This window comes from Tistlia consotensis USBA 355 (genome assembly GCF_900177295.1).
In the GTDB taxonomy this organism is placed as follows: domain Bacteria; phylum Pseudomonadota; class Alphaproteobacteria; order Kiloniellales; family DSM-21159; genus Tistlia; species Tistlia consotensis.
Window position 1 is genome coordinate 57,672 of record NZ_FWZX01000022.1, and the last position, 56,975, is coordinate 114,646.

Genomic DNA, 56,975 nt, shown 5'->3' on the forward strand with positions numbered 1-56,975 from the left:
GGCGGTCGAGCGGCTGCTGACCATGACCGGCTTCCTGCTGAAGGCCGCGCGCTTCCACGGCGTGCTGCCGCACTTCCTCGACGGCAAGGCCGGCACGCCGATCCCGCTGAGCCCCCAGGACGACGCCGCCGACCTGGTCGAGCAGGCGCTGCTGCTGCAGGGCCTGCTGACCGCGCGCCAGTACTTCGACGGCGATGCGGCCGGCGAGCGGGAGCTGCGGGAGCGGATCGGCCGGCTGTGGCGCGAGACCGACTGGGCCTGGCACACGAAGGGCGGCGAGCCGGTGCTCTACTGGCACTGGAGCCCGACGTTCGGCTGGGCGATGAACCATCCGATCCGCGGCTGGAACGAGTGCCTGATCGCCTACGTCCTGGCCGCCGCCTCGCCCGACCACGGGATCGACCCCGCCGTCTACCACCAGGGCTGGACCGGCGGGCCCGAGTTCCGCAACGGCAGGCGCTACCACGGCATCGAGCTGCCGCTCGGGCCAGAGGGCGGCGGCCCGCTGTTCTTCGCCCACTACTCCTTCCTCGGCCTCGATCCGCGCGGCCTCAGGGATCGCTATGCCGACTACTGGGCACAGAACGTCGCCCACGTCCGGGTCAACGAGGCGCACTGCCGGGCCAACCCCCACGGCTTCGCCGGCTACGGCGCCGACTGCTGGGGCCTGACCGCGAGCGACGACGACCAGGGCTATGCCGCCCACGACCCGGCCCACGACCGCGGCGTCATCTCGCCGACCGCGGCGCTGGCCAGCCTGCCCTACTGGCCCGAGGCCTCGCTGCGCGCCCTGCGCCATTTCCGCCACGACCTCGGCGGGCGGATCTGGGGCCGCTACGGCTTCGTCGACGCCTTCAACCTCAGCGCCGGCTGGTACGCCACGACCTACCTCGCGATCGACCAGGGACCGATCGTCTGCATGATCGAGAACCATCGCAGCGGCCTGCTCTGGCGGCTCTTCATGAGCTGCCCGGAGATCCAGCGCGGCCTGCGGCGCCTGGGCTTCGAGAGCCCGGCACTGGCCTGAGGCGGACGGCGATGGCGGAGTTCGCCTCCCTCGACGCCTGGATCGAGCGGCAGCGCGTCGCCTCGGCGGAGCGCATGCTGGCCTGCGTCTCGGCGACCGGCCTGGAGCGGCCGGGCCCGCGCCTCGGCCAGGTCATGCGGCCGGCGCCCGGCTCGGTGCTGGCCGCCGCCGAGCCCGATCCCGGGCCGGGCGAGCCCGACTACTTCTTCCACTGGCTGCGCGACGGCGCGATCGTGATCGGCGCGCTGGTCACCCTGGCCCTGCAGGGGCGGCTGCCGGGGAGCGCGAAGGGCCGGCTCGCCGAATCCCTGACCTTCGACCTCTCGCTCGCCCGGCGGGACGGCCGCCGGATCGCCGCCGGGACGGCCTGGCCGCCGCCGCTGCTGCCGACCCTGACGCCCTTCCTGCGGCCGCGCGAGGAGTTCCTGGCGGCGCACGGCACGGCCGTCGCCGGCGAGGTCCGCTTCAACCCCGACGGCTCGCTCGACCTGCTGCGCTGGGGCCGGCCGCAGCACGACGGCCCGGCGCTGCGCGCCCTGACGACCCTGCGGATGCTCGAGGGCGGCCTGCTGGCCGCGGCGGACGAGCGCGCCCGCGCCGAGCGCCTGCTGCGCGCCGACCTCGCCTTCTGCCTCGCCCGCCACGGCCGGCCCGGCTTCGACCCCTGGGAGGAGGAGCTGGGGCAGCACTTCTTCACCCGGCTGGTCCAACGGGCGGCCTTTGCGCGCGGCAGCGCCTGGGCCGAGCGCCGGAACCAGTCCCGGCTGGCGAAGCGCCTCCGGGCGGCGGTCGAGGCGCTGGATGCCGCACTGGCGGGGCACTGGTCAGAGGCCGAGGGCCTCTACCGCAGCCGCCTGCCCGGCCCCGGCATCAGCGAGAGCAAGATCCTCGACAGCGCGGTGCTGGTCGCAGTCGTGCACGCCGGCCCGGCCGAGGGAGCCTTCGGCCTGTTCGACCCCAGGGTCGAGGCGACGGTCGCGCGGCTCGAGGCGTATTTCGCCCGAGACTTCCCGGTCAACGCCGGGCGCAGCGGCACCGACGGCCTGGCGCTCGGCCGCTATCCCGGCGACGTCTACCTCGGCGGCGGCGTCTTCCTGCCCTGCGCCTTCGCCCTCGCCGAGTACCGCTACCGCCGCGGCGAGAGCGCCCTGGGCGACGCGGTGCTCGGCTTCCTGGCCCGGCTGCTGCCGGCCGACGGCCGCCTGCCCGAGCAGCTCGACCGCGCGAGCGGCGCGCCGCGCTCGGCGGGCGACCTCGCCTGGAGCCACGCCGCCCTGCTGACCGCGGTCGCGGCGCGCGACAGGGGCTGATTGGACAAGTTGGAAATACGTTGATGTAGCATGAGGGTGATGGAAGCCGTTTTGGAGAATCTCATTCCCGCATCGCAATCGTTGCGCTACTCTTTCCGTACAGAATAACTCACCGCCGGATCACCCTATTGAAGGTTACGAGTATGGATTGGAAATCGCTTGAACAACGAGTGAGAGACATCTCCGCCCTTCAATTTGGTCGTCGCGGGAAAAAGAGACAATAAACGGAGTGAATTTGGACTGTGTAATAAAAGTTGACGCGGACCAATGGATAATTGTGGAGATCTCAAAGAGGCGGGATCTCGACAAAGTTAGAACGGATGTCAATCGGTTAGTCTTGGTCAGGAGGCATCTTTATGATCATAAAAATATTATGTCAAAATGCTATTTTGTCTGTCTGTATGAACCAACGGATGCAATGAAAGACGCCGGGAAACCTCATAATATTGAAGTTCTCTCAAGGGAAAGTTACGAGTCTAAGTTCTTTGATTATGGTCTTTATGTATCCGCTCGCTCAAAACTTCAATTTGGCAGCTCCGTTCACCCCATAACAGGAAAGCCTGATACAACAGCATACGTACCCGTTCAGTATACATTTAAAGAACCAAACAAAGAAGAAGACATCGATGGCCTTTCAGAGATAATACGCACCTCAAGAAAATGTGTCATAACCGGTGAATATGGGTCGGGGAAAAGCCGTTGCGTGAAAGAAGTTTTCCTCAAGCTCTCCCGTGAAAGCAGTGAAGCATATTATTTCGCAATCGACCTCAAAACGACATGGGGATTGCAGTCTGGACAAGAAATAATTCGTCGCCATTTCGACCAACTGGGACTTAGTGACGAATCTGACTTTGCGATTCGGGCACTCAATGCTGGTCATGTTGGGTTGTTATTAGATGGATTTGACGAAGTTGGCTCTCAATCATGGAGTGACGACCCACAGACATTACAGAGAATTCGATTCGACTCATTGCGAGGAGTTCGGGACCTGATACAAGCGTCTGACAAAGGGGCCTTGATCACCGGAAGAGAGCATTACTTTAACAGTACCGGCGAAATGATGAAATGCCTGGGTTTAGAAAAAGAATCCACATTGGAAGGACGGTGCAAAGATGAGTTTAGCGACGAGGAACTTGAGCGCTTTCTAAATCTAATAAGTGACAGCGTACTCATCGTCCCTGAATGGCTTCCGCGACGTCCGTTGATGTGCCAAGCCATAGCCTCGCTGGACGAAGAAGAGCTTGCAATAATACTCGAAGATGACAACGGAGATATCAGTTTCTGGAATACCTTCTTGACAGTCATGTGCAGAAGAGAAGAGAGAATAAGAGAAATATTAGATGCAGATTCAATTAAGAGCATTTTGGTTAGATTAGCACGAATGACAAGGGCGAAAGACGAAGACGTTGGACCGATAAGCTACTCTGAGATTCAGGACGCCTTTGAGAGCGTACTGGGTACCCATCCCGTACAGGAAGCATCTGTGTTGTTGCAGAGGCTACCGGGACTTGGCCGAACCAGCTTGGACAATGACGATCGGAGGTTTATTGATACGTACATACTAGATGGATTAAGAGCTATCGATCTAGTGAAGAGCATCGAGAGTTTTGATCTAGCGCTTCCGCGAGAAAGCTGGCAGAATCCGCTTTCTGAACTTGGCCAGAGGGTTCTAGCAAAAGAGCTTTCAAATGAAAAGCGGTTAAGCTCCGCTCTGAGTTATGTTCACAAAATCAATGGCGGGGAAAACAAAATTGCGGGATGCGACATTGCATGCTCTTTACTGAGAACTAATGCTAGCGCCCTGGACTTCAAAAACATGACTTTGGTAGAGGGGACAGTGCTTTCTCTTGATTTTTCTCATGTTCTTGCCAAAAATCTAGAGTTTAAGTACTGCATCATTTACAAGATGACACTGCCGGACCATCCCATAGATGGCGTTAAGATAACTAGCTGCGTGATACAAAAGGCGCTTGGCGTATCAGGACCCCGGGGGTTGCCAATTTGGGTTCAAGAAAGCGAGATATCCGAGTTCGAACCAGTTTCCACCGTCTCTGCTATCAAAAATGTTAACCTGACGCACCAACACAAAATACTTGTCACCATTCTAAAGAAGACCTTCTTCCAGCCCGGCTCTGGACGCCAGGAAGCCGCCTTGCTTCGCGGGCTCGGTCAGGTCGACCGCCATGGGTACACGGAAAAAATACTTGGAGTGCTGATATCTGAAGGAATTCTTAGGAAAGTGCGCGGCGATCATGGGAATCTTTTTGTTCCAGATCGAAAATTCAGCGCCAGAGTGGGAAAAATGTTGTCAGAATTAAACTTAAGCTAGGATCAGATCTGGATACAAGTTGATGCGCTCTGAATGCGAACTGTAACTAAACCTGTGGCGCCATCGCGGGTGTGCCGTCCATGAAAGTGATCGTCGTCGGCGCCGGCATCCTCGGCGCCAGCACCGCCTGGCATCTCGCGCGCGAGGGGGCCGAGGTCGTGCTGGTCGACCGCGACGACCGGGGCCGGGCGACGGCGGCCGGCGCCGGCATCGTCTCGCCCTGGGGCTCGAAGCTGGAGAACCCGGCGGGCTACGGCCTGCTGGCCGACGGCGCCCGTTACTATCCCGAGCTGCTGGCGGCGCTGGCGGAGGACGGCGAGACGGACGTGGGCTATGCCCGGGTCGGTGCCCTCTACGTGCCCGACGAGCCCGACACCCTGGACGCCGCCGAGCGCCGGATCCGAGCGCGCGCCGCCGAGGCGCCGGAGGCCGGGCGGATCGAGCGGCTGGCGCCGCAGCAGGCGCAGGCCCTCTTCCCGCCGCTGCGCCCCGACCTGCCGGGCGTCTTCGTCGAGGGCGGCGCGCGGGTCGACGGCCGCCTGGTGGCCGAGGCCCTGGCCCGCGCGGCCTCGCGTCGGGGGGCCCGGCGGATCGAGGGCTCCGCCGGGCTGCTGCTGCGCGGCGACCGGGTCGCGGGCGTCACGGTGGGGAGCGAATCGGGTGGGGGCGAGACGATCGAGGCCGACTGGGTCGTGGTCGCCGCCGGAGCCTGGGCGGCAGAGCTGCTGGCGCCGGCCGGGATCGCCCTGACGGTCGCGCCACAGCGCGGCCAGATCGTCCATCTGCGCCGGCCCGGCGCCGAGACCGCCGGCTGGCCGAGCCTGCAGCCGCTCAACAGCTACTACCTGCTGGCCTTCGCGGACTCGCGGGTGGTGATCGGCGCGACCCGCGAGACCGGCTCGGGCTTCGACCACCGGCTGACCGCGGCCGGCGTCGCCGAGGTGCTGAACGCCGGCCTCGCGACCGCGCCGGGCCTCGCCGACTGGCCCCTGCACGAGATCCGCATCGGCTTCCGGCCGCTCGCCAAGGACAACCGGCCGCGGCTCGGCCCGGCCGAAGGGGTCGAGGGCCTGCTGATCGGCAACGGCCTCGGCGCCGGCGGCCTGACCATGGGCCCCTTCGCCGGAAGGCTGCTGGCCCAGGCCGCGCTCGGCCGCGAGACCACGGTGCCGCTCGCTCCCTTCGATCCGCTGCGCAAGCCGCCCCGCGTCCATCGCTGAGCGGCGCTGGCTGAATCGCGGAACCGAGGGCAGACTGGCCGCCGGGCTTCGGAGCGGCTGCCATGATCACCGGCCTCAACCACGTCACCCTGGCGGTGCGCGACCTCGAGCGGTCGTTCCGCTTCTACACGGAGGTCCTGCAGTGCCGGCCGCTGGCGCGCTGGCGCAGCGGTGCCTACCTGCTGGCCGGCGAGCTCTGGCTCTGCCTCAGCCTGGACGAGACGACCCGTCCCGAGCCGCTGCCCGAGTACACGCACCTCGCCTTCGACGTGCCGGCCCGGGACTTCGGCCGGCTGGCGGCCCGGATCCACTCGGCCGAGGCGCTGCTCTGGAAGGACGACAGGAGCGAGGGCGATTCGCTCTATTTCCTCGATCCCGACGGCCACAAGCTGGAGATCCACGTCGGCGACTGGCGTTCGCGGCTCGCGGCCATGCGCCGGTCGCCCTGGGATTCCGAGACGGTGTTCTTCGACTGAGGCTTCCCCGATGACCCGTCCCGCGAGCGGTCCCGGCCGCATCCTGCTGCTCAACGGCTCCAGCAGCGCCGGCAAGAGCTCGATCGCCAAGGCCCTCCAGGAGATCGCCGCGGAGCCCTGGCTGCACGTCGCGATGGACGACTTCCTGGACATGCTGCCGGCTGCTTGTTGGGGCCACGCCCAGGGCGTCGTCTTCGAGCCGGTCGAGGAGGCGGGAGCAGCGGCGCTCGCCGTGCGCAGCGGACCCGTCGCCGAACGGGCCCTGACCGGCATGCGCGAGGCCGTCGCCGCCCTGGCCCGGGCCGGCAACGACCTGATCGTCGACGAGGTGCTGCTCGGCGGCGCCGCCGCCGACTACCGGGCCCGCCTCGCCGGCCTCGAGGTCCGCTGGATCGGCGTCTTCGCGCCGCTCGCCGTGCTGGAGGCGCGCGAACGCGCCCGCGGCGACCGCCGCCTCGGTCTCGCGCGCTGGCAGCACGAGCGGGTCCACGAGGGCGTCGACTACGATCTGACGGTCGGCAGCGCCGCGGCGACGCCCCTCGACTGCGCCCGCCTGATCAAGGAGCGGTTCGGCCTGTAGGGGCCGGGCCTGGCGCTCGACGCCGAATCCGTCGTCCCGGAAGCCTTCGGGCTCTCGGGCTCGCCTGGCGTCCGGGATGACGGGCCGAGGCCCAACTCACTGTTCACGCCTCATTACTGATGCTTGAAACATCATTAAGCCTGTCGTATACAGCAACCCTCATCTCAAGCGCATGAGGCCTCAGCCCCATGATCACCGCCGCCCAGCTGCGCGCCGCCCGCGCCCTGCTCGGCATCGACCAGCGCCGGCTGGCCGAGCTGTCGAGCCTGTCGGTGCCGACGATCCAGCGCATGGAGGCCAGCGACGGGGTGATCCGCGGCAATGTCGATTCGCTGATGAAGCTGGTCGGCGCGCTCGACTCCGCCGGCATCGAGCTGATCGCCGAGAACGCGGCCAGCCAGGGCGGTGGCCGGGGCATCCGGCTCAAGGCGCCGGCCGAGAGCGAGACCGTCGCGCCGGCCTCCCTCCCCTCCGGCAACGGCGCCTAGGAGGCCGCGCGGCACCATGTCCCTGCTCGTCGTGCTCTGCTGCGTCGCCGCGCTGCTCGGCACGGCCGTGCTCGGGGTCGCCGCGGCCCGCCGGCCGGCGGGCCGGCCGCTGGTCTACGGCGCCAGCCTGCTGCTCTGCCTCCTGGTCCTGGCCGCGGCCCTCGACAGGCTGCTCGGCGGCGGCGCGACGCCGGCCCTGACCCTGCCGCTCGGCCTGCCCTGGATCGGCGCGCGCTTCGCGCTCGACCCGCTCGCCGCCTTCTTCCTGGTCGTGGTCGCCCTGGGCGGGGCGGCGGCCAGCCTCTACGGGCTCGGCTACGGCCGCCACGAGGAAGCGCCGCAGCGGGTGCTGCCCTTCTTCCCGGCCTTCCTGGCGGCCATGACCCTGGTCGTCGCCGCCGCCGACGCCTTCAGCTTCCTCCTGTCCTGGGAGTTCATGTCCCTGGCCTCCTGGGCCCTGGTCATGGCGCACCATCACGAGGCGGAGAACCGGCGTGCCGGCTTCGTCTACCTGGTCATGGCGAGCTTCGGCACCCTGTCGCTGCTGCTCACCTTCGGCCTGCTCGCCGGCCCCGGCGGCGCCTACGGCTTCGCCGAGATGCGCGCGGCGGCCGCCGGCGGCCACGACGTCGTCGCCGCCCTGGTGCTGGCCCTGGCGCTGCTCGGCGCCGGCTCCAAGGCGGGCCTGGTGCCGCTCCACGTCTGGCTGCCGCTCGCCCATCCGGCGGCCCCCAGCCACGTCTCGGGGCTGATGAGCGGCGTCATGACCAAGGTCGCGATCTACGGCTTCCTGCGCATCGTCCTCGACCTCTCGGGGGGTGCCACCTGGTGGTCCGGCATCGTGCTGCTGTGCCTGGGCAGCGCGACGGCGGTGATCGGCATCCTCCACGCCCTGATGGAGAGCGACCTCAAGCGCCTGCTCGCCTACAGCACGATCGAGAACGTCGGCGTGATCTTCGCCGGGCTCGGCCTCGCCTTCGCCTTCAAGGCCGACGGCCTGGGCCTGGCCGCGGCGCTGGCCCTGACCGCGGCCCTGTTCCACGCGCTCAACCACTCGCTGTTCAAGAGCCTGCTGTTCTTCGGCGCCGGCGCGGTGATGACCGCGACCGGCGAGCGCGACCTGGAACGGCTCGGCGGACTGATCCACCGGCTGCCGGTCACCGCCGTCGTCGCGCTGGCCGGCTGCCTCGCGATCTCGGCGCTGCCGCCGCTCAACGGCTTCGCCTCCGAGTGGCTGCTGTTCCAGGCCGTGCTGAAGAGCCCGGACTTGGCGCAGTGGGGCCTGAAGATCCTGGTGCCGGCGGTCGGCGGCCTGCTGGCCCTGGCCGCGGCGCTGGCGGCCGCCTGCTTCGTCAAGCTCTACGGCGTCGGCTTCCTCGGCCGGCCGCGCAGCCCCGCCGCTGCCGGGGCCCGCGAGGTCGAGCGCTGGATGCTCGCCGCGATGCTCGGCCTGGCCGCGCTCTGCCTCGCCGCCGGCCTGCTGCCGGGCCTGGTCATCGACGGCCTGGCGCCGGTGACGCACAGCCTGCTGGGCGCCGCCATGCCGCTGCAGCGCGAGGTGCCCTGGCTGTCGATCGTGCCGATCGCCGAGAGCCGCAGCTCCTACAACGGCCTGCTGGTCTTCCTCTTCATGGCGATCTCGGGCGGCCTCGCGGCGCTGGCGGTCCATCGCCTCGCCAGCCGGGCGCTGCGGCGCGGCCCGGCCTGGGGCTGCGGCTTCCCCGATGCCGTGCCGGCCGGCCAGTACTCCGCCGCCAGCTTCGCCCAGCCGATCCGCCGCGTCTTCGGGCCGCTGCTGTTCGCCGCCGCCGAGCGGGTCGAGATGCCGCCGCCCGGCTCGCTGGCGCCGGCCCGCTTCGAGCTCGCCCTCACCGACCGCGTCTGGGAGACGCTCTACGCGCCGCTCGGCCGCGCCGTCGGCTTCGCCGCCGACCGCCTCAACGGCCTGCAGTTCCTGACCATCCGGCGCTACCTCAGCCTGGTCTTCCTGGCCCTGGTCACGCTGCTGCTGGTGCTGGCCCTATGGTCATGATCTCCGACCTCCTGGTCCAGGGCGCGCAGATGGCCCTGGTGCTGCTGCTGGCGCCGCTGCTGACCGGCTTCGTGCGCAAGGTCAAGGCGCGGCTGCAGCGCCGGCGCGGGCCTTCGCTGCTGCAGCCCTATCGCGACCTGCTGCGGCTCACCCGCAAGGAGGTCGTGCTGGCCGAGAACGCCTCCTGGCTGTTCCGCGCCGTGCCCTACCTGATCTTCGCCGCGACCTGGGTCGCCGCCTCGCTGGTGCCGACCTTCGCGACCGGCCTGGTGTTCAGCTGGTCGGCCGACCTGATCGCGATCATCGCGCTGCTCGGCACGGCGCGCTTCTTCCTGGCGCTGGCCGGCATGGACGTCGGCACGGCCTTCGGCGGCCTGGGCTCCAGCCGCGAGGTGATGATCGCCTCCCTGGCCGAGCCGGCGATGCTGCTGATCGTCTTCAGCCTGGCCCTGCTGGCCGGCTCGACCCAGCTCTCGACCGTCGCGACCTTCATGACCGAGCCGGGCGTCGGCCTGCGCGTCACCCTGGGCATGGCGCTGATCGCGCTGATCATGGTCGCGGTCGCCGAGAACGGCCGGATCCCGATCGACAACCCGGCGACGCACCTGGAGCTGACCATGGTCCACGAGGCCATGGTGCTGGAGTACTCGGGCCGGCATCTCGCGATGCTCGAGCTGGCCGCCTCCCTCAAGCTGCTGCTCTATCTCTCGCTGATCGCCTGCGTCTTCCTGCCCTGGGGCATCGCGACGGCCGGCGCCGGGCCGCTGGACGCGCTGGTCGGCGTCGCGGCCTGGCTCGCCAAGCTGGCCGCCGGCGGCCTGCTGCTGGCCCTGCTCGAGACGGTCACCGCCAAGCTCCGGGTGTTCCGCGTGCCGGAGTTCCTGGGCGCTGCGCTGATGCTCGGCCTGCTCGGCACCCTGCTGCTGTTCGTCTCCCGGAGCCTGTGATGGTGAGCCTGTGATGGTGAGCCTGTGATGGGGAGCCTCTAGATGTCCGGCCTCGAGATGGGCAGCCTCGGCTTCGACACCGCGCACCTGCTGGCCGGCGGCCTGGTGCTGGTCAGCTTCATGATGCTCTACCAGCACCGGCTCTATGCGCTGCTCAACCTCTATGCCCTGCACGCCCTGCTGCTGGCCACCTCGGTCGCCTGGCAGGCCTTCACCCAGGCGGCGCCCCACCTCTACGTCACCGCCCTGATCGCGCTGATCTTCAAGGCCCTGATCATCCCGGTCGCCCTGCACCGCATCGTCGAGCGCCTGGGCATCCACCGCGACATCGAGACCGCGGTCGGCGTCGGCGCGACCATGCTGGTCGGCATGGGCCTGGTCGCGCTGTCCCTGGTGCTGATGCTGCGGGTGACCCCGGGCGCCGACCCGCTGGCCCGCGAGGACCTGGCCTTCGCGCTCTCGGTCGTGCTGCTCGGCCTGCTGGTCATGGTGACCCGGCGCAACGCGGTCAGCCAGGTCGTCGGCTTCATGTCGCTCGAGAACGGCCTGGTGCTGGCGGCGACCGGCGCCAAGGGCATGCCGCTGGTGGTCGAGATCTCGGTCGCCTTCTCGGTGCTGATCGCCTTCATCGTGATCGGCGTCTTCCTGTTCCGCATCCGCGAGCGCTTCGACACGGTCGACGTCGGCGCGCTCGACGACTTCCGGGGCGAGCGGCGATGAGCGGCCTCTTCCTGGAAAGCCTGGCGACCGACGCCGTGACCGCGGTGCTGCTGGTTCCGGCAGCGGCGGCGGCGCTGCTGGCGCTGCTGCCCGGCTACCGCCTGCCGGCCAGGCTCAACGTGCTGGCCAGCCTGCTGACCCTGCTGGCGGCGCTGGCGCTGCTCGGCGGCGAGCGGCCGGCGCCCGGGCCCTACCTGCAGGTCGACGACCTCAACATCGTCTTCATCGTGCTGAACTGCTTCGTCGGCTTCACGACCTCGATCTTCAGCGCCGGCTACATCGGCCACGAGCTGGAGACCGGGCGGCTGACGCCGACCTACCTCAGATTCTACCACGCCATGTTCCAGGTGATGATGTTCGGCATGAACCTGGCGTTCGTGTCGAACAACATCGGCCTGATGTGGGTCGCGGTCGAGCTGGCGACCCTGTCGACCGTGCTGATGGTCGGCATCTACCGCACCCACGAGGCGCTGGAGGCGGCCTGGAAGTACTTCATCCTGGGCAGCGTCGGCATCGCGCTCGCGCTGTTCGGCACGATCCTGGTCTACATGGCCGCCCGGCCGGTGCTCGGCGAGGGCCAGGACGCCATGGTCTGGACGGTGCTGGTCTCGCGTGCCGCCGGCTTCGACCCGGCCCTGCTCGACGTCGCCTTCGTGTTCCTGCTGCTCGGCTACGGCACCAAGGTCGGGCTGGCGCCGCTGCACGCCTGGCTGCCCGACGCCCACGCCGAGGGCCCGACGCCGATCTCCGCGGTGCTCTCGGGCCTGCTGCTCAACGTCGCGCTCTATGCCGTGCTGCGCTTCAAGATCCTGCTGGCGGCCAGCCCCGAGGCGATCGCGCCGGGCCCGCTGATGGTCACCATGGGCCTGACCTCGCTGATCTTCGCCGGCTTCATGCTGTACCGCCGGCGCGACATCAAGCGGCTCTTCGCCTACTCCTCGATCGAGCACATGGGGATCATCGTCTTCGCCTTCGGCATGGGCGGCCCCCTGGCCAACTTCGCCGGCCTGCTGCACATGGTCATGCACAGCCTGACCAAGTCGGCGATCTTCTACGCCGTCGGCCACGTCGCCCAGGTCAAGGGCACCCAGAAGATCGCCGAGATCCGCGGCCTGACCGAGAGCCACCCCGGGCTCGGCTGGGGCCTGGTGATCGGCGTCGCGGCGATCGCCGGGCTGCCGCCGCTCGGCGTCTTCATGAGCGAGTTCCTGGTCGTCAGCTCGACCTTCGCCCGCGAGCCGCTGCTGGCGATCCCGCTGGTCGCCGGCCTGCTGATCGCCTTCGGCGCGCTGACCCTCAGGATCGGCAGCCTCGCCTTCGGCGAGCCGAGCGGCAGCCGCGCGGCGGTTGGCGCCTCGCCGCTGCCGATGTACGCCCACCTGGCGCTGGTGCTGGTCGCCGGCCTCTACCTGCCGCCGCCGCTGGTCGCCTGGTTCCAGCACGTCGCCGGGCTGCTCGGATGAGCCGGAGGGGAGAGCCGCCATGCCCGCGCTGATCGACCTGCTGCTCGAGGGACGCCGGGTCGCCGCGCACGGCGGCTGGCCGCGCGTGCGCGTCGAGCCGGCGATCTGGCGCTTCGCCGCGGAGCAGCTCGGCACGGGCCACTGGACCCTGCTCGGCCTGTGGGGCGAGGCCGGCGAGCGGCTGGCCGTCCACCTCGCCCTGCTGGACGAGACGCAGCCCGGAGCCGCGGTCGTCAGCCTCGACTGCCCGGACGGCCGCTTTCCCTCGGTCGGCCAGTACCACGCCCCGGCGCTGCGCCTGGAGCGCGCGCTCCACGAGCTGACCGGCCTGGAACCCGAGGGCCTGCCCGACCGGCGGCCCTGGCTCGACCACGGTCGCTGGGACCGTCGCTTCCCGCTCGGCGCCCCTGGCCCGGCCCGCGAGGAGGCGCCCTACGCCTTCCTGCAGGCCGAGGGCGAGCAGCTGCACCAGATCGCGGTCGGCCCGGTGCACGCCGGCATCATCGAGCCCGGCCAATTCCGCTTCACCGCGGCCGGCGAGACGGTGGTGCGCCTGGAGGAGCGGCTCGGCTACGTGCACCGCGGCGTCGAGAGCCTGATGGCCGGCACCGACCTGGCCCGCGCCGCGCAGCTGGCCGGCCGGGTCTCGGGCGACAGCACCGTCGCCTGCGCCCTGGCCTTCGCCCAGGCGGCCGAGGCGGCGCTCGGCCTCGAGGTGCCGCCGCGGGCGCGGCGCCTGCGCGTGCTGATGGCCGAGCTGGAGCGCCTCGCCAACCACCTCGGCGACATCGGCGCGGTCTGCAACGACGCCGCCTTCGCGCTGCTGCACAGCCACTGCGGCGTGCTGCGCGAGCGGGTGCTGCGCGCCGCCGACGGCGCCTTCGGCCACCGCCTGCTGCGCGACCGGATCGTGCCCGGCGGCGTCGCCGCCGATCTCGGGGCCGACGGCCGGGCCGCGCTGGCTGCCCTGGTCGCCGAGGTCCGCCGGCGCTTCCCGCGCCTGGTCACGCTGTTCGACGAGACGCCCTCGCTGCGCGACCGAACGGTCGGCACCGGCATCGTCGCGCCCGCCCTGGCCCGGCGGTTCGGGGCCGGCGGCTTCGTCGGCCGCGCCTCCGGGCGCGGCTTCGACGCGCGCCGCCTGCCCGGCCAGACGCTGTACGAGGGCCTCGCCTTCGAGGTGCCGGTCCTGGAGACCGGTGACGTCGACGCCCGGGTCTGGATCCGCATCCGCGAGGTCGAGCAGAGCCTCGCCCTGATCGAGCAGATCCTGGCGGCCCTGCCGGACGGCCCGCTCGCCGCGCGGATCGAGCCGGCAGGCGAGGCGCGGGAAGGGGTGTCGCTGGTCGAGGGCTTCCGCGGCGACCTCCTGGCCTGGCTGCGGCTCGACGCCGAGGGCCGGGTCGTGCGCTGCCACCTGCGCGACCCCTCCTGGTTCCAGTGGCCGCTGCTGGAGGCCGCGATCGAGGGCAACATCGTCGCGGACTTCCCGCTCTGCAACAAGTCGTTCAACTGCTCCTACGCCGGCCACGACCTCTAGGAAGGAATGATCGCTTGCAGGCGCTCCACACATTTCACCCGTCATCCCCGCGGAGGCGGGGATCCAGGGGCCACAGGCCGCAGCGGACCGGCCCTGGATTCCCGCCTTCGCGGGAATGACGGAAAAGCGGACGTCCTCCGAAGAGACGAAAGAAACCACGATGCGCAAGCTGCTGTTCGAGAGCCTGATCCGCCTGCCCCTGACCGAGCCGCCGCCGGCGCCGGAGCAGCGCGAGCTCGACGCGCTGGCCGCCGCGCTCGGCGAGCGGGCGCGCCGCCGCCTCGGCCGCAGCCTGGCGATCCGTGAGGTCGATGCCGGCTCCTGCAACGGCTGCGAGCTGGAGATCCATGCCCTCAACAACGCCTTCTACGACCTGGAGCGCTACGGCCTGCGCTTCGTCGCCTCGCCGCGCCATGCCGACGTCCTGCTGGTCACCGGGCCGGTGACGAAGAACATGCGCGAGGCGCTGGAACGCACCTGGCAGGCGACGCCGGATCCCAAGTGGCTGGTCGCGGCCGGCGACTGCGCCGTCGACGGCGGCTGCTTCGCCGGCAGCTACGCGGTCGAGGGCGGCGTCGCGGCGGTGCTGCCGGTCGACCTGACGATCCCCGGCTGCCCGCCGCGCCCGGTCGAGATCCTGCGCGGCCTGCTCGCCCTGGTCGCGCCGCTGCCGGCCCGGGAAGCCACCCGGGGAGCCACCTCGTGAGCCGCCCGGCGGCGACCCGTCCCCGGCTGGGCCTCGCCATCAGGCGCGGCCTGCTCTGCCGCTGCCCGAACTGCGGCCGCGGCAGGCTGCTCGCCGGCTACCTGAAGCAGGTCGAGGCCTGCAGCGTCTGCGGCGAGCCCTTCGGCCACCTGCGCTCCGACGATGCCGCGCCCTGGCTGACCATCCTGTTCGTCGGCCACGTCACCGTGCCGCTGGCGCTCTTCGTCGAGAGCCACACCGACTGGCCGGACTGGGTCTCCAAGACCGTCTGGCCGGGCTTCGCCCTGCTGCTCGCGCTCTTCGTCCTGCCGCGCGCCCGCTGCCTGTTCCTCAGCGCCATCTGGGCGACCCGCGGCCCGGGCTCCGAGAAGGACTGAGCGCGCCCCGGCGGGGTACCGGATCGCCAGGCGAGCGGTTCCTCAACAGCCCGCTTGCGGAACCATCGGCGGAGTGATTCTCTTGTCCGTTGGTCGCAGGAGAGGCGCCCGATGGAATTCTCGATCGCCCTGATCCAGCTCGCCGGCACCGTGGCGCTGCTGCTCTGGGGCACGCACATGGTGCAGAGCGGCATGCAGCGCGCCTTCGGGCCGCGCCTGCGCTCGCTGCTGGGCAGCGCCCTGCGCAACCGCTTCACGGCGCTGGCCGCCGGCACCGGCGTCACCGCGGCGCTGCAGAGCAGCACGGCGACCGGCCTGATGGCGACCGGCTTCGCCGCCGACGGCCTGGTCGGCCTGGTACCGGGCCTCGCGGTGATGCTCGGCGCCGGCATCGGCAGCACCCTGATCGTCCAGCTGCTGTCCTTCGACGTCGAGCTGCTGGCGCCGGCCCTGGTGCTGATCGGCTTCGTCATGTTCCGGCGCGACGGCAGCCCGCAGGTGCACGACCTCGGCCGCGTCTTCATCGGCCTCGGCCTGATGCTGCTGGCGCTGCACCAGCTGATCATCATCATGCGGCCCTACGAGCACGCGCCGCTGTTCCAGATCCTGCTCGGCGCGGTCTCCAACGTGCCGCTGCTCGACCTGATCCTGGCCGCGCTGCTGACCTGGGCCGTGCATTCCAGCGTCGCCGTGGTGCTGCTGGTCGTGTCGCTGTCGGTCAACGGCGTGGTGCCGCCGGAGGCCGCCTTCGCCTTCGTGCTCGGCGCCAACCTCGGCACCGCGGTGAACCCGCTGCTCGAGGGCGCCGCCGGACGCGAGCCCGCGGCCAGGCGCCTGCCGCTCGGCAACCTGCTGGCGCGCATCGCCGGCGCGCTGCTGGTGCTGTCCGTGCTCGGCCCCCTGGTGCCGCTGATCACGGCGCTCGATCCCGGCCGGGCGGTCGCCGACTTCCACACGCTGTTCAACCTGGCGCTGGCCCTGGTCATGCTGCCGCTGCTCGGCCCCTATGCCTGGCTGCTGCGCCGCCTGCTGCCGGACAGCGCCCAGCCGGTCGATCCCTCGCGGCCGCTCTATCTCGACAAGGCGGCCAAGGCGACGCCGGCGATCGCCCTCGGCGGAGCCGCGCGCGAGGCGCTGCGCCTCGCCGACGTGCTGGAGGAGATGCTGCACGGCGCCCGCGACGCCCTGGCCAAGGGCGACAAGCGCCTGATCGCCGAGACCAAGCGCCTGGACGACGTGCTCGATCGCCTGAACGCGGCGATCAAGGCCTACCTGACCTCGATCGATCCCGACGAGCTGAGCGACGAGGACCACACCCGGCTCAACGAGATCCTGGTCTTCGCGACCAACATGGAGCAGGCCGGCGACATCGTGGAGCGCAACCTGCTGCCGCACGCCGCCAAGCGCCTGAAGCGCGGCCTCGCCTTCTCCAAGGACGGCCAGGCCGAGCTGACCGGCCTGGTCGACCAGCTGATCGCCAACCTGCGCACGGCGGCCTCGCTGCTGATGACCGGCGACCGGCGTGCCGCGCGCCTGCTGGCCGACGAGAAGGTCGCCTTCCGCCGCGCCGAGGCGGCCGCGACCGAGGCGCATTTCCTGCGCCTGCGTGCCCGCCGGCTCGACACCGCCCAGACCAGCGCCATGCACCTCGACCTGCTGCGCGACCTGAAGCAGGTCAACTCGCACCTGGTCGCGGCCGCGGCCTATCCGGTGCTGGAGCGCAGCGGCGAGCTGCTGCCGAGCCGTCTCGCCGGCCGCGCCGCGGCACCCCGCTGACGCCCGATCGGGACGGAAGCGCCCTCCGTCGCCCCGCCGGCCCGCTTCCGGATCATCGCGGCGCGGCCCCTTCCCGGCGGACCAGGTCGACGAGAGGGGCGACCGCGGGATTGATCGAGCCGTGCGGAACGGCGAGGACGACCTCCAGCGAGGGCGCGGAGGCCAGCGGCCGGGAGACGAGATCCGGCATCCCGTCGTCGCAGATCGATCCGGGCACCAGCGCGACGCCGAGCCCGGCCGCGACGAGGCGCAGGATCGTCTGCTGCAGCTGCGGCTCGAACCGGAATCGGGGAACGACGCCGCCCGCCTCGAGGTAGCGCGTGATCGCCGCACGGAGGATCGCGGCCACGGCGGCGGGCGCGGCGATCAGGTCCTCCCCTTCCAGGTCGCCCGGCGAGATGCGGTCGCGCGCGGCCAGCGGGTGCTCGGGCGGGGCGATCAGGCAGAGACGGTCGGTCAGGATCGGCACGGCCTGCAGTTGAGGAAAGGGCCGGCCGGCGAAGGTGACGGCGGCGTCGAGCTCGCCGTGCAGGAGCCTCCGCTCGATGTCCGCCGGCGTCGTCTCCGACAGGACGACGCGGACATCCGGCCGCAGGCGCGAATAGGAACTGACGATCCGGGGCACGATGCGATGCGCGGCATGCATCATGAAGCCGAGGCGCAGCTCGCCCTTCTGCCCCTCGGCGACCAGCCGGGCGTCGCGGCAAGCGCTCTCGAAGCGGGCGAGCACCGCGCGGGAATCCTCGAGGAACCGTTCGCCGGCCTGCGTCAGCCTGACGTGCCGCGAGTCGCGATCGACCAGGCGCACGCCCAGCTCGCGCTCCAGATTGGCGATCTGCCGGCTGAAGGGCGGCTGCGTCATGTGCATCCGCTCGGCGGCTCGGCCGAAGTGCAGGGTCTCGGCGAGGGCCACGAAGTAGCGCATCTGGCGCGTATCCACTGATACCTCCTCGGTATCGATCCTTCACTCTGGTTGGATTGGATTGTATGGACAGAGCCCGATAAGGAAAGCGGCGTCACGCCTCGGGGCCCGCCATGCTTTCGAATCTGCTCATCGTCCTGCCGATCTTCGCCCTGATCCTGGCCGGCTGGATCGCCCGGCGCAGCAACGCGCTCGGCCCGACCGCCACCCGCGAGGTGAACCGGCTCGTCGTCTATCTGGCGCTCCCGGCCCTGCTGTTCGACATCATGGCCAAGGCCAGCCTGTCCGAGATCTGGCAGCCCGGCTTCATCCTGGCCTTCGCGCTCGGCTGCGCGGTCGTCTTCGCGCTCACCCTCTGGATCAGGATGCGCCAGGGCTGCCACCTGGCCGATGCCGCGATCGACGGGCTCAACGCGAGCTATGCCAATACGGGCTTCCTGGGCTTTCCCCTGGTCCTCGCGGTACTCGGGGGCTCCGGCATGGGGCCGACGCTCGTGGCGACGATCGTGACGGTCTGCATCCTCTTCGCGCTCGCGATCGTCCTGATCGAGAGCGGGCTCCGCTCCGAGGCGCGCCGCCGGGACATCGCGCGGAAGACGCTGCTCGCCCTGGCGAAGAATCCGCTTCTGGTGGCGCCGGCCCTCGGGGCGATCGTCATGGCCTCGGGCTGGCCCCTGCCCGAGGCGATCGAGCGGTTCCTCACCCTGCTCGGCGGCGCCGCCTCGCCTTGCGCGCTCGTCGCGCTCGGGCTGTTCCTGGCGGGCAATGCCGGGCAGCGCCCCGCCGCGGGCCGAAACATCGAAGCCTTGCTGATCGGTCTGAAGCTGGTCGCGCAGCCCGCCGTGACCTGGCTGGTCGCCGCGCCGATCCTGGGCCTGCCGGCGATCGCCACGCACACCGCCGTGCTGCTCGCGGCGCTGCCGACGGGCACCGGCCCCTTCATGCTCGCCGAGTTCTACGGGCGCGAAGCGCTGCTCACCGGTCGCGTCGTGCTGGCGACCACCGTCCTCTCCGTCGTCACGCTGTCCCTCTACATGGCGGTCGCGCAGTGACCTTCCGCCGGGCAGACCAGTAGGGCGATCCGGGCAGCGGCGTCCAGGCAGGCCCAGTCGGCGCCGTTGGCGGCGCAGACCATCAGGCCGGTCGGCAGCGCGCCCGCCGCCTGCATCGGCAGGGTCGCAGCACAGCCGTCGGCGAAGTTGATCGCCGAGGTGTTGCGCAGCACCAGGGCGTTGAGCCGGTCGAAGTCGCGGGCGACGTCGTGGATCAGCGGCGCGACGCAGGGCACGGTCGGCGCGACCAGCAGGTCGAAGCCGGCCGCGAGCCGCGCCCAGGCGCCCTGCGCCTCGGCGCGCAGGCGGCAGGCCTCCTCCACCTCGGCCCGGTCGAGCGTCTCGGCGACGCGCAGGCGGCCGAGCACGCGCGGGTCGCCGCTGGTCTCCAGGGCCGCCATGCGCCCGGCGTGGATCGCGTGGGCCTCGCTCGCGACGATCGCTCGGTTGCAGCGGCCGGCCGCCTCAAGGAAGCGCGCCTCGGCCGGCAGCAGCTCGGCGCCGGCCCGGGCCAGCCGGCCCAGCGCCGCCTCGAAGTCGGCGGCGACGGCGGCGTCGAGCCCGTCCAGCAGGAAGCCGCCGAGCAGCCCGATCCTGAGGCCGCGCACCCCCGCCTCGCGGTCGACGCGGCCGAGCGTGCCCGACAGCACGGCGTGGACCTCGGCGCAGGTCTCGATGTCGCCGGCCAGCGGCCCGATCGAGTCGTAGCTGCCGGCCAGGGGAAAGACGCCGTCGAGCGGCACCGCGGCCTGCGAGGGCTTGAAGCCGGCCAGGCCGTTGAGCGCGGCCGGCACGCGCACCGAGCCGCCGGTGTCCGAGCCGAGGGCGACCTCGACCAGGCCGAGCGCGGCGCCGACCGCGCCGCCCGAGGTCGAGCCGCCGGGCACGCGCCGGGGATCGCGGCTGTTGCCGCAGGTCCCGTAGTGCGGGTTGAGGCCGACGCCGGAGTAGGCGAACTCGCTCATGGTCGTCCGCCCGAAGGGCACCGCGCCGGCCGCCTTCAGCCGGCGCACGACCTCGGCGTCGGCCACGGCCGGCACGCCCGACAGCAGCTCGACCGAGCCGGCACCGGTGATCTCGCCGGCCTCGTCGAAGAGGTCCTTGATCGAGACCGTCAGGCCGTGCAGCGGCAGCGCCTCGCCTTCCGCGCGCCGGGCGTCGGCGGCATCGGCCGCCGCCAGGATCCGCTCCGGATCGAGGGCCGTGAAGATCCGCCCGAGCTGCAGGGGCGGCAGGGCGGCGACGCGCTCCAGCGCCCGCTCGGCGCGCTGGCGGGCGGTCAGGCGAAGACGCTGCGCCCGGAGTGGCGGAAGCGGCATGGCGGGCGACCTCTCGTCTGGAAGGTGGCGTACAGGAGGGACCTCGATCCTATAGCGCCCGGCGCTCGCGCGGTCGAGACGCGCGGCCGGCGGGCGAGGCCACAGCCTGGTCACGGGTCGGCCACCAGGCACCACAGCTTGATCACTGGCCGCTTCGGGCGGCTCTGCGTTCCCCTGGACGCCGTGGGCAGAAGCGCACGGCTCGAAGGCCTCCGCAGGCGCGTGGGGCCTTCGTCAGTCGCAGCCTGCGTGCTGCCGAATCGAGGGAGCGCAGATGTCTCTGTCCGACAGCCCGTTCGAGACCCGCTGGCCGGTGCCGCCGCCGCCCGACGCGGCGCCGGCTTCCGGGGCCGAGACGATCCGGCTCGCCATGACCAGCGTGTTCGGCGATCCCCTGCTGCCGCTCACCTGGTCGGGCGCGCCGAACAACCTGGCGCGCGCCCTGGGCGCGCTCGGCGCCGAGGTGACCAGCGTCAATCCCCGCCTGCCGCGCGGCCAGGCGCTGTGGCACGCCTGGCGCCACGTGCTGCTGTCGCGCAGCCTGCCGCTGCGCCGCGAGGTGCTGCTGCGCGATCCGGTGGCCCGCCGGGCGCGGGCGCTGGCGGTGACCGAGGAGGCGAAGCGCCTCGGCCTCGACCGCATCCTGCACACCGGTACCCTGGACCTGCCGGGCAACGCCGGGGACGGCATCGACCACTACCTCTACTGCGACCACACCTGGGACCTGGCGATGCAGGTACGGTCCGGCGAAGGCCACCGCGAGACCCGCGAGTACCGCCGCTTCGAGGAGCTGGAGCACCAGGCCTACGACCAGGCCAGCCACATCTTCACCTTCGGCCGCTACGTCCGCGACAACCTGATCGGCCACTACGGCGTGGCGCCCGAGCGCGTCACCGCGGTCGGCTCGGGCTTCGGGCAGATCCGGCCCTACACCGGCCTCAAGGACTACGCGCGCGGGCCGCTGGTCTTCGTCGCCAAGCACCTCTTCGCCGAGAAGGGCGGGAACCTGGCGGTCAAGGCCTTCCGCATCGCCCGGCGCCAGCGGCCCAACCTGCGCCTGATCATCGCCGGCCACGACCGCTGGCGTGACCTGGTCGGCGACGAGCCCGGCGTCCACGTCGTCGGGCGCCTGTCCTGGGACGCGCTGGAGGAGCTGATGCACTCGGCCAGCCTGCTGCTGCAGCCGATGCTCAACGACCCCTGGGGCCAGGTCTACCTGGAGGCGCTGATCTCGCGCACGCCGGTCGCCGGCCTGGAGCGCAACGGCCTGCCCGAGATCACGGGCGGCGGACGCTACGGCTTCCTGGTGCCGCAGCCGGACCCGGTGATGCTGGCCGAGACGCTGCTCGACGCGGTCTCCGATCCCGACCGACTGGCCGGCATGGGTGCGGCCGGCCAGCGCCACGTCGTCGCCAACTACTCCTGGCCGCGCGCGGCCGAAGCCATCGCCTCGGTGCTCCGGGCCGAGCGGCCCTGAGGCCCCGGCCCGCCGTTCCGGCCCTTCCTTCCCGCCCCCATCGGAGAGTCACGAATGACTGACAAGGTCGCCCTCATCACCGGCGCCACCGGCCAGGACGGCGCCTACCTGTCCGAGCTGCTGCTCGACAAGGGCTACAAGGTCTACGGCGTCAAGCGGCGCGCCTCGCTGATCAACACCGCGCGCGTCGACCACCTCTACCGGGACCGCCACGAGGGCGACGTCCGCTTCCTGCTCGAGTACGGCGACATGACCGACACGAGCAACCTGATCCGCCTGGTCGAGACGGCGCAGCCGACCGAGATCTACAACCTGGCGGCCCAGAGCCACGTCCAGGTCAGCTTCGACGCGCCGGAATACACCGCCGACGTCGATGCGATCGGCACGCTGCGCCTGCTCGAGGCGATCCGCACCCTCGGCATGACCGACCGCGTGCGCTTCTACCAGGCCTCGACCTCGGAGCTGTTCGGCCAGGTCGCCGAGACGCCGCAGCGCGAGACCACGCCGTTCCGGCCGCGCAGCCCCTACGCCGCCGCCAAGCTCTACGCCTACTGGGTCACGGTGAACTACCGCGAGGCCTACGGCATGCACGCCTCGAACGGCATCCTGTTCAACCACGAGAGCCCGATCCGCGGCGAGACCTTCGTCACCCGCAAGATCACCCGCGGCGTCGCGGCGATCGAGCTGGGCCTGCAGCCTCGCCTGCATCTCGGCAACATCGACGCCAAGCGCGACTGGGGCCATGCCCGCGACTACGTCGAGGGCATGTGGCGGATCCTGCAGCAGGACCAGCCCGACGACTACGTGCTGGCGACCGGCGAGACCCACACCGTGCGCGAGTTCGTCGAGCGCGCCTTCGAGCTCGTCGACCGGCCGATCGAGTGGCACGGCAAGGGCGTCGAGGAGAAGGGCCACTGCCGGCGCAGCGGCGACGTCCTGGTCGCCATCGACCCGGCCTACTTCCGGCCGACCGAGGTCGACCTGCTGCTCGGCGATCCCAGCAAGGCCCACCGCAAGCTCGGCTGGCGCCACCGGACCACGTTCGACGCGCTGATCGCCGAGATGGTCGAGGCCGACATGCGCAGCCTGCGACGGGAGGTCCTGACCAATGCCTGAGCAGCTCTACGATCTTCGCAACAAGCGCGTCTGGGTCGCCGGCCAGAGCGGCATGGTCGGCTCGGCGATCCTGCGCCGGCTCGGGCGCGAGGGCTGCCACCTGCTGCGCAGCAGCCACGCCGAGGTCGACCTGACCTCATGGGAGCAGACCGAGGCCTGGATGGCCGCGGCGCGGCCGCAGGCCGTGTTCATGGCGGCCGCCAAGGTCGGCGGCATCCACGCCAACGACAGCTACCCGGCCGACTTCCTCCACCAGAACCTGATGATCGAGGCGAACGTCGTCGAGGCGGCCCGGCGCCACGGCGTCGAGAAGCTGCTGTTCCTCGGCTCGTCCTGCATCTATCCGCGCCTGGCGCCGCAGCCGATCCCCGAGGACGCCCTGCTGACCGGCCCGCTGGAGCCCACCAACCAGTGGTACGCGATCGCCAAGATCGCCGGCGTCATGCTGTGCCAGGCCTACCGCCGCCAGCACGGCTGCGACTTCATCTCGGCGATGCCGACCAACCTCTACGGCCCGGGTGACAACTTCGACCCGCTCGGCAGCCACGTCATCCCGGCGCTGATGCTGAAGGCCGACAGGGCCCGGCGCGAGGGCGCGGCCTTCATGGAGGTCTGGGGCAGCGGCCGGCCGCGCCGCGAGTTCCTGCACGTCGACGACCTGGCCGACGCGGCGCTGCGTCTGATGACCCACTACTCCGACGAGAGCACGATCAACATCGGCGCCGGCGAGGACCTCTCCATCAGGGCACTGGCCGAGCTGGTCGCCGACGTCGTCGGCTTCGAGGGCGAGCTGCGCTTCGACGCCTCGAAGCCCGACGGCACGCCGCGCAAGCTGCTCGACATCGGTCGCATCCGGGCGCTCGGCTGGTCGCCGACGATCCCGCTCGCCGAGGGCTTGGCGCAGACCTACGAGTGGTTCCTGCAGAACCGCCCGGAGACGCGCGAGCACCCCCGGCGCAGCCGGGCGCCGGCCGTCGCGCTGCCGCTCTCGGCCGCCTTCGCGCAGCGCTGACCGGCCCGGTGTCCGCAAGCCCCCTCGCGCCCCTCGGCGCGGAGCTGCTGCTCGCCGCACTCGGCCTGGCGGCGCTCTCGCTCCTGCTGTCGGCCTACCTGGTCTACAAGGTCCGGCAGGTCCACCGGACGCTCTACCGCACCGACGAGGCGGTGCGCGGCCTGTCGCTCGGGATCACCCGGAACCTGCAGCAGCTGCAGCTGCTCGACCACGAGCTGGGCCTCGCCCGGCCGTTGCCGCTGCTGCGCGGCTGGGCGGCCTCGCCGGACGTCCTGCTGGTGCTGCTGCGCCGGGTGCGGAGCGCCCGGCCGCGGACCATCGTCGAGTGCGGCTCCGGCGTCTCGACCATCGTCCAGGCCCAGGCCTGCCGGCTCAACGGCGTGGGGCACGTCTATTCCCTCGACCACGACCCGGCCTTCGCCGCGGCGACGCGGCGGACGCTCAGCGACTTCGGCCTCGCCGAATGGGCGACGGTGATCGATGCGCCGCTGGTCGAGCGCGCGGTGGCCGGCCAGCGCTGCCGCTGGTACGACCTCGGCGGCCTCTCCGAGGACCTCGCGATCGACCTGCTGTTCGTCGACGGGCCGCCGGCCCTGCCGCACGCCGAGCAGGCGCGCTTCCCGGCCGGGCCGCTGCTGTTCCCGAGGCTCGCCCCCGGCGCGTCGGTCATCCTGGACGACGCGGGCCGGCCCGGCGAGCAGGTGATCGTCCGGCGCTGGGCCGAGGCCTTCTCCTTCGCCGAGCGGTCCCACGACTGCGAGAAGGGCTGCGTCGAGCTCGGCTTCCCCGAGGCCGAGCAGCTGCCGGCGGCGGCCCAGTAGGCCGCCGCCCCCTCCCCTCCTCCTCCCGTCCCTTCAGGCGCCGCGCGGCAGCGCCAGGGACCGCACCTTGCCGGTCAGCAGCGTGATCTCGCCGCGCAGCGGATGGTCGGTCGCGAAGATCGCCGCCAGCCAGCCGATCCCGGCGGTCGCCAGCGCGACCAGCAGCGGCGGCCACAGCAGGTCGGGCCGCGGCGGATAGAAGAGCGCGACCAGCAGCGGACCGGCCGCGCTGGCCAGCGCGACGGCGAAGCTGCGGCCGCAGGAGGCCATCAGCGCGCCGAAGCCGAGACCGACGGTGCGCCGGACCAGCAGCTGGATGATCGCGAAGGCGACCAGGTGCACGGCGATCTGCGCCGCCGCCACGGCGACGAAGCCCTCGAAGGCGCAGGCCACCGTGACGGCCACGCGGAAGGCCTGCACGGCGACCTCCATGGCCAGGGCCCGGCGCACCGCGCCGACCGCGATCAGCACCTGCGGCGCCAGGATCTTGGGCGCGTGCACGATGTTGGCCACGGCGAGCAGCTGCACCACCGGCACCGCGGCGTCCCACTGGTCGCCGAACAGGATGCGCACGATCGGATAGGCCATCAGGCCGAGCAGGCAGAAGAACGGCCAGGAGATGCCGGTCATCAGCGCCGTCGCGTAGAGGTAGCCCTCCTTGCGGAAGGCGCCCTGGCGCAGGTCGGCGGCGAAGGCCGGCAGGGCGACCACCCCGGCGCCGCGCTCGATCGTGTCGCGGAACATCCGGGTCAGGCTGTTGCCGCGGTTGAAGAAGGCGACGGCGTCGACGCCGCCGATGCGGCCCAGCGCGAAGGTCGGCGACAGCACGCCGATCTGCATGACCAGATGGGTCAGGGTGACCAGGGAGCCGAAGCCGAGGACCCGCCGCCACTCGCCGAGCGCCGGCCGGATCAGGATGAAGCCCGGCCGCAGCAGCAGGAAGCAGAGGCACTGCGCCAGGGTCGAGGCGAGCGCGGCCCAGGCCATCGAGAGGTAGCTGGCGCCCTGGTAGGCCAGCAGCACCGCGACGCCGGCCCAGACCAGGTTGCTGAAGATCTCGAAGCAGCTGCTGAAGCCGAAGGCGAGATCGCGGCGCAGCAGCGCGATGCCGATCGCGTTGATCGGTGCCAGCAGGAAGGTGAACGCCAGGATGTCGAGCACCTGCTCGACCCCGGAATGGCCGTAGAACTCGGCGAGCGGCCCGGCGATGGCGACGATCAGCAGGCCGAGCGCGACGCCGGTCAGGATGCCGATGCCCATGGCGGCGCGCAGCCGCTCGGGGGTCAGCTCGCGCTCCTGGATCAGGTAGTTGCCGAGGCCGGAATCGCGGACGATCTGGCTGAGCGTGACGAAGGCCGCCCCGACCGCGAAGACGCCGATCTCGGCCGGCGTCAGCAGCCGCGCGATGAAGACCGTGGCGACGAAGTTGATCAGCACGCCGGCGTTGCGCGCGGCGAAGGAGTAGTAGGTCGAGCGGCGCACGCTCATCGGCCGGCCTCCCTCGCGGCGGCGGCCTCGACCAGGCCCGAGAGCCGGCCGAAGAAGACCCGGGCCATCTGCCGGCGGGTATGGGTCGCCGCCCAGTCGCGCCGCACCGCGCCGTTCCAGGCCTCGGCCGGCCGCTCGATCATCGCGTCGAGCGCCCGTTCCAGCGCCACCGGCGCGCCGGCCGCGACGTGGCGGCCGGCGCCGAGCTGGCGCACCAGGGCCGGCGCCTCGCCGTCGGCGCCGTGGGCCAGGATCGGCCGGCCGGTGGCCAGGTACTCGAAGACCTTGCCCGGCAGGTAGCGGGCCATGTCGTCGTCGGTCATCAGCAGCAGCACGTCGCTCTCGCGGATCAGCCGGTCGGCCTCGGCACGCGGCCGCTGCTCGATCCGCTCGATCAGCTGCGGATGGGGGAAGCGCTCGAGCAGGCGCTCGGCCCAGGGCAGCCGACGGCCGATGAAGCGCAGGCGCAGCCGCTGCCCGAGGTCGGCGCGGCGCGCCAGCACGGCGGCCAGGTCGTCGAGGAAGGGCTGCGGCGAGGCCATGGTGCCGAGCACGCCGCTGAAGGCGAGCACCAGCCGGCCGTCGCCGCGCGGCTCCGCCGCCTCGGCGGCCGGATCCGGCTCCCAGCCGTTGAGCAGCACGGCGCCCTTGGCGCCGATCAGGCCGGGGAAGGCGTCGCTGTTGTGGCGCAGCTGGCCGCGCGTGGTGAACTGCACCAGGTCGGCGCGGGCGAGGCAGCGCCGCTCCCAGCGCCGGTCGTCGCGGCCGCGCCGCACGAAGCCGAAGGGATTCCGGCTCCACTCGTCACGATAGTCGAGCACCAGCCGGGCCGCGAAGCGGCGCGCCAGCAGCAGGCCGGCGGCGAAGGAGGCGAAGGTCGGGCCGGTCGCCACGACCACCGAGGGCGGGTCCTCGGCGAATCCCCGGGCAGCGGCGCGGTAGAGCGCCAGCGCCTGCAGGAAGTCGCCGTCGATCTGCTGGAAGAGCTTGTGGCTGGGGCGCAGCGCCGGCGGCTCGGCCGCGAGGATCCGGACACCGGCGGGTATCGCCGCGGCGAGCTGCCGGCCGGCCTCGGTGATCTCGCCGTCCGGCGCCCGGGTCACCGCGGAGAGTCGCCAGCCGTTCTCGCCGGCATACTTCAGCCAGGAGAGCGGCCGGAACACCCCGCCGTCGAAGCGCGGCGGCAGGGAGCTGGCGACCAGCAGCGCATGCCGCGCCGTGACGGCGACGGCGCGGCGGCCGGCGCGCGCGCTGTCGAGCTCGGCCTCCAGCCATTGCCGGTAGCCGAGCGCCGTGTCGCGCGCCGCCTCGGCGAGGCGGCCGACGAAGGGCAGGCGGCCCGCGCCGGCGGGGAGTTCTGTCGTCGCGTCGGCCATCGATTCTTCCCTCAATGCCAGGACAGCTGGCGGCGCTGCGCATAGGCGCGGGTCAGCAGCCGGCCGAGCGGCCGGCGCCGGGCCAGGTCGCGCAGCGTGCGCTGCGCCAGCCGTTCGTCCGACTCGAGCGCGAGGCCGAGCGAGGCGATCGCGTAGCGCCGGGCCAGCCGGTGGCGGCCGAGCGCCATCAGCTCGCGCGACTGCAGGGCGAGATGGGCCGCCAGCGTGCGGCGCCCCGGCCGGCGCCCGGCGAAGTGCCGGAAGATCAGGTGGTTGGCGATGAACACGGCGCGCGCCTTGCCCGACAGCCGGTCGGCGCCGCTGCCGTCGTAGAGCAGCCCCGGCTCCGCGACGTAGTCGAGCAGGTGGCGCCGGGCGATGCGCAGCACCAGGTCCCAGTCCTCGCAGGCCGGCAGCAGCGGGTCGAAGGCGCCGATCTCGTCGAGCACCGACCGCCGCACCATCACGGTCGGCAGCGGCACGAGGTTGCGGCGCACCAGTTCCTCGAAGACCCGGCCCCTGAGCCGCGGCCGGATCTCCAGCTCGCCGCCGCCCGGCAGCGTCACCCGCCGGCCGCAGTAGACCAGGCCGAGCTCCGGCGGACCCTGCTCGAAGCGGGCGACCTGGGCCTCCAGCTTCCAGGGCTCCCAGCGGTCGTCGGAATCGAGAAAGGCGACGTAGCCGCCGCGGCTGGCGGCGATGCCGAGGTTGCGGGCGCGCGCGGCGCCGCCGTTGCAGGGGCTCGACAGCAGCCTCAGGCGCGGCTCGTCCAGGGCCTCCAGGCGCCCCAGCGTGCCGTCGCTCGAGCCGTCGTCGACGACCACGACCTCCTTGTGCGGGTAGCTCTGGGCGAGAGCGCTGGCGACGGCCTGCTCGACGACCCGGACGCGGTTGTAGGTCGGGATGATGATGCTGACGAGCGTCGGATCGACGGCGGTCCTATCGGGGGTCATGCCGGCCTCCCTGTCGCTGCGGCCCCGCGGGCCATTTTCCACGGAGCGGTCACAGCCCCGGCCGGCGGCCGCTCGTTAAGGTCCCGAGCACCTCTCCACCAGCGAAGCGAGCCGCCATGACCAGCTCTTCCGCCCTGGACCTCGGCCAGCGCCCCGCGAACGACCTCGTGCCGCCCGAGGACCGGCAGGCGCCGCCGCGTCACGGCCCGCCGCTGCGCATCGCGGTCTTCGTCAGCGAGTTCCCGGCGCTCAGCGAGACCTTCGTGCTGCGCCAGGTCGTCGGCCTGCGGGCGCGCGGCCACGAGGTCACGGTCTTCGCCGACCAGCCGCGCGCCGAGCCGCTGACCCACCCCGACTTCCTGGCCCACGGCCTGGCCGAGCGGACCCGCTACCTCGGCATGCCGGCGAGTCGTCCGCGGCGCGCCGCGACGGCCGCAGGCGCGCTGCTGCGCCACGGCCTGAGCCGCCCGACCGTGCTGCCGCGCACGCTCGACCCGCTCCGCTTCGGCCGCGACGCGATCAACCTGCGCATGCTGTTCTGGGCGCATCGGCTGATCGCGGAGCCGCCCTTCGACGTGCTGCACTGCCATTTCGGACCGGTCGGCGCGATGGTCGAGCAGCTGCGCGCGATCGGTGCGGTGCAGGGCCGCCTGGTGACGACCTTCCACGGCGCCGACCTGACGGTCTGCCTGCGCCGGCAGCCCGACGCCTACCGCCGGCTGCTGCGCCGCGGCGACCTCTTCCTGCCGATCTCCGACTACCTGGCCGGGCGCCTGGCGCGCCTCGGCTGCCCGGCCGAGCGGATCGGCGTGCTGCGCATGGGCGTCGACCTGCAGCGCTTCGCCGTCCGGCCGCGCCGGCGCGCGCCCGGCGAGCCGCTGCGCGTCGTCACGGTCGGCCGCCTGGTCGACAAGAAGGGCGTCGCCGACGGCCTCGCGGCGGTCGCCGAGGCCGCGCGCCGCGGCATCGACCTCGCCTACACGATCATCGGCGACGGCCCGCTGCGCGGCAGCCTCGAGGCCCAGGCCCGCGCGCTCGGCATCGAGCGGCTGGTCGGCTTCCGCGGCTGGCAGGTGCAGGAGGAGATCCTCGCCGCGCTCTACCGTCACGACGTGCTGCTGGCACCCAGCGTGACCGCGCCCGACGGCGACCAGGAGGGCATCCCGGTCACCCTGATGGAGGCCATGGCGACCGGCATGCCGGTCGTCTCGACCCGGCACAGCGGCATTCCCGAGCTGGTCGAGAACGGCGTCTCCGGCCTGCTCGCCGACGAGCACGACGCGGGTGCCCTGGCCAATGCCCTGACCTGCCTGGCGACCGCGCCGCACCTGGCCGAGACCATGGGCGTGGCGGCGCGCGCCAGGGTCGCCGCGCTGCACGATGCCGACCGGCTGGACGACCAGCTCGACCGGCACCTCGATGCCCTGGCCGGAGCGGCTTCCTGAGCGAAGCGGCAGGCTCATGAGGCGACCGGCTGGCCGTCCTGGTCGGAGGTCGGCCGGCCCTGCTTCATGCGCAGCGTGCCGGTCTCGTCGACCCACAGCCGGTAGCCGCCGAGCTGCAGCAGCCCGGCGCTGTTCCAGGTCGAGGGGAAGCGGCCGGCCGCCGCCGGCCCGACATTGATCAGGTCGATCCCGCCGGCATCGTCGACCCGGCCGGTGGTGCCCAGCAGGAAGGCCTGGGTGCTGCCGCTGCCCTGCAGCCTGGCGAGGCCGGCCCCCGAGGCCTGGCCGCCGCCGCCGCCGTGGCAGCCGACCATGACGAAGTCGTTGGTCAGGAAGGCGCGGATCAGGTGGGTCTGGTACTCGATCGAGTAGGAGGTGCAGCCGACCAGCGTGCCCTTGACCATCAGCCGCACGGCAGCGTCGCCCTTGGCGAAGCTGCCGGCACGGCGCTGGTTGTTCTCGAAGCCGCAGTGCGACAGCAGGGTGACGCCGTGGTCGGCGTTCAGGCCGAAGCGCTGGTTCAGCAGGAAGTAGCAGCCGTGGAAGCTGATGTCGGCAGCGCCGTCGGCCAGCACCGCTCCGTCGACGCCATTGCCGCCGAACACGCAGCCGAAGACGTGGACGGCCGAGAGCACCGTGTTCTCGGGGCCGTGGGCGAACCAGCCGCCGTTGCCGCGGTTGTCGCGGAAGTAGCTGTTGAAGACCTGGCCCTCGAAGAGGTTGCCGACCAGCCGGCAGCCGTCGCCGCCGCAGCCCTGCACGACGAGGTCGCGCAGGCAGAAGTTGTAGAGATAGGTGCCGCGCTCGATGCAGGTCAGGGCGAGGCCGTGGCCCTCCTCGCCGTTGCCCTGGATCTCCAGGCCGTCGACCGTCAGGAAGCGCACCACCGCGTGGCTGACGATCTCGAGCACCGGGTCGTCGCCGGTGATCTCGGAGACCAGCCGCGCGCCCCGGCCCTGGATCGTCAGGGCATGGGTCAGGTTGCCGGCCGGCTTGGCCGCGGTTTCGACGCGCAGCGGCGCGGTCACCCGGTAGGTACCCGGCGGGATCGTCAGCAGGCCGCCGTGCAGCTGGCCGAAGGCCGTGTCGAGCGCCTGCTGCAGCGCCGCCGTGTCGTCGGCCCGGCCGTCGCCGACGGCGCCGAAGTCGCGGGCGTCGAGCTGGCCGGCGGGCGGCAGAGTCCCGGCCCGTGCCGGCAGCACGGCCGACAGGGTCGCGAGGCCGAGGCCGGCACCCAGGGTGCCGGCCAGCAGGTCGCGGCGTGGCAGGTCGGGGAGTCGCGGGGGAGTCATGGCGCCCTCGACAGGATCTGGTGGTAGAGCGACTGGTAGCGGCCGGCGACGGCCTCGATCTCGAACTCGCGCTCGGCGCGGACGCGCGCCGAGCGGCCGAGCGCGGCGTTGCGGGCGGGGTCCTCCAGGCACCAGGCGATGCCGCGCGCCAGCTCCTCGACCTTGCCGAGCCCGGCCAGGTAGCCGCTGCGGCCGTGCTCGACGATGTCGAGCGGGCCGCCGCTGGCGAAGGCGACGACCGGCGTGCCGCAGGCCATGGCCTCGACCAGCGTCTTGCCGAAGGCCTCCTGCTCCGAGGGCACGACCATGACGTCGCTGGCGCTGTAGAGCCGCGCCAGGGCGGCGTCGTCGTCGACCCGGCCGACCGAGCGGATCGGCAGGCCGCAGTCGGCGAGGTCGCTCGGCGCCTCGCCGCCGAACACGACCAGCTCGGCCCGCTTCGACCAGCACTGCCGGGCCAGCAGGCGCGCCGCCTCGACCATGTGGTGGAAGCCCTTGCGGACGTCGTCGGTGGCATCGACCGCGCCGAACAGGATGTGACGCCGGTCCGCCGGCAGGTCCCAGGCGGCCTTGGCCTCGGCCCTGTCGGTTGGCCGGAAGGCGCCGGTGTCGATGCCGTTCGGGATGACCTCGACCGGCGTGTCCGGGAACAGGCCGCTGCGCTCCAGGCAGTCGGCGAGCCAGGAGCTGATCGGCACCAGCCAGAGGTCGACGTCGCGCCACGAGGACTGCTTCAGCCGCCACAGGCGACGGCTCAGGTCGGCCTCGCGGTCCGAGCGCAGCTGGGGGCAGCGGCCGCAGGCCAGGGCGTAGCGCTCGCAGCCGGCGGTGTAGTGGCAGCCGCCGGTGAAGGCCCACATGTCGCGCAGGGTCCAGACCACCGGCCGCTTCAGGCGCGCCAGGGACTCGATCGACAGGAAGCCGCCGCCGGTCCAGTGCAGGTGGACGATCTCCGGATCGAGCGCGTCGATCGCCGAATCGATGCGGTCGGGCAGCCAGCCCAGGGTCCAGAAGGACTCCCCGGTCGGCCGGTAGCGGCGTAGCGGCAGGGTGTCCAGGCGGCCGCGCAGGGCGTTGACCACGCGGTTCAGCGGCCGCGGCGGCTCGCTGACGCTGGCGTCGCTGCCGTACTTGCGGCCGACCAGCATCCGGGACTCGACGCCGCGCCGCTCCAGGGCCTGGTGCAGCCAGTAGGTGCCGCGCGCCGCGCCGCCGCGGATGTCGAAGGTGCTGAGGTGGAGGACCCTCATCGGCCGAGGCCTCCCGCCACCGGCGCGAAGCCGCGACGCGGCGCGACGTCGGGGACAGGCCGCGCGGCCGCCGCGCGCTGATGCAGGATCGCGATCGCGCAGGCGAGATAGAGCACCGTCCAGGTCTTCGGCGAGACGTAGGCGCCCGAGGCCTGGCCGAGCACCGCCCAGACGCTCCAGCAGAACAGCAGGCTGGGCGCGCCCAGGGCCTTGAGATAGCCGCTCAGGCCGACCAGCAGGATCACGCCCCAGACCGCGCCGAGGTAGATCCAGTGCATCCAGAAGAAGTTGGTCAGCGCATGCCGGGCGTCGTCGAAGGTGTAGTTGCTGACCAGGTCGCCGCTCTGCATGTAGATCTGCCGGACCTGCTCGAGGATCGAGTTCTCGGCGGTCAGGCCGATGCCGGCGATCGGGTGGTGGCGCATCACCTGGTCGGCGACCAGGTAGGGCGCCGTCACCCGCGAGAAGAAGCTGGGATCGGTGCCGGCCTGGATGTCGGCGATGCGCTCGGCATAGAGGTTGAGGCCGACGATCGCCGCGACGACCGCGAGCGCCAGGGCCAGCAGGGCGGCCGCCAGCCCGCGCGTCAGGTCGTAGCGCGAGCCGGCCGGCAGCGGCCGGCGTGGCGCCAGGAACAGCTCGTAGGGCCCGACCAGCACCAGGCCGAGCAAGAGGGTCGGCCCGCGCATGGTCACGAAGGCCGCGGCGAACAGCAGCCCGTAGCCCGCCGCCTTCCAGCGCCATTCCGACAGCACGTACCAGCAGAAGGCGAAGAGCGTGAAGGCGAAGGTCACGGCCGAAGGCTCCGAGGTGAAGAGCTTCGGCCGGATCTGGCCGTAGAGCAGCAGGTCGCGCCTGTCGGCGTCGTAGACGCCGAAATTGAAGATCATGCCGCGCACCGTGTCGCTGAGCTGGCGGAACGGCTCGATGTGGTTCTCCATCAGGCAGCCGACGACGATCGCGACGCAGAACCAGCCGAACAGGCGGGCGACCCGCCGGCGCTCGAACAGCAGGATCGTCAGGTAGAGGCCGTAGCCGATGATCAGCGAGTAGCTGAGCTGGAGCAGGCCGGTGGTGCGCTTGCCGAGATAGTCGAGGTCGTGGACGCTGGCCGCCAGGATCGAGCCGAGGAACAGCAGGATCACGAAGAGCAGCGGCACGACCTGGTCGACGCGCAGCCGGTCCATGTGCTTGAGCAGCATGACGCCGCCGGCCAGGCCCGACAGCACGGTCGGGATCGGCGTGCCGGCCGACAGGTGGACGTCGACGCCGAGGTAGATGCCGATCACGTAGAGCAGCAGCAGGGCCGCGTCGACGGCGTCGGGTGCCGGCGCCGCGGCGGGATGACCGGCGAGGGGGCGGGGCGCGCCGATCACGAGGCGGCGATCGACGCGGCCAGCTCGCGGCCGCGGTCGCTCCAGTCGAAGCGTCCGCTGCAGGCCCGGTAGGCGCTCGCCTGCAGGCGGTTGAGCAGGTCCAGGTCGTCGAGCGCCGCCAGCACGCCCTCGGCGAGCGGGCGGTGGTTGGCGAAGCTCAGCATCGAGTCGGGCGGGCTCAGCGGCGTTCCGGCGACGCTGCCGTCGAGCGCGGCGACCGGCAGGCCGTTGAAGACATAGTCGAGCACCTTCAGCTTGAAGCCGCCGCCGAGCCGCTCGGCGACCACGGCGATGCGCGCCTCGTCGAGGTGCGGCGCCACCGACTCGACCCGGCCGACCAGGCGGGTCGCGCTGAGCCCCGCGCCGATCCGCCGGAAGAAGCCGGGGTCGCCGGCGCCGACGACCTCGATCTCGGCGCCGGCGGCGGCGAACAGCGGGTCGGCCTCGGCGAGGAACTCCTGCAGGTTCATCTGCTTGGCGATCCACTCGAAGCTGCCGACGATGATCGCGCGGCGCGGCAGGTCGCGGGTGATATGCCGCTCGGGCAGGCGGCGGCCGTGGTAGCCCGGCGGCAGCACGCGGACCAGCGGGGCCCCCTCCTGGCGCTCGAAGCGCATCGCATCCTCCGGCGTGATCGCCGTCACCAGGTCGGCAGCCCGGACCACGCGCCGTTCCAGCAGGCCGACCTTGAGGGCGTCCTGATGCAGCAGCGCGCGGCGCAGCGCACCGCCGTCGGCACGCGCCGCGATGCCGCGGCGCATCGAGGTCTCGTGGTTGTGCGAGATGTAGACCAGTCGGGCCGGCCGGCCGGGACGCGGCTGCGGCCGGCGCTGCTGGGCGCGCCGCACCTGGCCGAGCGCCCAGCCGCTGTTGAGGCCGTCGAACACGATGCCGTCCCAGGGACCGTCGTCGAGCGCCCGGGCGAGGCGCCGGCGCATCGCCGGCACGGCGGAGCGATGGGCGATGTGCGGCAGCGGCGAGGCGACGCTGGCCCAGGCGGGCGGCTGGTCGTGCGCGACCCTGTGCCAGACGACCCGGCCGTCGCCGCGCGTCTCGCGCTCGCCGTCGCGCCGCGAGGGATCGCCGTTGGCCGCGCAGAGCACGTGGACCTCGGCGCCGGTCGCGGCGAGCGCCCCGATCAGGCGGCCGGAATAGATCTTCTGCCCGTCGTGCTCGGGGACGGGGTCGACCCAGGTCAGCCAGAGACAGCGCATGGCGGGGACTCCAGCGGCTAGAAGGCGTTTTTTCCGGAGAAGCCGACGAAGATCGTCATGAAGATGATCTTCAGGTCGAGCCAGAGCGACCAGTCCTCGATGTAGGCGATGTCGTGCTGGACGCGCCGGCGGATCTGCTTGACCGTCTCGGTCTCGCCGCGCCAGCCGTTGATCTGCGCCCAGCCGGTGATGCCCGGCTTGACCCGGTGCCGGGCCGCGTACTGGCGCACCGCCTGCTGGTAGAGCAGGCCGCCGGCCTTGGCCGAAACGGCGTGGGGACGCGGGCCGACGATCGACATGTCGCCGCGCAGCACGTTGAGGAACTGCGGCAGCTCGTCGAGGCTGTAGGCGCGCAGCACGCGGCCGAGCCGGGTGATGCGCGGGTCGTTGCGCTGGGTCAGCTGCTCGGCGTTATGGTCGGTCATGGCGTGGTGCATGGTCCGGAACTTCCAGACCTCGATCAGCCGGTTGTTGAAGCCGTAGCGCTTCTGCCGGAACAGCACCGGCCCCGGGCTGTCGAGCTTGATCAGCACGGCGATGATCGCCAGCAGCGGCGCAATCAGCAGCAGGATCAGGCTGGCCAGCATCCGGTCCTCGACCGCCTTGGCCAGGTAGCGCCAGCCGCTCAGCGGCCGGTCGGCCAGGGTGAACATCGGCACCTCGCCGAGATAGCGCACACGCGGCCGGGTCAGGCTGAGGCCGATGCCGCGCGGGCAGAGCAGCACCTCGACCGGGTACTGGTAGAGGCGGGCGAAGGTGTCGAGCGCCCAGTCCTCCTCGACCCAGGGAATCGCCATGACCACCGTGTCGACCTCGCTCTCGCACAGGCACCGCTCCAGGCCGTCGAGGTCGAGCGTGTCGGGCCCGCCGGAGAAGATCCGCACGACCCGCACCAGCCGCTTCGAGTCGAGCTCGAGCTGGCGGATCAGCTGCTCGGCGTGGGCCGCCTCGCCGACGATCACGACGCGGCGGCTCAGCGCGTCGTCGAGCCGGCCGCGGCGCGCCAGGGCGACGAGGCTCGCGCGCAGCACGACGAGACCGGCGACCGCGATCACGAACCACAGGCCGGCCCAGGCCCGCGAGTAGTCGCCCGAGGTCTTGGAGAAGTAGCTGAGCGCGAGGATCGCGCCGGCGACCGCGCCGCAGCCGCCGAGCAGGCGCAGCAGGCTCGGTCCCAGCCGGGCCAGCAGCTTCAGGTCGTAGAGTCTGAGCCAGCCGAAGGCGTTGAGCGTCAGCACCGTGCCGAGCAGGGTCGCGACGGCATAGGGCTGCCACTCGGCATAGGGATCGGTCTGCAGCCAGATCAGGTAGGCCAGATAGCTGGCGCCGGCGATGACCAGCGCGTCGAGCCCGGCCAGGCCGACGCTCAGCAGCGATGGCAACACCGAGGGCGTCAGAGCCGGCGACGCCGGCCTCGCCCGTTCGGCACCCCGCTCTTCCGTCCCCGCCCAGATCGTCTCCGACATCGCATGACTCCGCCGTGGTCGATCGCGGGAGGAGTCGGCACCGGCCGGCTCACGCTCCCGCCGACCACTAAACGCGGTGGTCCGCGGCGGGGCGCGTGGCCAGCCCGTGACCGCTTGTGGCCTTTCTGTCACCGGCTGCAAACCCTTGACGGGTCAGCAGAATTCCAGGCCCGGCCAGCGGCCCGAGAACGCCGTCGGCGAAGGCCTCGGGGGTGCGCCCGGCGACGAAGCGGGCCAGCGCCGCCGGGTCGGCCAGATCGGCCCGGCCGCGCAGGGCGGCGGTCGCGAGGGCGCTCGCCAGGGCCGCCGGATCGGTGGTGTCGACGGCCAGGCCGAGGCCGTGCTCGCGGACCAGCCGGCCGACCAGGCCGTAGTCCTGGGCGATCACCGGCCGGCCGCGGCTGGCTGCCCAGAGCAGCACGCCGCTGGAGCCGACGAAGCGCTGGTAGGGCGCCAGCACCGCGTCCGAGGCCTCGACCAGGGCGGCGAGCTCGCCGGCCGCGAGGCGCCTGTCCTCGAGCCGGATCCAGAGCTCCGGCCGCCCGGCGGCGAGCCGCGCCAGCAGATCCCGCAGCTCGTCCCCGATCGCCGGGTCGACGACGCCGGCGACGATCACCGCGATGCGCCCGGCGCTGGCGGCGTCGAGCCGGGCGAGCGCGCGGAGCAGCGCCGGCACGCCCTTGCGCTCGGCCAGCACGCCGAACAGCACGAAGAGCGCGCGGCCGGCCGGCGCGCTCGCCGCGAGCTTCCGATCCTCCCCGGTGATGCCGGCCAGGGGAAAGGCCGGATCGACCAGCGCCTCGACCTTGTCGCCCCGGCGGTAGCGGGCCCGGGCGAAGGCCGGGAAACCCTCGTCGAGCGACAGCACCCGCGTCAGCGCCGGATGCCGCAGCATGCGCCGGTAGAGCAGGTCCTTGCGCAGATCCCGGCGCCAGTCGCGGTGCCGCCAGACGCCCGGCTCGTAGTGCACCGAGGGCCGGAACAGGATGCCCGAGACCGACCGCCCGGCGCCGAGCGGCAGGCCGAGGGCGAGCGGCAGCGACAGGTGGTCGAGCTCGAGGAACAGCCCCTCGGGCGCGCCGGTGCGCGCGAGCCAGCGGCGCATCGTCGCCCAGCGGGCGAGGCCGCTGACCGCGAGCCTGCGATCGCTGCAGCGCGCGACCTCGGCCTCGCTCAGAGACAGGATCGAGAGGCCGGGCAGCGGCGCCGCCGCCAGCTCCGCGCGCAGCGATTCGGCGACCGGCGGCGCGACCGCGAAGGCGAGCGGCGGCACCGGCTCGAAGCGGCGCGCCCCTTCGGCCAGGTGCCGCAGCCACTCGCGGCCGTGGCCCTGGGGCATCGGCTCCAATACGAGCAGCCGCGGCGTCGGCGCCGGCCGGGTCATCCGCGACCGAACACGACGCCGCCGCTGGGCTCGGTCGCGACCCTGCGCAGGGCGGCCTCGAGGCGTCCGAGCACGACCGCCTTGTCGTGATGCCTCTCGACGAAGGCGCGGCCGCGCGCGCCCAGCTCGGCCCGGCGCCGGGCGTCGACGCCGAGCGCCAGCACCGCCTCGGCCAGCGCCTCGGCGTCGGCCGGCGGCACGCAGTGGCAGGCGCCGGTCGTCTCCTGCAGCTGCCAGAGGTGGGTGCCGGGACGGGCCGTCGCGACGAAGGGCCGGCCGGCCGCCATGATGCCGTAGACCTTGGAAGGGACGGCGTAGTCCGCCGCCTTTTCGTCCTGCGGCACCAGGTGGACGTCGCCCTCGGCCAGTCCCTCGCTCAGGCGCTCGAGCGGCAGCAGCGGCCGGAACTCGACGTTGCCCAGCCGGCGCCGCCGGGCCTCCTCCTGCAGCCGCGCCGCCTCGCCGCCCTCGCCGCGGATCACGACGCGCAGCGAACTGTCGCGGCGCTGCAGGACCTCGGCCAGGGCGAGCACCTGGTCGAGCGCCTGCTTGCGGCCGAGATTGCCGCTGTAGAGCACGGTCGTCGGCTCGCCGGCCCGGCGTTCGAGCGGCCGGATCGCGCCGGCGTCGACCCAGATCGGCAGCACCTCGATGGCCGTGGTGACGCCCTGGCGGCGCAGGCGGCGGCGCATCTGATCGGAGAGCACGAAGACGCAGTCGGCGCCGTTCAGCACGCGCCGCTCGAGCTGCCGCAGGAGGCCCGGCAGCAGGCCGCCGCCGACCATGCCCAGGCCCGAGGCGAGACCCGACTGGATGTCGTGGATCAGCGCGAAGTGGCGCCCGTCGCGCCGGCAGGCGAAGCGGCCGAGCAGCACCGAGAAGACCGAGGGGCAGAGCGAGACGACCAGGCGGCTGCGCTTCGCACGCCCGGTCGCCAGGGCCGCGAGGCCGCGCAGCAGGAAGGCCAGCTCGCCGGCCAGCCGGCCGAAGGCACCGCGCCGTCCCGGCCGCCAGGGCGCCAGCCGCTCGATGGCGACGCCGCCGTGGCGCTCGCGGTCGCGCGAGCCGTCGCGGTAGGCCTCCGGCACCACCCCGGCGGGGTAGTGCGGCCGGCAGGTCAGCGCGGCGACCCGCCAGCCGGACCGGGCCAGCCACTCGGCGAGGTCGGTGCAGTAGGGCGCGGAGCCGATCGGCTCCGGCCAGTAGAACTGCGTGACCAGCAGGACCTCGGGATCGCCGGTCATCAGGCGGCCCGCGTGACCGGCCGCTGGGCATAGCCGTAGACCGCCTCGCCCGTGCCGTAGCGGCGGTAGCCCTTGGGGTCGACGTCCGACAGGATCGTGCCGCCGAGCCGCGCGCCCGCCATCTCCAGGTGGTTCAGCGCCTCGACCACCGCCGCGCGCGGCGTCGAGCCCCAGCGCACGACGAAGGCGACCTCCTCGGCCATCTGGGCGAGGGCCGCGGCCTCCGAACCGGCCAGCACCGGCGGCGCATCGAGAATCACCAGATCGTAGTGCCGGGCCAGGGTCGTCAACAGCAGGCGCAGCCTCTCGTAGCGCAGCGCCCCGTTGGCGATGCGCGAGACGTCGCCGGCGAAGATCGCGTGGGCGCCGCTCGTGCCGTCGTGGAACACCACGTCCTCGGCGCTGGCCGCGCCGGCCAGCAGGTCGCCTAGCCCGGGGGCCATGGCGTGGGCGAAGTAGTCGTGGACCGCCGGCCGCCGCCAGTCGCAGTCCAGGATGATCACCCTGAGACCGCTGCCGGTCGCCATGCGGATCAGCGAGGCGGCGATCCGCGACTTGCCTTCGCGCGGCGTCGCCGAGGTCAGCATCAGCACCTTGCGGGCCCGCGCCTGCGGCGCGAAGACCAGCCGCTCGAAGAGGTTGCCGATGGCGTGGCCGAAGGGCGAGTTCGAGCGGCGCGCGTCCTGGACCCCGGCGAAGCTGCGGCGGCCCGGCGGCGGCAGCATGCCCAGGGTCGGCAGGTTGGTGGCGTCCTCCAACTGCTGGGCGGTGCGGAAGCTGCGGTCCATGTTCTCGCGGACCAGCCCGACCAGGATGCCGATCAGCGTGCCGCCGATGAGGCCGAGCAGCACCAGCATGGTCGAGGGCGGGTAGCTCGGCGACAGCGGCACCGCGGCCCGCGAGATCACCACCGAACTGGCGTCCTTGCCGTCGGGCTGGTCGGAGACCTCCTTCTCGCGGTCGAGGAAGCTGACCAGCAGCCGCCGGTTCGATTCCGCCTGGCGCTCGAGCTCGTGCAGCCGGATCGACTTCTCGTTGGTCTGGCCCATCTTGGCCTGGACCTGGTCGAGGCTCTTGCGCAGGGCGGTCGCGCGCGCCCGGGCGGCGGCGTCCTCGTGGCGCAGCCCCTCGACGACCTTGCCGACCTCGGCGGCGACCTTGCCCCTGATGTCCGCGAGCTGCGCCTTCATGTCGAGCATCTTCGGATGCTGCGGGCCATAGGTGGAGGCGAGCTCGGCGGCCTGGCGCTGGAGGTCGGTCTGCTGGGTCTTCAGCGCCTGGATCAGCGGCGAGCTCAAGACCTCGGGCAGCGCTTCCGGCGGCGCCTTGTCGTGCGCCACCTTCTGCGCCTGGGCGAGGCGCGAGTCGGCCTCGGCCTGGGCCGACTCGGCGAGGATCAGCTGGGTGTTGAGCTCGCTGACCTGCTGGGCCGTGACCTCGTCGCTGCGGGTCTCGTAGAGGCCGTTGGCACGGCGATACTCGGCGACCGCGCGCTCCGACTCCTCGACCTTCCGACGCAGCTCGGCGATGCGCTTGTCGAGCCACTGGTTGGCGTCGGCCGTCGCCGTCGCCCGGCGCGCCAGCTGCTGCTCGATGTAGGTGTCCGCGAGGCCGTTGGCGACGCGCGCCGCGGTTTCCGGGCTCTCCGACTGGACGTCGATCGCCAGCACGTGGGAGCGCTGCAGCGGCGAGACCTCGAGCCGGCTCAGCAGCTGCGAGACGACGATCTGCTGCAGGCGCTCCCGGCGCTCGGCCTCGGTCATCTCCGGATGCGTCCCCGCCGCCGCATCGGAGCCGCCGCCGAGCAGCGGCTTCACGACCTCGGTCTTGAGCCAGTCCTTCGCCCGGGCGATCTGCTGGCGCCACCAGGGCGGCGGCGGCCGCAGCGCCGGGTTGAACTCGGGATCCCGGTCGAGTGCGAGGCGCCTGGCGACCTCCGCCGCCAGACCGCGCGACTGCAGCACGTAGCTCTCGCTCTGCACGACCTCCTGGTTGGCGCTCAGCTCCTGCAGCACGTCGGGAACCTGGGTGACCTTCGGCACCTGCGCGCCGATCAGCACCTGCGATTCCGCGCTGTAGCGCGGCTCGAGCGTCGTCGAGACCCCGGCGGCGAGCAGCCCGCCGGCGGCGGCGGCCCCGAGCACCAGCCATTTGCAGCGCCAGAGCTTGCGGAAGAACTCCATGCCGTCGCCACCGGCCGGCGCATAGGCCCCGGCGGGCGTCGCCGGACCGGCCGGCGGCCAGGCGCCGGCGGGAACCTGGAGCAGATAGGGCTCGCGCGGCGGCATCAGAAGAACCGCTCGCGCACGGTGATCAGGTCGCCCGGCTCGACCTCCGTGTTCGGGAAGGCCTCGCGCTTGACCTTCTCCGGGTCCGCCTTGCGGGTGATGTAGAACTCGTCCTCACGGGCCCGGTAGGTCAGGCCGCCGGCCAGGGCGACGGCGTTCATCACCGTCATGTCGTCGACATAGGGATAGCTGCCCGGGCTTTTGACCTCGCCGACGATGTAGAAGGGCCGGTAGTTCAGCACCTGCACGCTGACCTTCGGGTCGTTCAGGTACTTCGGCGACAGCCGCCGGGCGATCGCGTCGGCCAGCTGCGGCGCCGTCTTGTCGCCCGCCGGCACGGCACCGATCAGCGACAGCGAGATGTCGCCCTGGCCGTCGACCACGTGCTGTCCGGTCAGGTCGTCCTGGCCGAAGACCGTGACCAGGACCTTGTCGCCCGGGCCGAGCCGGTACTCTGTCTGCTTCGGGGCCAAGTCGGGCGCGCCGGGATCGCCGGCGCAGCCGCCGAGGCCGGCGGCCAGCAGGAACAGACCGGCGACGGTCGCGATCGGTGGTGTCGGCAGGTCGAGCCGCAGGAACATCGCAGCACCTCAGGAACTGTTGGCGATCTGGGTCGCGGCCGGACGGACGATGGCGCAGGGGTCGGCTCGGGGCCGCCGGCCGGGGGCGGTCAGCCATTGCCAGGCGTGGGCCAGCTGCTCGTCGAGCGCACTGTGGCGCGGCCGCCAGCCGAGGTCGCTCCGCGCGCGCCCGGCGTCGGCGACCAGCACCGGCGGATCGCCGGGCCGCGCGGCCCGCACCCGTACGGCGATCGGCCGACCGGTGACCCGGCGCGCCGCCTCGACGACCTGGCGCACCGAGAAGCCCGCACCGTTACCCAGGTTGAAGGCATCGGTGCCCTCGGCCCCGGACAGGCGATCGAGGGCCAGCAGGTGCGCCTGGGCCAGGTCGGCGACGTGGATGTAGTCGCGGATGCAGGTGCCGTCGGCGGTCGGATAGTCCTCACCGAAGATGGCGATCTCCGGCCGCAGTCCGGCCGCCGCCTCCAGCACCAGCGGGATCAGGTGGGTCTCCGGCTCGTGCGCCTCGCCGAGCTCGCCGTCGGGGTCGGCGCCGGCGGCGTTGAAGTAGCGCAGCGCGACCGAGCGGATGCCGTGGGCGACGGCGAAGTCGCGCAGCAACTGCTCGCAGACCAGCTTGGTCGAGCCGTAGGGATTGACCGGCTCGAGCGGATGGCGCTCGTCGATCGGCACCCGGCGGGGCGTGCCGTAGACCGCCGCGGTCGAGGAGAAGACGATGCGATCCAGCCCGGCCCGGCCCATCGCCGCCAGCAGCGACAGCAGGCCGAGCACGTTGTTCTCGTAGTACTTGCCGGGATCGACGACCGACTCGCCGGCGGCGATGTAGGCGGCGAAGTGCAGCACCGCCTGCGGCCGCCAGCGCTCCAGCACCGCGTCGAGCCGCGCCCGGTCCTGCAGGTCGCCGACCTCCAGCGGGCCCCAGCGCACCGCCCAGCGGTGGCCGTTGCTCAGGTTGTCGTAGGTGACCGGCAGCCAGCCGGCCGCCGCCAATGCCTTGCAGACGTGGCTGCCGATGTAGCCGGCGCCGCCGGTGACCAGAAGCGGGGTGGCCATGCTCAGCTCCGACCGTAGCTGTCCTGGAAGCGCACGATGTCGTCCTCGCCGAGGTAGGAGCCGGACTGCACCTCGATCAGGTGCAGCGGCAGGATCCCCGGGTTGGACAGGCGGTGGGTCGTGCCCGGCGGGATGTAGGTCGACTGGTTCTCGTGCAGCAGCCGCTCGTCGCCGTCGCAGTGCACCCGCGCCGTGCCGCGCACGACGATCCAGTGCTCGGCGCGGTGATGGTGCATCTGCAGGCTGAGCTCGGCGCCCGGCTTGACGACGATGCGCTTGACCTGGAAGCGCTCGCCGGAATCGACCGACTGGTAGCTGCCCCAGGGCCGGTAGACGGTCGAGTGGTGCAGCACCTCCTGGCGATTGCGCCTGCCGAGCCGCTCGACCAGCGCGCCGACCCGCGCGGCCTCGTCGGTCCTGGCGACCAGCACGGCGTCGTCGGTGACGACGATCGTCAGGTCCTCGACCCCGAGCGCGGCGACCAGGCGACCGTCGGCACGGATGTGGCAGTTGCGCACCGACTCGGCCTCGACGTCGCCCTCGAAGACGTTGCCGTCGGACTCCGTCGGCCGGAGCGTGCGCAGGGCCTCGTGCAGCACCGGCCAGGAGCCGACGTCGCGCCAGCCCATCTCGACCGGCACCACGGCGACCCTGCCGCTCAGCTCCATGATCGCCTTGTCGATCGGCAGCGCCGGCGCCGACTCGAAGGCCTCGGCGTCGAGGCGGAAGAACTCGAGGTCCTCGCGGCCCTCCGCGATGGCCCGCTCGCAGGCCGCCAGCAGATCCGGCTGCAGGCGCCGGACCTCGTCCAGGAAGGGCCCGACCGGCAACAGGAAGACGCCGCTGTTCCAGTAGCATCCGGGGCTGCCGGCCAGTCGGGCCGCGGTCGCGGCCTCGGGCTTCTCGACGAAGCTGAGCACCGCGCGCACGCCCTCGAAGCCGTCGATCGCGGCGCCGGCCTGGATGTAGCCGTAGCCGGTCTCGGGCCGGGTCGGCCGGACGCCGAAGGTGACCAGCCAGCCATCGCGGGCGGCGCGGGCCGCCTGGGCCACGGCGGCGCGGAACGCCTCGGGGTCGGCGATGTGGTGATCGGCGGGCTGCGCCAGCAGCAGGCCCTGCGGGTCCTCGCCGGCCAGCAGCAGAGCGCTGACGACCAGCGCCGGGGCGGTGTTGCGCCCGCTCGGCTCCAGCACGATGCGCTGCGGCGCGAGGCCGACCGCGGCGAGCTGCTCGGTGACCAGGAAGCGCTGCTCCTGGTGGCAGACGACCAGCGGCGGCGCCACGCCGGCCAGATCGCGGGTGCGCAGCACGGTCTCCTGCAGCATGGTCCGGTCCGACAGCAGGGCCTGCAGCTGCTTCGGGTAGTGCTTGCGCGACAGCGGCCACAGCCGGGTGCCGGCGCCGCCGGACAGCAGGACCGGCCAGAGCCGGCGCGGCGCCTCCGCCGTCTCCAGGGCCGAGACGTCGACCGCGTTCAGTGACTGGGTGTCACGCATGGGCTCTTGCCTCCTGTTGCGGTCCGCCGCCGGGCACCGGTCGGGTCCGGCGACAGCGGCGCTGCGGCTCAATAACGAGCCGCAGCGCCGCCCGGACAGTGACCAAGCGGTGTCAACCGCGCTCCGGCTGTGACCGGGCCGTAGCGCGCAGCGGCTCGCTCGGCGCGCCGGTCTCCACGGCCTCGGCGTCCTGCGCCGGTCGCGGCACGCCGCCCCCCGTCCCGGACGCCGGGGCGAGCCGCAGCAGGCCGTCGGAGGCCTGGTCCTGGCGCCGACGCCAGGACGCGACGGAGCGCACGAAGGGCAGGCGCGAGAGCTTGTCCAGCACGTCGACCGGCGCGGCGGCGCCGTCGGCGGCCGGTCCGGCCTTCGGAGGCTCCTCCCGCCAGAGGTAGCCGACGCCGGGATAGTTCTCGATGGCCTCGAAGCCCTCGTCGAGCTCGCGGAACTTCTGGCGGATCCGCTTGATCATCGAGCGCACGTTGGTGCGGTAGCCCTGGGCGCCGTCACCGGCGATGAAGCCCCGGCCGTGCACGACGTCGTAGATCGCCCGGTAGGCGACGTCCTCGCCGGCCCGGCTGGCGAGCAGCTGGACGACCCGGAACTCGGTCGCGGTCAGCGGCACCGGGGTGCCGTTCCAGTAGGCCCGGCTCTTGCGCGACTGGATCTCCAGGGGCCCGACGCGCAACACCTCCGCCGCCTCGCCGCGGGGCCCGCGGCGGCTGCCGACCAGGATGCGGATGCGCCGGGCCAGCACCGCCGCGCTGCGCGACTTGTCGAGGAAATCGGCGGCGCCGTTGTCGAGGGCGATCGCCTCGTTCCGCTCGCTCGCGCGATCGGTCAGGAAGACGACCGGGATGCCGATGCCCACGGCCTTGATCTCGCACATGACCTCCAGGCCGGAGCGGTCGGACATGCCCCAGTCCAGGAAGATCAGGTCGAAGGAACGGTCGTGGCGCAGCAGGTCGAGGCCGATCTGGCCGTCGTTGCATTCGGTGACCTGGAAGTCCTGGTCGGCGAGGCTGCGCGCCAGCGATCGCCGGAACAGATCGTCGTCGTCGATCAGGAGGATACGAATCAGCGGCGACTCGGTCATCTGGGGGCCTTCTGCGGGAGCGGCGCCGGAACGCGGGGGCCTGAGCTGGGCGAGGCTGCTCATCGCGTCCCTCCCCGCGCAGAACGTTCGACCTTCCGCAGCAGTTGAGCGACCTGCTCGGCCCGGGCGGCGGGACTGCCAGGATCGTCCCCGGCGGCCCCGTCGCTCGCGGCCGCCGAGGGTCCGGCGAGGCCCGCGTGCCGGCCGCTCGCCTCGGCCTTGCCGACCGGCGCGGCGGCCGGGGCGTCGGGATGGCGCAGGCCGTAGGGCGGGGCCGCCGGATCCTCGGTCGGCACGGTGAACAGCGAGGCGACCGGCCGCTCGACCACGGGCTCGCCGCTCCAGGGAGCGGCCGCCCAGAGCACCGCCGCGGCGACGACGGCGCCGGCCGCCGACGCCAGGGCCCACCGGGCGCCGCGCGACTGGCTGGCCGCCCGCTCGGCCTCGGCGTGGCGCCACGCGGGGTGAAGCCGTGGTGCCGCCTCGGACCGCTCGGCGACGAGCGGCGTCGCCGGCTCCTCCGCTGCCCGGGTTGCCGCAGCGGACGGCCGGGGAGTCGGCGCCGTCGCGGGCGCCTCTCCGGGCGGCTGCGCGGCGGCGGCGGGACTCGCGGGCCCGCTGCGGCAAGCCGGCGGAACCGGATCGTCCCGGCCGGTGCCGGCCAGGCGACTGATCCGCGCGAAGTCGTCGTCACACCAGGGCAGGGCCGGGTCGAACGCGAGGCTGCGAGCCGGCTTCAAGACCGGCTCGACGCGCTCGCCGGGTCGCTGCTTCGGGCGCCCGGCCTGCAGTGGCAGCGGGTGCCCTGCGGTCGAGGCGCCGGCCTTCGGCCGGTGCGGCGTACCACCGGGAAGGCCCGGCCGCATCTGCTTGGCGCCGCAGAGGTGGCAGGCCCGGGCCTGCGGCACCAGAAGCGCATCGCAGACCCGGCAACGGAATCCGTCCTGCCGGTTCGAGGCTGCGGGCCGGTTCATGGGTTCGGGCTCGACCTTCTGTCCGTGCATCAGCAATCGAGTGGCTCCTTCTGCATCGCGACGTCACGTGACCGTCCATCGTCCGCACCGCCGGTCCGGGCCACGAGCCGCCGGCCCCTGTGCGGCACTGCAACGTGTCGGCGCGACGTCCGGACAACGGACGCGTCCCTCCTCCCCTATTGCTTTTCGTCCGGGCCCGGAGGCCCGGCGGCGGCGCAGGGGGTCTGCCCCCCCGGACGCCACGTTAACCACGATTCAGACGGGGAGTTTCGGGCGAGCCTGTGACCAAGCGGTGACGCGCTGGCGATCTCGCAGCCTCCCGCATCGCGCGCATACCACTGCCATCGGACGCAATCAGATCGGGCCGCCGGACGGCACCGCCCCTTCACACCAAGCACGCGAGTCGGCCGGCAGCCGGACGCGCAATCGCCTGCCCGGCCAGCGGCTTGGGATGCCGTCGCCGACGGTCGGGCGGGGGATTTTCGAGGCCGCTTCCCGCCCGGGCGCTGCCGCCCCTGCCGGTTGTACCGGGGCCGTCGGCCCGCGCCACACATCTGTCGAAAGTTCGGCGGAGGCGCTCGGCTGCCCAAATTTTTCCCGTGACCCGCCGCTCGCGCCGCGGCGACGGTCCGGAGAGCCCGTGCGCCGCGGGTCGCCGAGACGCAGCCTCGGCCCCCGGACCGGATCGCCAGAGCAGATGGCCTCCTGCCGCACCGCCTCGATCTTCTTGGCGAGCGCGACGCGCACCAGGGCAGTCGTCAGGCGCGGCAGGTCGCGGCGTTCGACGAGACGGGCCAGGGCCGCCGCGTCGTCGCCTCGCTTGCCTCTTCAGAGGCAACGAGCGACGGCGTCCCGAGTTCGTGCAGCGGCCTGCCCGCGGCAGTCCGCCGGCCGCGCTCAGCCGGCGGCGGCGACCGCCTCGGCCGGGGTCGCGATGTCGCCGATCACCCGCACGCGGACGCGCAGCGAGTCGCCGGGCAGGTAGGCGAGCGGCAGGTCCTCGACCTCGACGGTCTTGAGGCTGCCGGCGGCGGCACCGGCCTCCAGGGCGCGGCGCTCGGCCTGGGCGCGCGCCTCCTCGATCGAGCGGTCGCGGCCGAGGCCCGAGAAGATCTGGTCGACCTCGCCGGAGACCTGGGCGATGGCGGCGCCGACGGCATTGGCGACGGCATGGTGCTCGACGCGCACGACCTCGCTGGCGCCCTCGACCCTGTCGGGGATCAGGAAGCTGCCGCCGCCGACGGCGATCAGCGGCACGTCGCCGGCCTCGGTCTTCATGCGGTCGATGCCCTCGACGATCATCGCGTGCATCGCCTCCAGGACGGCGCCGACCATCGCACGGTCGAGGCCCGCCACGCGCTGCGGATCGCCGATTTCGGCGACGCCGGCGGCGACCGCGACGTCGGTCGCGGTCAGCTGGCGGCCGCCGAACACCAGGGCCTCGCGGGTCAGCCGGTAGCCGACGCTGCCGGGGCCGATGGCGCGGCTGTCGGGATCGATCTCGGTGCCGCCGCCGAGTCCGATCGACAGCAGGTCCGGCATGCGGAACAGGGTGCGCACGCCGCCGACCTCGACCGCGGCGTTGGCCTCGCGCGGGAAGCCGTGCTTGAGGTAGCCGATGTCGCTGGTCGTGCCGCCGACGTCGACCACCACGCCGTCCTCGATGCCCGACAGGAAGACCGCGCCGCGCATCGAGTTGGTCGGGCCCGAGGCGAAGCAGTAGACCGGGAAGCGCTCGGCCTGCCCGGCCAGGGTGATCGTGCCGTCGTTCTGGGTGATGTAGAGCGGCGCCGCGATGCCGCTGTCGGCGAGCGCGTCGGTGAAGGCACGGCTGGTGCGCTGCGCCATGTCCTGCAGGCAGGCGTTGAGCAGGGCGACGTTCTCGCGCTCCAGCAGGCCGATGCGGCCGAGCTCGTGAGACAGGGTGATGCGCGCGCCCGGGATCTCCTCGGCCAGGATCTCGGCGGCGGCCGCCTCGCACTCCGGGGTCAGCGGCGAGAAGACCGAGCTGACCGCGACTGCCGAGAGCCCCTGGTCGGCGAAGCGTCGCGCGGCCGCGCGGATCGCCTTGCGGTCGAGCGGCACGATCGGCCGGCCGTCGTACTCGTGGCCGCCCTCGACCAGGACGACCTGGCCGCGCACCAGCGCGGCCAGGTCCGCCGGCCAGTCGACGAAGGGCGGCAGCGAGGCACTGGCCGGCAGGCCGATGCGCAGGGCGCCGACCCTGTTGAGACCGCGCCGCTGCACGACGGCGTTGGTGAAATGGGTGGTCCCGATCATCACCGCGTCGACCGAGGCCGAGAGGGCGGCGTCGCCCTGCAGCAGCTCGGCGAGCGCGGTACGGACGCCGCCGGTGACGTCCTCGGTGGTCGGCGTCTTGACGCCGCGCAGGACGCGGCCGCCCTCGATCAGGACGGCGTCGGTGTTGGTGCCGCCGACGTCGATGCCGATGCGCTTCATGCCGCCACCTTTCCGAACGCGGTCCGATAGTCGAAGTCGTAGCCGAAGGCGCGCGGGCCGACGTGCTCGAGGCCCTTGGGCGTCAGCAGCAGCTCGGGCGCCGGCAGGGCGACGACGCTGACCCGCTGGCCGTAGCGGATCGACTCGGTGCCGATCGCCTCGCCAGAGACGCTGTCCATGACGCAGATGATGTCGGGGGTCGTCGCGACGACCTCGCCGTCGCGCCAGCCGGCCGCGAACTCGTTCTGGAACTCCAGCTCGAAGAGCGCGCCGCGGTCCTGGTCCAGCCCCTCGATGCGCGCCTTGCCGCGCAGGAAGCCCTCGGTCGCGCGGCGCTGCAGGTCGTGGACCTTGCCCCTGAACAGCTGCACCCCGCCCTCGGCCTCCAGCAGCGCCGCCACCGGATCCTCGTGGCGCCGGCGCGCCTCGCGCACCACGCCGCCGATGCGGATCGCCTTGGTCGTGGTGTCGAGGATGCCGTGGTCCTTGACCTCCCGCCCGGTCCGCGGCGCCTTGCAGGTCGCGGCGATCGAGCCGACCTCGGTGCAGGCCTTGCGGCTGATCCGCTCCATCCACTTCCAGCTCGCCGCACGCGCCACGATCACCTCGTTGTCGCGGATGTCGGCCAGGGTCAGCGGGAACATCGGCAGGTCGGCGATCGCGAAGCTGGTCATCTGCGCCTCGGGGAAGGCACGGCCCATGGCGTCGGCGTCGACTACCGGCAGGCCGGTGACGGCCGCGACCAGGATCGGCTGGAAGGCGTTGCCGCCGCCGATCTCGACCGACATCACGGCGCGGAACTTCCGGCCGAGGTAGTCCTCCATCATGCGCACCGGCTTGGCCGAGAAGGCCGGATCCGACAGTCGCTCCTGGCCGACCAGGGGAGCGCCCATGTTGGAGACCACGGCGACCAGATCGTCGTCGTCAAGGTCGCGCGGGTCCATCAGCGTCACCCGCCTGCCCTCGGCGTAGAGGTTGCGGGCGTTGAGGTAGGAGAGATAGGGGCTGCCGCCGCCGCCGGCGCCCAGGATCCAGGCCCCGGTCGCCAGGGGCTCCAGCTCGTCCCGCTCGATCTCACGCAGCATCGGGGCCGCCTTTCTCATGCCGTCGGTCCGCCGCTGCCCCCTCCCCGGGGAGCGGTGTGGGCAAGCCTATGCGGCCCTTCCGCCGCCGCAAATAAGGGCAAGCCCGTAGCCCGCGCCCCGGTCCCGGCAATGCTAGGCGCGCCGCACGGCTTGACCTATCCTCTGCTGCAGTGCGGTGAACACGAGACGACAGAGAGGCATGAGCGACGCTGCTGCCGACGCTGCAGGGCAAGGAACCCGGGTCGCCTTCGTGACCATCGGCCAGGCGCCGCGCGACGACATCGTGCCGGAGATCGTCGGCATGGTCGGGCGCCCCCTGACCAACGCCGAGTTCGGTGCCCTCGACGGCCTGGACGCCGCGGCGATCGCCGCCGCCGCGCCCGCGGCCGACGAGGAGTCGCTCTACACCCGCCTCGCCAGCGGCGAGCATGTCGTCGTCGCCGCGGGCTTCGTCGAGCAGCGCACCGCCGAGCTGCTGGAGCGGCTCGACCGCGAGGGCTTCGACCTGATCGTGCTGATCACGACCGGGCTGTTCGGCCACTTCGCGACCCGCACCCCGCTGATCAACGGCCAGCGCGTCGTCGACGCCTGGCTCGAGGCCCTGGTCGTCGAGGACGGCCGGGTCGGCGTCGTCTACCCGCTGAAGCGGCAGATCGCCGAACGCCACTACCTGCACAGCCACGGCGCGACGATCCGCAACCCGCGCGCCGCGGTGCTGGCCGGCGAGAGCGGCCGGCTGGAGGAGGCGGCGCGGCAGCTCGGCGACTGCGAGCTGATCCTGATGCACTCGGTCGGCTACACCGAGGACGAGGCGCAGCGCATCGTCGCCCTGACCGGCAAGCCGGTGGTCACCGCGCGCCGCGTCATCGCCGGTGCCCTGCGCCTGCAGCTCGCCCAGATCAGCGAGCTGCGCGAGCTGGCCCCGGCCGAGCTGGTCGACCGGCTGCCGGCCGGCGGCGAGCCCCTGACCCAGCGCGAGCGCGAGGTCATCACCCTGGTGCTCGACGGCCTGCCGAACAAGCTGGTCGCCCGCGAGCTCGGCATCAGCCACCGCACCGTCGAGATCCACCGGGCCCGCGCCATGAGCAAGCTCGGCGCCGCCTCGCCCGCCGAGCTGATCCGCCGGATCCTGCTGTCGGCGAGGCCCTGAGCGGCCCGCGACGCCGGGACGGACCGGCGACGCCACCGGCTCCCCGGCGCCCCCCGGACGCCACTTCGCTCTTTGCTCCCTGGGCACGAAGGCCCTAGGATCAATCAAGACGTGCACGGAAAGGATGCAAGCAGAGGGTCCCGTCATCTTCGCCGCCGCGGCAGTACCGCGTGCCGAACGTCGGATTCCAGGATGCCACCTGAGAAGGCGCACCCGAGCCATCTGATCTCGCCCGGCGAACTGCCAGTCTGGGTTCCCGGAAAGATCGTCTGCGCGAGCGACCGGCTGGGCTGGAGGGACATCGCGCAGCGGACCTACCTCTACAAGGGCCAGGATGTCGAAATCCCGCCCATGAACTCCTTCATGCTGGTGCAGTATCGCCGCGGCGAGACGCCGATGGACAGGAAGGTCGACGGGCGGTGGACGCGGACGCGCTGCCGGCCGGGCCTTTTCTCGCTGCTCTCCCGCTCGGCCGAGTCGCACTGGAACTGGACCGCCGGGGTCGAGGTCTCGCATCTCTACCTGTCGGGCGCCCTGATGGCGCGCGTCGCGAGCGACCTGCAGGGCAAGGAGGTCGCCGGGGTCGACCTCCACGATGTCCTGCAGGGATCCGACCCCCTGGTGACCCATGTCGCGGACGAGGTCACGCGCGAGGCCATGGAGCCCAATGTCGGCGGGCCGCTCTACGTCGAGGCCCTGGCCCTCCAGCTCGCCGTGCACCTGCTCAGGGGCTATGCCTCCTGCGTCTTCAAGGCGCCGTCCGGTCCCGCGGGGCTGTCGCGGGGCGAGGTCGCCCGGCTGGAGGAGTTCATCGACGCGCACCTGGGCGACGCCGTGGCGCTCGACGACCTGGCCCGGCTTCTCGGGATGGGAGTCTGGACCCTCAACCGGCATGTCCGGCGCACGCTCGGCTGCTCCGCCTACGCCCTCGTCGTCGAGCGGCGGATGGCACGGGCGCAACGGCTGCTGCGCGGCAGCGACCTGGCGCTCAAGGAGATCGCCGCCGCCTGCGGCTTCTCCGACCAGGCGCACATGACCCGCGCGTTCCGGGCGAAGCTGGGCGTGACGCCGGGGCAGTTCAGACGGGACAGCTGACGGCCCCCCGCGCCGGCCCCCACGCCGGCCCTGGCGCCGGCGAGGCCCGATGGACCCCGGCTCTCGCGATCGTTCAAAGGATTGCCTGCATCCTTCAAGACCGGCCGGCCGCCGGAAACCTACGCTCGATCGTTGAGCAGGCGCGCATCCCGGTCTTCGAGACAGGCGTCGCGCCCGCGCAGGCCGGCTGCACGAAGCAGCCGGCAAAAAAAGAGACGAGCGGAGGAGACAGCACCATGGACATGGAGACGAAAGACGCCGCGCCGGCGAACGGCAGCGCCGCCGCGACGAAGCTCGACGCGCTGATCATCGGGGCCGGGGTGGCCGGCCTCTACCAGTTGCACATGCTCAGGAACCAGGGACTGACGGTCCGGGCCTACGACAGCGCACCGAACGTCGGCGGCACCTGGTGCTGGAATCGCTATCCGGGCGCGCGCTTCGATTCCGAAGCCTACATCTACCAGTATCTCTTCTCGGAAGAGCTCTACAAAGGCTGGAGCTGGAGCGAGCGCTTCCCGGGCCAGCCGGAGATCGAGCGCTGGATGAACTACGTCGCCGACAGCCTCGACCTGCGCCGGGACATCCGGTTCTCGACGACGATCACCAGTGCGCATTTCGACGAGGAGCGCAGTCGCTGGACCGTCAGGACCGACGGCGGCGAGGTCATCGACACGCAGTTCCTGATCACCTGCTGCGGGATGCTCTCGGCGCCTCTCAGCGACCTGTTCCCGGGCCAGGACAGCTTCGAGGGGCAGATCTTCCACACGGCCCGCTGGCCGCGCGAGCCGGTCGAGCTCGCCGGCAAGCGGGTCGGCGTCGTCGGCATCGGCGCGACCGGCATCCAGGTCATCCAGACCATCGCGGGCCAGGTCGGGCAGCTGAAGGTCTTCGTGCGGACGCCGCAGTACGTCCTGCCCATGAAGAACCCGAAGTACGGCCCGGAGGAGGTCGCCGCCTACAAGGCGCGCTTCGAGGAGCTGAGGGCGACGCTGCCCTACACCTTCACCGGCTTCGAGTACGATTTCGAGAACAGCTGGGCCGAGCTGTCGCCGGCGCAGCGCCGCGCGGTGCTGGAGGAGGTCTACGAGAACGGCTCGCTGAAGCTCTGGCTCGCCTCCTTCGCCGAGCTGTTCTTCGACGAGGCGGTCAGCGAGGAGGTCTCGGAGTTCGTGCGCGAGAAGATGCGGGCACGGCTCAAGGACCCCGGGCTGTGCGACCTGCTGGTGCCGACGGACTACGGCTTCGGGACGCACCGCGTGCCGCTCGAGACCAACTACCTCGAGGCCTACCTCCGCCCCAACGTCGAGGCGATCGGGGTCCGGGACAACCCGATCCGGCGGGTGACGCCGGCAGGCATCGAGACCGCCGACGGCACGCTCCACGCGCTCGACGTCATCATCCTGGCGACCGGCTTCGACGCCGGCACCGGCGCGCTGACCCGGATCGACATCCGCGGCCGCGGCGGCCGGTCCCTGAAGGAGGACTGGGGCCGGGACATCCGCACGACGATGGGCCTGCAGATCCACGGCTATCCCAACCTCTTCACGACGGCGGTGCCGCTCGCCCCCTCGGCGGCCCTGTGCAACATGACGACCTGCCTGCAGCAGCAGACCGAGTGGATCAGCGACTGCATCGCCTACCTGCGCAGCGGCCAGCGGACGGTCATCGAGCCGACCGCGGAGATGGAGGACCGCTGGGTCGTGCATCACGACGAGACCGCGAACGCGACCCTGATCTCGAAGACGGACTCCTGGTACCTGGGCTCGAACATCCCGGGCAAGCCGCGCCGCGTCCTGTCCTATACCGGCGGCGTCGGCACCTATCGCCGGAAGTGCGACGAGGTCGCCGCGAGCGGCTACCAGGGTTTCGCGATACGCTAGAGGCGGCAGGCGCACGGCCTCCCGGCCGTGCGCCCCGACCCGGCCAAGACAGATCGGCTCGGCAGAGCCGGCGATTGGGAGGAAGCAGAATGTCCATGGAATTCAAGACGGCTGCCGATGCCATCCTGAAGGGTGTCGTCACCTCGGAGCCGCGCGTTCCCGGCGTGGTCGCGATGGTCACCGACCGCGACCGAAACATCTACGAGGGCGCCGCCGGCAAGCGGCGGCTCGACAGGGACGACGCCATGTCGACCGACAGCACCTTCGCGCTGTTCTCGACGACCAAGGCGATCACCGGCACGGCGGTCCTGCAGCTCGTCGAGGAAGGCAAGCTCGACCTCGACGCGCCGGCCAGGCGCTACGTGCCCGACATCGGCACGCTCCAGGTCATCGAGGGCTTCGACGACAAGGGCGAGCCGCGGCTGCGCGCGCCGAAGCGGGACATCACCACGCGCATGCTGATGCTGCACACCGCCGGCTTCGGCTACGACTTCTTCAACGAGAGCTACAACCGCCTGGCCCAGGAGAAGGGCCAGCCGAGCGTCATCGCGGCCTCGAAGGCGGCCCTGATGACCCCGCTGCTCTTCGATCCCGGCGAGCAGTGGCAGTACGGCAGCAATCTCGACTGGTGCGGCCAGGTCGTCGAGGCGATCACCGGCAAGCGGCTGGGCGAGGTCTTCGAGGCGCGCATCTTCCAGCCCCTGGGCATCCGCGACATGACCTTCGAGATCGACGACCGGGTCCGCGGCAGGCTCGCCGGGGTCCACGCGCGCAACGCCGACGGCTCGCTGACGCCGATGGACTTCGAGCTGCCCGCGAAGCCCGACATCCACATGGGCGGCCACGGCCTCTACGGCACGGTCGGCGACTACATGCGGTTCATCCGCATGTGGCTGAACGACGGCCGGGGAGAGCATGGGCGCGTGCTCAAGGCCGAGACCGTGCGGATGGCCGAGAAGAACCAGCTGGGCGACAAGAAGATCGCGATGCTGCCCGGGGTCATCCCCGCCCTGTCGAACGACGCGGAGTTCTTCCCCGGCCTCTCGAAGTCCTGGTCCTTCACCTTCATGGTGAACGACGAGGAGGCGCCGACCGGCCGGCCGGCCGGCGCGCTCGGCTGGGCCGGGCTGGCGAACCTGTTCTACTGGATCGACCGGAAGAACGGCTACGGCGGCTTCTGGGCGACGCAGATCCTGCCGTTCGGCGACCCGGTCTCGTTCGGCGGCTACCTGGACTTCGAGACGGCCTTCTACTCCGCCCTGAAGCAGTCCAAGGCGGCCTGATCCGGCGGGGTCTATATAGATCGGTCATCCCGGACGCCGCTTTGCCCGACAGCTCTGCTGTCGTCGGCAAAGCGAGCGATCCGGGGCCCAGGGCCAAGCGCCAAGCGCCAAGCGCCAAGCGCCAAGCGCCACGGCGGAACGGCTCTGGGTCCGGGTCGCAAGCCTCGCAATCCGAAAGCCTCACGGCTTTCGGGCTCGCCTGGCGCCCGGGATGACGACCCTGGGCAAGGTGCGTGAATGCCGCGACCCGCCCCCCGGGGTACGTGGCGGCACGTATTTCAGCGCTCCGGCCATCCTCGTACCGTGATCCGATGACGGCGCCGCGCGGTCCGGCCGCGCCGAGGCGTCGGGGCACGGCAAGGGGGGGCGGCGAGGTGGCCAAGCGCAGCGCATTCGTGACGATCGGCCAGGCGCCGCGGGTCGACCTGACGCCGGAGATCCTGGCCGAGGTTCGCTGCCCGCTCGACGTCGTCGAGGTCGGCGCGCTCGACGGTCTCTCCGACGCCGAGGTCGCGGCCCTGGCGCCCGGCGCCGGCGAGGAGCGGCTGGTCAGCCGCCTGGTCGACGGCCGCGAGGTGATCCTCGGCAAGACCAGGATCCAGCAGCGCCTGCAGGCCCTGTTCGACGAGCTCGACGGCCAGGGCTTCGACCTGATCGTGCTGCTCTGCACGGGCCACTTCGAGCCGTTCCGCGTGAAGACCCTGTTCCTGGAGCCGCAGCTCGCCGTCGACCATTTCGTCCAGGGCCTCGCCTACGGCGCCGAGACGCTGGGCATCCTGGTGCCCAACGAGAAGCAGATCGACGAATTCCACGGCATCGACGGCAAGCAGAGCCGCGTCAGCTTCGCCTCGCCCTACGGCGAGGAGCGCTTCGAGGCGGCCGGCCGCGAGCTCGCCGGCACCGACCTCGTGGTCATGCACTGCATGGGCTACTCCGAGGCCATGCGCAGGCGCGTCGCCGCGGCCTCGGGCCGGCCGGTGATGCTGTCGCGCCGCATCGTCGCCCACGCCGTCGACCTGCTGCTGACCTGAGACCACCCAAGAAAGAAGCGAACCGAACGAACAGGAGGCTATCGAGATGACGAGGATGCTGAGGAGCGGCGGCCGCCTGGCCGCGGCATTGGCCCTGGGAACGCTGGTCGGCGCGACGCTGGCCCAGCCGGCCCCGGCCTTCGAGAAGACGTCCGACGGCCCGGTCCTGGTGTTCGGCGGCCGCCAGCCGGTGCCGAACCTCGACCCGAGCCAGAAGTACGACTGGTCGACCCGGATGCTGCAGCAGTCGCTCTACGACGCGCTGGTCAAGTACGAGGGCGATCCGGCCGAGATCGAGCCCTGGC

General features: G+C 71.9%; 47 protein-coding genes (2 of these 47 cut by a window edge). 27 read left to right on the top strand and 20 right to left on the bottom strand.

Annotation, left to right across the window (positions count from 1 at the left end; all coding sequences use genetic code 11):
• From B9O00_RS21970 to B9O00_RS22035, 15 genes are all read left to right on the top strand, one after another.
• Window positions 1–1,027, top strand: partial view of a glucoamylase family protein gene (locus tag B9O00_RS21970; protein WP_085124888.1) — the 3' portion only. 224 nt of this gene lie to the left of the window's left edge; the window shows 1,027 of its 1,251 coding nt (coding positions 225–1,251); its start codon lies beyond the left edge, outside the window; it ends in the stop codon at window positions 1,025–1,027.
• Between the two features lie 11 nt (window positions 1,028–1,038).
• Window positions 1,039–2,337 (top strand): glycoside hydrolase family 15 protein, encoded by a 1,299-nt coding sequence (locus tag B9O00_RS21975; RefSeq protein WP_085124889.1) that lies wholly within the window; start codon window positions 1,039–1,041, stop codon window positions 2,335–2,337.
• A 277-nt stretch (window positions 2,338–2,614) separates the two neighbouring features.
• Window positions 2,615–4,666: an NACHT domain-containing protein gene (locus B9O00_RS32645; RefSeq protein ID WP_143596313.1), complete on the top strand. Its 2,052-nt coding sequence runs from the start codon at window positions 2,615–2,617 to the stop codon at window positions 4,664–4,666.
• A gap of 80 nt (window positions 4,667–4,746) precedes the next feature.
• Entirely contained in the window at window positions 4,747–5,886 is a 1,140-nt protein-coding gene (locus B9O00_RS21980; RefSeq protein WP_085124890.1) for an NAD(P)/FAD-dependent oxidoreductase, read from the top strand.
• A 62-nt stretch (window positions 5,887–5,948) separates the two neighbouring features.
• Window positions 5,949–6,362: a fosfomycin resistance glutathione transferase gene (locus B9O00_RS21985; RefSeq protein WP_085124891.1), complete on the top strand. Its 414-nt coding sequence runs from the start codon at window positions 5,949–5,951 to the stop codon at window positions 6,360–6,362.
• Between the two features lie 10 nt (window positions 6,363–6,372).
• Window positions 6,373–6,942 carry a chloramphenicol phosphotransferase CPT family protein gene (locus B9O00_RS21990; protein ID WP_085124892.1) on the top strand — a complete coding sequence of 190 codons (570 nt, stop codon included), beginning with the start codon at window positions 6,373–6,375 and terminating at the stop codon, window positions 6,940–6,942.
• Window positions 6,943–7,130: 188 nt separating this feature from the next.
• A complete protein-coding gene (locus B9O00_RS21995) occupies window positions 7,131–7,430 on the top strand; it encodes a helix-turn-helix domain-containing protein (protein ID WP_085124893.1) in 300 nt (99 codons plus the stop codon).
• A gap of 16 nt (window positions 7,431–7,446) precedes the next feature.
• Window positions 7,447–9,462: a hydrogenase 4 subunit B gene (hyfB, locus tag B9O00_RS22000; protein WP_085124894.1), complete on the top strand. Its 2,016-nt coding sequence runs from the start codon at window positions 7,447–7,449 to the stop codon at window positions 9,460–9,462.
• Window positions 9,459–10,409 (top strand): respiratory chain complex I subunit 1 family protein, encoded by a 951-nt coding sequence (locus B9O00_RS22005; RefSeq protein WP_437123424.1) that lies wholly within the window; start codon window positions 9,459–9,461, stop codon window positions 10,407–10,409. The genes hyfB and B9O00_RS22005 overlap by 4 nt, the downstream gene beginning before the upstream one ends.
• A gap of 42 nt (window positions 10,410–10,451) precedes the next feature.
• Complete coding sequence (locus tag B9O00_RS22010) at window positions 10,452–11,129, top strand: hydrogenase-4 component E (protein ID WP_322111195.1); 678 nt, start codon at window positions 10,452–10,454, stop codon at window positions 11,127–11,129.
• Window positions 11,126–12,592, top strand: a complete 1,467-nt coding sequence (locus B9O00_RS22015; protein ID WP_085124896.1) for a hydrogenase 4 subunit F — start codon at window positions 11,126–11,128, stop codon at window positions 12,590–12,592. The genes B9O00_RS22010 and B9O00_RS22015 overlap by 4 nt, the downstream gene beginning before the upstream one ends.
• Window positions 12,593–12,611: 19 nt before the next feature.
• Entirely contained in the window at window positions 12,612–14,132 is a 1,521-nt protein-coding gene (locus B9O00_RS22020; protein ID WP_085124897.1) for a hydrogenase large subunit, read from the top strand.
• 160 nt (window positions 14,133–14,292) lie between these two features.
• On the top strand, window positions 14,293–14,838 hold the full coding sequence (locus B9O00_RS22025) for an NADH-quinone oxidoreductase subunit B family protein (RefSeq protein WP_085124898.1): 546 nt from the start codon (window positions 14,293–14,295) through the stop codon (window positions 14,836–14,838).
• Window positions 14,835–15,215 (top strand): DUF983 domain-containing protein, encoded by a 381-nt coding sequence (locus tag B9O00_RS22030; RefSeq protein ID WP_085124899.1) that lies wholly within the window; start codon window positions 14,835–14,837, stop codon window positions 15,213–15,215. The genes B9O00_RS22025 and B9O00_RS22030 overlap by 4 nt, the downstream gene beginning before the upstream one ends.
• A 111-nt stretch (window positions 15,216–15,326) precedes the next feature.
• On the top strand, window positions 15,327–16,991 hold the full coding sequence (locus B9O00_RS22035) for a Na/Pi cotransporter family protein (protein ID WP_085124900.1): 1,665 nt from the start codon (window positions 15,327–15,329) through the stop codon (window positions 16,989–16,991).
• Window positions 16,992–17,043: 52 nt separating this feature from the next.
• On the opposite strand, the gene B9O00_RS22040 is transcribed toward B9O00_RS22035, so the two are convergent.
• Window positions 17,044–17,931, bottom strand: coding sequence for a LysR family transcriptional regulator (locus B9O00_RS22040; RefSeq protein WP_085124901.1), 888 nt, complete (start codon window positions 17,929–17,931; stop codon window positions 17,044–17,046).
• A gap of 95 nt (window positions 17,932–18,026) precedes the next feature.
• Between B9O00_RS22040 and B9O00_RS22045 the strand changes: the two genes are divergently transcribed.
• On the top strand, window positions 18,027–18,965 hold the full coding sequence (locus B9O00_RS22045) for an AEC family transporter (RefSeq protein ID WP_085124902.1): 939 nt from the start codon (window positions 18,027–18,029) through the stop codon (window positions 18,963–18,965).
• On the opposite strand, the gene B9O00_RS22050 is transcribed toward B9O00_RS22045, so the two are convergent.
• Window positions 18,944–20,284, bottom strand: a complete 1,341-nt coding sequence (locus tag B9O00_RS22050) for an amidase family protein (RefSeq protein ID WP_085124903.1) — start codon at window positions 20,282–20,284, stop codon at window positions 18,944–18,946. The two genes, B9O00_RS22045 and B9O00_RS22050, sit on opposite strands and share 22 nt — an antisense overlap.
• A 274-nt stretch (window positions 20,285–20,558) precedes the next feature.
• Between B9O00_RS22050 and B9O00_RS22055 the strand changes: the two genes are divergently transcribed.
• The 4 genes from B9O00_RS22055 to B9O00_RS22070 are packed head-to-tail and all read left to right on the top strand — an operon-like array spanning window position 20,559 to window position 24,710.
• Window positions 20,559–21,761 (top strand): glycosyltransferase family 4 protein, encoded by a 1,203-nt coding sequence (locus B9O00_RS22055; protein ID WP_085124904.1) that lies wholly within the window; start codon window positions 20,559–20,561, stop codon window positions 21,759–21,761.
• Window positions 21,762–21,815: 54 nt separating this feature from the next.
• Entirely contained in the window at window positions 21,816–22,877 is a 1,062-nt protein-coding gene (gene gmd, locus B9O00_RS22060; protein WP_085124905.1) for a GDP-mannose 4,6-dehydratase, read from the top strand.
• Complete coding sequence (locus B9O00_RS22065; protein ID WP_085124906.1) at window positions 22,870–23,889, top strand: GDP-L-fucose synthase family protein; 1,020 nt, start codon at window positions 22,870–22,872, stop codon at window positions 23,887–23,889. The genes gmd and B9O00_RS22065 overlap by 8 nt, the downstream gene beginning before the upstream one ends.
• 8 nt (window positions 23,890–23,897) lie before the next feature.
• Window positions 23,898–24,710 carry a class I SAM-dependent methyltransferase gene (locus tag B9O00_RS22070; RefSeq protein WP_200808628.1) on the top strand — a complete coding sequence of 271 codons (813 nt, stop codon included), beginning with the start codon at window positions 23,898–23,900 and terminating at the stop codon, window positions 24,708–24,710.
• A gap of 33 nt (window positions 24,711–24,743) precedes the next feature.
• Here the strand turns inward: B9O00_RS22070 and B9O00_RS22075 are convergent, their stop codons facing one another.
• The 3 genes from B9O00_RS22075 to B9O00_RS22085 are packed head-to-tail and all read right to left on the bottom strand — an operon-like array spanning window position 24,744 to window position 28,527.
• Window positions 24,744–26,198, bottom strand: a complete 1,455-nt coding sequence (locus B9O00_RS22075) for an oligosaccharide flippase family protein (protein WP_085124907.1) — start codon at window positions 26,196–26,198, stop codon at window positions 24,744–24,746.
• Window positions 26,195–27,574: a glycosyltransferase family protein gene (locus B9O00_RS22080; RefSeq protein WP_085124908.1), complete on the bottom strand. Its 1,380-nt coding sequence runs from the start codon at window positions 27,572–27,574 to the stop codon at window positions 26,195–26,197. Before B9O00_RS22080 ends, B9O00_RS22075 begins: the two co-directional genes overlap by 4 nt.
• Window positions 27,575–27,585: 11 nt before the next feature.
• A complete protein-coding gene (locus B9O00_RS22085; protein WP_085124909.1) occupies window positions 27,586–28,527 on the bottom strand; it encodes a glycosyltransferase family 2 protein in 942 nt (313 codons plus the stop codon).
• Window positions 28,528–28,643: 116 nt separating this feature from the next.
• On the opposite strand from B9O00_RS22085, the gene B9O00_RS22090 reads away from it, so the two are divergent.
• Window positions 28,644–29,972, top strand: coding sequence for a glycosyltransferase (locus B9O00_RS22090; protein WP_085124910.1), 1,329 nt, complete (start codon window positions 28,644–28,646; stop codon window positions 29,970–29,972).
• 14 nt (window positions 29,973–29,986) lie between these two features.
• Here the strand turns inward: B9O00_RS22090 and B9O00_RS33860 are convergent, their stop codons facing one another.
• The 15 genes from B9O00_RS33860 to B9O00_RS22165 all read right to left on the bottom strand — a co-directional run bounded on the left by B9O00_RS33860 (window position 29,987) and on the right by B9O00_RS22165 (window position 50,231).
• The gene (locus B9O00_RS33860) at window positions 29,987–31,264 is read right to left on the bottom strand and encodes a glycosyl hydrolase family 28-related protein (protein ID WP_085124911.1); all 1,278 of its coding nucleotides are present in this window, start codon (window positions 31,262–31,264) and stop codon (window positions 29,987–29,989) included.
• Window positions 31,261–32,514: a glycosyltransferase family 4 protein gene (locus B9O00_RS32650; RefSeq protein WP_143596314.1), complete on the bottom strand. Its 1,254-nt coding sequence runs from the start codon at window positions 32,512–32,514 to the stop codon at window positions 31,261–31,263. The genes B9O00_RS33860 and B9O00_RS32650 overlap by 4 nt, the downstream gene beginning before the upstream one ends.
• Window positions 32,511–33,890, bottom strand: coding sequence for a hypothetical protein (locus B9O00_RS32655; protein ID WP_143596315.1), 1,380 nt, complete (start codon window positions 33,888–33,890; stop codon window positions 32,511–32,513). The genes B9O00_RS32650 and B9O00_RS32655 overlap by 4 nt, the downstream gene beginning before the upstream one ends.
• Entirely contained in the window at window positions 33,887–35,104 is a 1,218-nt protein-coding gene (locus tag B9O00_RS22110; RefSeq protein ID WP_085124912.1) for a glycosyltransferase, read from the bottom strand. The genes B9O00_RS32655 and B9O00_RS22110 overlap by 4 nt, the downstream gene beginning before the upstream one ends.
• Before the next feature lie 17 nt (window positions 35,105–35,121).
• Window positions 35,122–36,570 carry an undecaprenyl-phosphate glucose phosphotransferase gene (locus B9O00_RS22115; protein ID WP_085124913.1) on the bottom strand — a complete coding sequence of 483 codons (1,449 nt, stop codon included), beginning with the start codon at window positions 36,568–36,570 and terminating at the stop codon, window positions 35,122–35,124.
• Between the two features lie 67 nt (window positions 36,571–36,637).
• Window positions 36,638–37,909, bottom strand: coding sequence for a glycosyltransferase (locus B9O00_RS22120; protein WP_159460292.1), 1,272 nt, complete (start codon window positions 37,907–37,909; stop codon window positions 36,638–36,640).
• A 41-nt stretch (window positions 37,910–37,950) separates the two neighbouring features.
• Window positions 37,951–39,198, bottom strand: a complete 1,248-nt coding sequence (locus B9O00_RS22125) for a glycosyltransferase (protein ID WP_085124915.1) — start codon at window positions 39,196–39,198, stop codon at window positions 37,951–37,953.
• The gene (locus B9O00_RS22130) at window positions 39,198–41,486 is read right to left on the bottom strand and encodes a GumC family protein (RefSeq protein WP_085124916.1); all 2,289 of its coding nucleotides are present in this window, start codon (window positions 41,484–41,486) and stop codon (window positions 39,198–39,200) included. The genes B9O00_RS22125 and B9O00_RS22130 overlap by 1 nt, the downstream gene beginning before the upstream one ends.
• Entirely contained in the window at window positions 41,486–42,067 is a 582-nt protein-coding gene (locus B9O00_RS22135; protein ID WP_085124917.1) for a polysaccharide biosynthesis/export family protein, read from the bottom strand. Before B9O00_RS22135 ends, B9O00_RS22130 begins: the two co-directional genes overlap by 1 nt.
• 9 nt (window positions 42,068–42,076) lie before the next feature.
• The gene (gene galE / locus B9O00_RS22140; protein WP_085124918.1) at window positions 42,077–43,120 is read right to left on the bottom strand and encodes a UDP-glucose 4-epimerase GalE; all 1,044 of its coding nucleotides are present in this window, start codon (window positions 43,118–43,120) and stop codon (window positions 42,077–42,079) included.
• 2 nt (window positions 43,121–43,122) lie between these two features.
• A complete protein-coding gene (locus B9O00_RS22145) occupies window positions 43,123–44,616 on the bottom strand; it encodes a mannose-1-phosphate guanylyltransferase/mannose-6-phosphate isomerase (RefSeq protein WP_085124919.1) in 1,494 nt (497 codons plus the stop codon).
• 112 nt (window positions 44,617–44,728) lie between these two features.
• Window positions 44,729–45,712, bottom strand: a complete 984-nt coding sequence (locus B9O00_RS22150) for a response regulator transcription factor (RefSeq protein ID WP_089229696.1) — start codon at window positions 45,710–45,712, stop codon at window positions 44,729–44,731.
• A 59-nt stretch (window positions 45,713–45,771) separates the two neighbouring features.
• Window positions 45,772–46,722, bottom strand: a complete 951-nt coding sequence (locus B9O00_RS22155; RefSeq protein WP_085124921.1) for a hypothetical protein — start codon at window positions 46,720–46,722, stop codon at window positions 45,772–45,774.
• 861 nt (window positions 46,723–47,583) lie between these two features.
• Window positions 47,584–49,146: a hydantoinase/oxoprolinase N-terminal domain-containing protein gene (locus B9O00_RS22160; RefSeq protein WP_085124922.1), complete on the bottom strand. Its 1,563-nt coding sequence runs from the start codon at window positions 49,144–49,146 to the stop codon at window positions 47,584–47,586.
• Window positions 49,143–50,231: an S-methyl thiohydantoin desulfurase family protein gene (locus B9O00_RS22165; protein ID WP_085124923.1), complete on the bottom strand. Its 1,089-nt coding sequence runs from the start codon at window positions 50,229–50,231 to the stop codon at window positions 49,143–49,145. The genes B9O00_RS22160 and B9O00_RS22165 overlap by 4 nt, the downstream gene beginning before the upstream one ends.
• A 199-nt stretch (window positions 50,232–50,430) precedes the next feature.
• Between B9O00_RS22165 and B9O00_RS33865 the strand changes: the two genes are divergently transcribed.
• The 6 genes from B9O00_RS33865 to B9O00_RS22195 all read left to right on the top strand — a co-directional run.
• Window positions 50,431–51,381 carry an AroM family protein gene (locus tag B9O00_RS33865; RefSeq protein ID WP_085124924.1) on the top strand — a complete coding sequence of 317 codons (951 nt, stop codon included), beginning with the start codon at window positions 50,431–50,433 and terminating at the stop codon, window positions 51,379–51,381.
• A 192-nt stretch (window positions 51,382–51,573) separates the two neighbouring features.
• Window positions 51,574–52,476 carry a helix-turn-helix domain-containing protein gene (locus B9O00_RS22175; protein ID WP_085124925.1) on the top strand — a complete coding sequence of 301 codons (903 nt, stop codon included), beginning with the start codon at window positions 51,574–51,576 and terminating at the stop codon, window positions 52,474–52,476.
• A gap of 236 nt (window positions 52,477–52,712) precedes the next feature.
• Window positions 52,713–54,356, top strand: coding sequence for a flavin-containing monooxygenase (locus B9O00_RS22180; protein ID WP_200808629.1), 1,644 nt, complete (start codon window positions 52,713–52,715; stop codon window positions 54,354–54,356).
• 95 nt (window positions 54,357–54,451) lie between these two features.
• Complete coding sequence (gene acmB / locus B9O00_RS22185; protein ID WP_322111196.1) at window positions 54,452–55,639, top strand: methyl acetate hydrolase AcmB; 1,188 nt, start codon at window positions 54,452–54,454, stop codon at window positions 55,637–55,639.
• A gap of 374 nt (window positions 55,640–56,013) precedes the next feature.
• Window positions 56,014–56,670 carry an AroM family protein gene (locus B9O00_RS22190; RefSeq protein WP_200808630.1) on the top strand — a complete coding sequence of 219 codons (657 nt, stop codon included), beginning with the start codon at window positions 56,014–56,016 and terminating at the stop codon, window positions 56,668–56,670.
• 46 nt (window positions 56,671–56,716) lie between these two features.
• Window positions 56,717–56,975, top strand: partial view of an ABC transporter substrate-binding protein gene (locus tag B9O00_RS22195; protein WP_085124928.1) — the 5' portion only. It continues 1,343 nt past the right edge of the window; only the first 259 of its 1,602 coding nucleotides appear in the window; it begins with the start codon at window positions 56,717–56,719; its stop codon lies beyond the right edge, outside the window.

What these genes read in the sequence shown, in the direction of transcription:
- B9O00_RS21975 (WP_085124889.1), top strand. Translation starts at nt 1,039, where the DNA reads ATGGCGGAGTTCGCCTCCCTCGACGCCTGGATCGAGCGGCAGCGCGTC.
- B9O00_RS21980 (WP_085124890.1), top strand. Translation starts at nt 4,747, where the DNA reads ATGAAAGTGATCGTCGTCGGCGCCGGCATCCTCGGCGCCAGCACCGCC.
- B9O00_RS21985 (WP_085124891.1), top strand. Translation starts at nt 5,949, where the DNA reads ATGATCACCGGCCTCAACCACGTCACCCTGGCGGTGCGCGACCTCGAG.
- B9O00_RS21990 (WP_085124892.1), top strand. Translation starts at nt 6,373, where the DNA reads ATGACCCGTCCCGCGAGCGGTCCCGGCCGCATCCTGCTGCTCAACGGC.
- B9O00_RS21995 (WP_085124893.1), top strand. Translation starts at nt 7,131, where the DNA reads ATGATCACCGCCGCCCAGCTGCGCGCCGCCCGCGCCCTGCTCGGCATC.
- hyfB (WP_085124894.1), top strand. Translation starts at nt 7,447, where the DNA reads ATGTCCCTGCTCGTCGTGCTCTGCTGCGTCGCCGCGCTGCTCGGCACG.
- B9O00_RS22005 (WP_437123424.1), top strand. Translation starts at nt 9,459, where the DNA reads ATGATCTCCGACCTCCTGGTCCAGGGCGCGCAGATGGCCCTGGTGCTG.
- B9O00_RS22010 (WP_322111195.1), top strand. Translation starts at nt 10,452, where the DNA reads ATGTCCGGCCTCGAGATGGGCAGCCTCGGCTTCGACACCGCGCACCTG.
- B9O00_RS22015 (WP_085124896.1), top strand. Translation starts at nt 11,126, where the DNA reads ATGAGCGGCCTCTTCCTGGAAAGCCTGGCGACCGACGCCGTGACCGCG.
- B9O00_RS22020 (WP_085124897.1), top strand. Translation starts at nt 12,612, where the DNA reads ATGCCCGCGCTGATCGACCTGCTGCTCGAGGGACGCCGGGTCGCCGCG.
- B9O00_RS22025 (WP_085124898.1), top strand. Translation starts at nt 14,293, where the DNA reads ATGCGCAAGCTGCTGTTCGAGAGCCTGATCCGCCTGCCCCTGACCGAG.
- B9O00_RS22035 (WP_085124900.1), top strand. Translation starts at nt 15,327, where the DNA reads ATGGAATTCTCGATCGCCCTGATCCAGCTCGCCGGCACCGTGGCGCTG.
- B9O00_RS22045 (WP_085124902.1), top strand. Translation starts at nt 18,027, where the DNA reads ATGCTTTCGAATCTGCTCATCGTCCTGCCGATCTTCGCCCTGATCCTG.
- B9O00_RS22050 (WP_085124903.1), bottom strand. Translation starts at nt 20,284, where the DNA reads ATGCCGCTTCCGCCACTCCGGGCGCAGCGTCTTCGCCTGACCGCCCGC.
- B9O00_RS22055 (WP_085124904.1), top strand. Translation starts at nt 20,559, where the DNA reads ATGTCTCTGTCCGACAGCCCGTTCGAGACCCGCTGGCCGGTGCCGCCG.
- gmd (WP_085124905.1), top strand. Translation starts at nt 21,816, where the DNA reads ATGACTGACAAGGTCGCCCTCATCACCGGCGCCACCGGCCAGGACGGC.
- B9O00_RS22065 (WP_085124906.1), top strand. Translation starts at nt 22,870, where the DNA reads ATGCCTGAGCAGCTCTACGATCTTCGCAACAAGCGCGTCTGGGTCGCC.
- B9O00_RS22075 (WP_085124907.1), bottom strand. Translation starts at nt 26,198, where the DNA reads ATGAGCGTGCGCCGCTCGACCTACTACTCCTTCGCCGCGCGCAACGCC.
- B9O00_RS22080 (WP_085124908.1), bottom strand. Translation starts at nt 27,574, where the DNA reads ATGGCCGACGCGACGACAGAACTCCCCGCCGGCGCGGGCCGCCTGCCC.
- B9O00_RS22085 (WP_085124909.1), bottom strand. Translation starts at nt 28,527, where the DNA reads ATGACCCCCGATAGGACCGCCGTCGATCCGACGCTCGTCAGCATCATC.
- B9O00_RS22090 (WP_085124910.1), top strand. Translation starts at nt 28,644, where the DNA reads ATGACCAGCTCTTCCGCCCTGGACCTCGGCCAGCGCCCCGCGAACGAC.
- B9O00_RS33860 (WP_085124911.1), bottom strand. Translation starts at nt 31,264, where the DNA reads ATGACTCCCCCGCGACTCCCCGACCTGCCACGCCGCGACCTGCTGGCC.
- B9O00_RS32650 (WP_143596314.1), bottom strand. Translation starts at nt 32,514, where the DNA reads ATGAGGGTCCTCCACCTCAGCACCTTCGACATCCGCGGCGGCGCGGCG.
- B9O00_RS22110 (WP_085124912.1), bottom strand. Translation starts at nt 35,104, where the DNA reads ATGCGCTGTCTCTGGCTGACCTGGGTCGACCCCGTCCCCGAGCACGAC.
- B9O00_RS22115 (WP_085124913.1), bottom strand. Translation starts at nt 36,570, where the DNA reads ATGTCGGAGACGATCTGGGCGGGGACGGAAGAGCGGGGTGCCGAACGG.
- B9O00_RS22120 (WP_159460292.1), bottom strand. Translation starts at nt 37,909, where the DNA reads ATGCCCCAGGGCCACGGCCGCGAGTGGCTGCGGCACCTGGCCGAAGGG.
- B9O00_RS22125 (WP_085124915.1), bottom strand. Translation starts at nt 39,198, where the DNA reads ATGACCGGCGATCCCGAGGTCCTGCTGGTCACGCAGTTCTACTGGCCG.
- B9O00_RS22130 (WP_085124916.1), bottom strand. Translation starts at nt 41,486, where the DNA reads ATGCCGCCGCGCGAGCCCTATCTGCTCCAGGTTCCCGCCGGCGCCTGG.
- B9O00_RS22135 (WP_085124917.1), bottom strand. Translation starts at nt 42,067, where the DNA reads ATGTTCCTGCGGCTCGACCTGCCGACACCACCGATCGCGACCGTCGCC.
- galE (WP_085124918.1), bottom strand. Translation starts at nt 43,120, where the DNA reads ATGGCCACCCCGCTTCTGGTCACCGGCGGCGCCGGCTACATCGGCAGC.
- B9O00_RS22145 (WP_085124919.1), bottom strand. Translation starts at nt 44,616, where the DNA reads ATGCGTGACACCCAGTCACTGAACGCGGTCGACGTCTCGGCCCTGGAG.
- B9O00_RS22150 (WP_089229696.1), bottom strand. Translation starts at nt 45,712, where the DNA reads ATGACCGAGTCGCCGCTGATTCGTATCCTCCTGATCGACGACGACGAT.
- B9O00_RS22160 (WP_085124922.1), bottom strand. Translation starts at nt 49,146, where the DNA reads ATGAAGCGCATCGGCATCGACGTCGGCGGCACCAACACCGACGCCGTC.
- B9O00_RS22165 (WP_085124923.1), bottom strand. Translation starts at nt 50,231, where the DNA reads ATGCTGCGTGAGATCGAGCGGGACGAGCTGGAGCCCCTGGCGACCGGG.
- B9O00_RS33865 (WP_085124924.1), top strand. Translation starts at nt 50,431, where the DNA reads ATGAGCGACGCTGCTGCCGACGCTGCAGGGCAAGGAACCCGGGTCGCC.
- B9O00_RS22175 (WP_085124925.1), top strand. Translation starts at nt 51,574, where the DNA reads ATGCCACCTGAGAAGGCGCACCCGAGCCATCTGATCTCGCCCGGCGAA.
- B9O00_RS22180 (WP_200808629.1), top strand. Translation starts at nt 52,713, where the DNA reads ATGGACATGGAGACGAAAGACGCCGCGCCGGCGAACGGCAGCGCCGCC.
- acmB (WP_322111196.1), top strand. Translation starts at nt 54,452, where the DNA reads ATGGAATTCAAGACGGCTGCCGATGCCATCCTGAAGGGTGTCGTCACC.